The sequence below is a fragment of the Streptomyces sp. NPDC050546 genome, from assembly GCF_044457425.1.
Taxonomy (GTDB): domain Bacteria; phylum Actinomycetota; class Actinomycetes; order Streptomycetales; family Streptomycetaceae; genus Streptomyces.
Genome location: NZ_JBITGX010000006.1, coordinates 382,651 through 440,120, shown reverse-complemented (window position 1 = coordinate 440,120; position 57,470 = coordinate 382,651). Strand labels below are relative to the sequence as shown.

At 71.1% G+C, this 57,470-nt stretch carries 52 protein-coding genes and 1 riboswitch (2 of these 53 only partly in view); of the genes, 35 read left to right on the top strand and 17 right to left on the bottom strand.

All coding sequences use genetic code 11. The annotated features are described in order from the left end of the window. Positions 1–1,338: the 3' portion of a class II 3-deoxy-7-phosphoheptulonate synthase gene (locus ACIBK5_RS18040; RefSeq protein ID WP_399020726.1), read on the top strand. 15 nt of this gene lie to the left of the window's left edge; only the last 1,338 of its 1,353 coding nucleotides appear in the window; its start codon lies off the left edge, out of view; it ends in the stop codon at positions 1,336–1,338. Between the two features lie 148 nt (positions 1,339–1,486). Continuing rightward, entirely contained in the window at positions 1,487–1,729 is a 243-nt protein-coding gene (locus ACIBK5_RS18035; RefSeq protein ID WP_399020723.1) for a bacterioferritin-associated ferredoxin, read from the top strand. Positions 1,730–1,736: 7 nt separating this feature from the next. Here the strand turns inward: ACIBK5_RS18035 and bfr are convergent, their stop codons facing one another. After that, positions 1,737–2,213: a bacterioferritin gene (gene bfr / locus ACIBK5_RS18030; protein ID WP_031107638.1), complete on the bottom strand. Its 477-nt coding sequence runs from the start codon at positions 2,211–2,213 to the stop codon at positions 1,737–1,739. A 175-nt stretch (positions 2,214–2,388) separates the two neighbouring features. On the opposite strand from bfr, the gene ACIBK5_RS18025 reads away from it, so the two are divergent. Then, positions 2,389–3,039: a sulfite oxidase-like oxidoreductase gene (locus ACIBK5_RS18025; protein WP_215122006.1), complete on the top strand. Its 651-nt coding sequence runs from the start codon at positions 2,389–2,391 to the stop codon at positions 3,037–3,039. Positions 3,040–3,049: 10 nt separating this feature from the next. On the opposite strand, the gene ACIBK5_RS18020 is transcribed toward ACIBK5_RS18025, so the two are convergent. The 5 genes from ACIBK5_RS18020 to thiO all read right to left on the bottom strand — a co-directional run bounded on the left by ACIBK5_RS18020 (position 3,050) and on the right by thiO (position 8,306). Further along, positions 3,050–3,928 carry a deoxyribonuclease IV gene (locus ACIBK5_RS18020; protein WP_399020720.1) on the bottom strand — a complete coding sequence of 293 codons (879 nt, stop codon included), beginning with the start codon at positions 3,926–3,928 and terminating at the stop codon, positions 3,050–3,052. A gap of 59 nt (positions 3,929–3,987) precedes the next feature. Beyond that, positions 3,988–5,922, bottom strand: a complete 1,935-nt coding sequence (pknB, locus tag ACIBK5_RS18015; protein ID WP_399020718.1) for a Stk1 family PASTA domain-containing Ser/Thr kinase — start codon at positions 5,920–5,922, stop codon at positions 3,988–3,990. Positions 5,923–6,139: 217 nt separating this feature from the next. Continuing rightward, complete coding sequence (locus tag ACIBK5_RS18010; RefSeq protein WP_399020716.1) at positions 6,140–6,937, bottom strand: thiazole synthase; 798 nt, start codon at positions 6,935–6,937, stop codon at positions 6,140–6,142. Between the two features lie 2 nt (positions 6,938–6,939). Then, positions 6,940–7,140 carry a sulfur carrier protein ThiS gene (gene thiS, locus ACIBK5_RS18005; protein WP_399020714.1) on the bottom strand — a complete coding sequence of 67 codons (201 nt, stop codon included), beginning with the start codon at positions 7,138–7,140 and terminating at the stop codon, positions 6,940–6,942. Next, on the bottom strand, positions 7,137–8,306 hold the full coding sequence (gene thiO / locus ACIBK5_RS18000; RefSeq protein WP_399020712.1) for a glycine oxidase ThiO: 1,170 nt from the start codon (positions 8,304–8,306) through the stop codon (positions 7,137–7,139). The genes thiS and thiO overlap by 4 nt, the downstream gene beginning before the upstream one ends. Then, positions 8,304–8,415, bottom strand: a riboswitch (TPP riboswitch). (Overlaps the previous gene by 3 nt.) A 52-nt stretch (positions 8,416–8,467) precedes the next feature. On the opposite strand from thiO, the gene ACIBK5_RS17995 reads away from it, so the two are divergent. From ACIBK5_RS17995 to ACIBK5_RS17970, 6 genes are all read left to right on the top strand, one after another. Beyond that, positions 8,468–8,818 (top strand): hypothetical protein, encoded by a 351-nt coding sequence (locus ACIBK5_RS17995; protein ID WP_399020710.1) that lies wholly within the window; start codon positions 8,468–8,470, stop codon positions 8,816–8,818. A gap of 32 nt (positions 8,819–8,850) precedes the next feature. Then, a complete protein-coding gene (locus tag ACIBK5_RS17990) occupies positions 8,851–10,092 on the top strand; it encodes an NAD(P)/FAD-dependent oxidoreductase (protein WP_399020708.1) in 1,242 nt (413 codons plus the stop codon). 89 nt (positions 10,093–10,181) lie between these two features. Continuing rightward, positions 10,182–10,547: an Rv2175c family DNA-binding protein gene (locus tag ACIBK5_RS17985; protein WP_399020706.1), complete on the top strand. Its 366-nt coding sequence runs from the start codon at positions 10,182–10,184 to the stop codon at positions 10,545–10,547. A 247-nt stretch (positions 10,548–10,794) separates the two neighbouring features. After that, positions 10,795–11,454 (top strand): thiamine phosphate synthase, encoded by a 660-nt coding sequence (thiE, locus tag ACIBK5_RS17980; RefSeq protein WP_399020704.1) that lies wholly within the window; start codon positions 10,795–10,797, stop codon positions 11,452–11,454. A 104-nt stretch (positions 11,455–11,558) separates the two neighbouring features. Beyond that, entirely contained in the window at positions 11,559–12,482 is a 924-nt protein-coding gene (gene metF, locus ACIBK5_RS17975) for a methylenetetrahydrofolate reductase [NAD(P)H] (protein WP_399020702.1), read from the top strand. Positions 12,483–12,538: 56 nt separating this feature from the next. Next, on the top strand, positions 12,539–13,474 hold the full coding sequence (locus ACIBK5_RS17970; protein ID WP_399020700.1) for a hypothetical protein: 936 nt from the start codon (positions 12,539–12,541) through the stop codon (positions 13,472–13,474). Between the two features lie 28 nt (positions 13,475–13,502). On the opposite strand, the gene ACIBK5_RS17965 is transcribed toward ACIBK5_RS17970, so the two are convergent. The 4 genes from ACIBK5_RS17965 to ACIBK5_RS17950 form a co-directional block, all read right to left on the bottom strand. Beyond that, positions 13,503–15,005: a phytoene desaturase family protein gene (locus ACIBK5_RS17965; protein ID WP_399020698.1), complete on the bottom strand. Its 1,503-nt coding sequence runs from the start codon at positions 15,003–15,005 to the stop codon at positions 13,503–13,505. A gap of 392 nt (positions 15,006–15,397) precedes the next feature. Then, positions 15,398–16,027, bottom strand: coding sequence for a TetR/AcrR family transcriptional regulator (locus tag ACIBK5_RS17960; protein ID WP_399020696.1), 630 nt, complete (start codon positions 16,025–16,027; stop codon positions 15,398–15,400). Between the two features lie 47 nt (positions 16,028–16,074). Beyond that, the gene (locus ACIBK5_RS17955; protein ID WP_399020694.1) at positions 16,075–18,159 is read right to left on the bottom strand and encodes a YhgE/Pip family protein; all 2,085 of its coding nucleotides are present in this window, start codon (positions 18,157–18,159) and stop codon (positions 16,075–16,077) included. After that, positions 18,131–18,913: an ATP-binding cassette domain-containing protein gene (locus ACIBK5_RS17950; RefSeq protein ID WP_399020692.1), complete on the bottom strand. Its 783-nt coding sequence runs from the start codon at positions 18,911–18,913 to the stop codon at positions 18,131–18,133. The genes ACIBK5_RS17955 and ACIBK5_RS17950 overlap by 29 nt, the downstream gene beginning before the upstream one ends. 180 nt (positions 18,914–19,093) lie before the next feature. Here ACIBK5_RS17950 and ACIBK5_RS17945 point away from each other — a divergent pair, with 180 nt between their 5' ends. The 3 genes from ACIBK5_RS17945 (at position 19,094) to ACIBK5_RS17935 (ending at position 21,416) form a co-directional block, all read left to right on the top strand. Next, positions 19,094–19,675 (top strand): SAV_6107 family HEPN domain-containing protein, encoded by a 582-nt coding sequence (locus ACIBK5_RS17945; RefSeq protein ID WP_399020690.1) that lies wholly within the window; start codon positions 19,094–19,096, stop codon positions 19,673–19,675. A gap of 195 nt (positions 19,676–19,870) precedes the next feature. Further along, entirely contained in the window at positions 19,871–20,734 is an 864-nt protein-coding gene (locus tag ACIBK5_RS17940; protein WP_399020688.1) for a methyltransferase, read from the top strand. 280 nt (positions 20,735–21,014) lie between these two features. Next, the gene (locus tag ACIBK5_RS17935; RefSeq protein WP_184596525.1) at positions 21,015–21,416 is read left to right on the top strand and encodes a DUF3040 domain-containing protein; all 402 of its coding nucleotides are present in this window, start codon (positions 21,015–21,017) and stop codon (positions 21,414–21,416) included. A 108-nt stretch (positions 21,417–21,524) separates the two neighbouring features. Here ACIBK5_RS17935 and ACIBK5_RS17930 read toward each other — a convergent pair whose 3' ends face one another. The 4 genes from ACIBK5_RS17930 to ACIBK5_RS17915 form a co-directional block, all read right to left on the bottom strand. After that, positions 21,525–23,918 (bottom strand): DUF3488 and DUF4129 domain-containing transglutaminase family protein, encoded by a 2,394-nt coding sequence (locus ACIBK5_RS17930; RefSeq protein WP_399020686.1) that lies wholly within the window; start codon positions 23,916–23,918, stop codon positions 21,525–21,527. Further along, entirely contained in the window at positions 23,918–25,279 is a 1,362-nt protein-coding gene (locus ACIBK5_RS17925) for a DUF58 domain-containing protein (protein WP_399020684.1), read from the bottom strand. Before ACIBK5_RS17925 ends, ACIBK5_RS17930 begins: the two co-directional genes overlap by 1 nt. Next, positions 25,279–26,331, bottom strand: coding sequence for an AAA family ATPase (locus ACIBK5_RS17920; protein ID WP_399020682.1), 1,053 nt, complete (start codon positions 26,329–26,331; stop codon positions 25,279–25,281). Before ACIBK5_RS17920 ends, ACIBK5_RS17925 begins: the two co-directional genes overlap by 1 nt. Before the next feature lie 290 nt (positions 26,332–26,621). Continuing rightward, positions 26,622–27,173 (bottom strand): beta-class carbonic anhydrase, encoded by a 552-nt coding sequence (locus ACIBK5_RS17915; RefSeq protein ID WP_399020680.1) that lies wholly within the window; start codon positions 27,171–27,173, stop codon positions 26,622–26,624. A gap of 372 nt (positions 27,174–27,545) precedes the next feature. Here ACIBK5_RS17915 and rsmH point away from each other — a divergent pair, with 372 nt between their 5' ends. The 16 genes from rsmH (at position 27,546) to ACIBK5_RS17835 (ending at position 45,363) form a co-directional block, all read left to right on the top strand. After that, entirely contained in the window at positions 27,546–28,502 is a 957-nt protein-coding gene (gene rsmH, locus ACIBK5_RS17910) for a 16S rRNA (cytosine(1402)-N(4))-methyltransferase RsmH (RefSeq protein ID WP_399020678.1), read from the top strand. Between the two features lie 45 nt (positions 28,503–28,547). Continuing rightward, complete coding sequence (locus ACIBK5_RS17905; RefSeq protein WP_399020675.1) at positions 28,548–28,997, top strand: septum formation initiator family protein; 450 nt, start codon at positions 28,548–28,550, stop codon at positions 28,995–28,997. A 5-nt stretch (positions 28,998–29,002) separates the two neighbouring features. Continuing rightward, positions 29,003–30,958 carry a peptidoglycan D,D-transpeptidase FtsI family protein gene (locus ACIBK5_RS17900; RefSeq protein WP_399020673.1) on the top strand — a complete coding sequence of 652 codons (1,956 nt, stop codon included), beginning with the start codon at positions 29,003–29,005 and terminating at the stop codon, positions 30,956–30,958. A gap of 187 nt (positions 30,959–31,145) precedes the next feature. After that, complete coding sequence (locus ACIBK5_RS17895) at positions 31,146–32,723, top strand: UDP-N-acetylmuramoyl-L-alanyl-D-glutamate--2,6-diaminopimelate ligase (RefSeq protein ID WP_399020671.1); 1,578 nt, start codon at positions 31,146–31,148, stop codon at positions 32,721–32,723. A 28-nt stretch (positions 32,724–32,751) separates the two neighbouring features. Continuing rightward, a complete protein-coding gene (murF, locus tag ACIBK5_RS17890; protein ID WP_399020668.1) occupies positions 32,752–34,167 on the top strand; it encodes a UDP-N-acetylmuramoyl-tripeptide--D-alanyl-D-alanine ligase in 1,416 nt (471 codons plus the stop codon). After that, complete coding sequence (mraY, locus tag ACIBK5_RS17885) at positions 34,167–35,258, top strand: phospho-N-acetylmuramoyl-pentapeptide-transferase (RefSeq protein ID WP_215124499.1); 1,092 nt, start codon at positions 34,167–34,169, stop codon at positions 35,256–35,258. Before murF ends, mraY begins: the two co-directional genes overlap by 1 nt. Beyond that, the gene (gene murD / locus ACIBK5_RS17880) at positions 35,240–36,679 is read left to right on the top strand and encodes a UDP-N-acetylmuramoyl-L-alanine--D-glutamate ligase (protein WP_399020666.1); all 1,440 of its coding nucleotides are present in this window, start codon (positions 35,240–35,242) and stop codon (positions 36,677–36,679) included. Before mraY ends, murD begins: the two co-directional genes overlap by 19 nt. Before the next feature lie 145 nt (positions 36,680–36,824). Then, a complete protein-coding gene (ftsW, locus tag ACIBK5_RS17875; RefSeq protein WP_399020664.1) occupies positions 36,825–38,189 on the top strand; it encodes a putative lipid II flippase FtsW in 1,365 nt (454 codons plus the stop codon). A gap of 6 nt (positions 38,190–38,195) precedes the next feature. Next, positions 38,196–39,293, top strand: a complete 1,098-nt coding sequence (gene murG, locus ACIBK5_RS17870; protein WP_382499101.1) for an undecaprenyldiphospho-muramoylpentapeptide beta-N-acetylglucosaminyltransferase — start codon at positions 38,196–38,198, stop codon at positions 39,291–39,293. A gap of 26 nt (positions 39,294–39,319) precedes the next feature. Continuing rightward, entirely contained in the window at positions 39,320–40,114 is a 795-nt protein-coding gene (locus ACIBK5_RS17865) for a cell division protein FtsQ/DivIB (protein WP_399020661.1), read from the top strand. A 288-nt stretch (positions 40,115–40,402) separates the two neighbouring features. After that, the gene (gene ftsZ / locus ACIBK5_RS17860; protein ID WP_189729071.1) at positions 40,403–41,596 is read left to right on the top strand and encodes a cell division protein FtsZ; all 1,194 of its coding nucleotides are present in this window, start codon (positions 40,403–40,405) and stop codon (positions 41,594–41,596) included. Positions 41,597–41,606: 10 nt separating this feature from the next. Next, positions 41,607–42,338 carry a peptidoglycan editing factor PgeF gene (gene pgeF, locus ACIBK5_RS17855; RefSeq protein WP_399020659.1) on the top strand — a complete coding sequence of 244 codons (732 nt, stop codon included), beginning with the start codon at positions 41,607–41,609 and terminating at the stop codon, positions 42,336–42,338. A 6-nt stretch (positions 42,339–42,344) separates the two neighbouring features. Further along, a complete protein-coding gene (locus ACIBK5_RS17850) occupies positions 42,345–43,064 on the top strand; it encodes a YggS family pyridoxal phosphate-dependent enzyme (protein WP_399020657.1) in 720 nt (239 codons plus the stop codon). Positions 43,065–43,193: 129 nt separating this feature from the next. Next, complete coding sequence (locus ACIBK5_RS17845; RefSeq protein ID WP_184596554.1) at positions 43,194–43,835, top strand: cell division protein SepF; 642 nt, start codon at positions 43,194–43,196, stop codon at positions 43,833–43,835. Positions 43,836–43,894: 59 nt separating this feature from the next. Next, positions 43,895–44,179 carry a YggT family protein gene (locus tag ACIBK5_RS17840; protein WP_115908676.1) on the top strand — a complete coding sequence of 95 codons (285 nt, stop codon included), beginning with the start codon at positions 43,895–43,897 and terminating at the stop codon, positions 44,177–44,179. 56 nt (positions 44,180–44,235) lie between these two features. After that, positions 44,236–45,363 carry a DivIVA domain-containing protein gene (locus ACIBK5_RS17835; RefSeq protein WP_399020654.1) on the top strand — a complete coding sequence of 376 codons (1,128 nt, stop codon included), beginning with the start codon at positions 44,236–44,238 and terminating at the stop codon, positions 45,361–45,363. Between the two features lie 189 nt (positions 45,364–45,552). Here ACIBK5_RS17835 and ileS read toward each other — a convergent pair whose 3' ends face one another. Then, on the bottom strand, positions 45,553–48,696 hold the full coding sequence (ileS, locus tag ACIBK5_RS17830) for an isoleucine--tRNA ligase (RefSeq protein ID WP_399020652.1): 3,144 nt from the start codon (positions 48,694–48,696) through the stop codon (positions 45,553–45,555). A gap of 615 nt (positions 48,697–49,311) precedes the next feature. On the opposite strand from ileS, the gene ACIBK5_RS17825 reads away from it, so the two are divergent. From ACIBK5_RS17825 to ACIBK5_RS17800, 6 genes are all read left to right on the top strand, one after another. After that, entirely contained in the window at positions 49,312–50,589 is a 1,278-nt protein-coding gene (locus tag ACIBK5_RS17825; protein WP_399020650.1) for a TraR/DksA C4-type zinc finger protein, read from the top strand. An 89-nt stretch (positions 50,590–50,678) separates the two neighbouring features. Beyond that, positions 50,679–51,335, top strand: coding sequence for a signal peptidase II (lspA, locus tag ACIBK5_RS17820; protein WP_399020648.1), 657 nt, complete (start codon positions 50,679–50,681; stop codon positions 51,333–51,335). Positions 51,336–51,380: 45 nt separating this feature from the next. Continuing rightward, on the top strand, positions 51,381–52,325 hold the full coding sequence (locus tag ACIBK5_RS17815; RefSeq protein WP_399020646.1) for an RluA family pseudouridine synthase: 945 nt from the start codon (positions 51,381–51,383) through the stop codon (positions 52,323–52,325). Continuing rightward, a complete protein-coding gene (locus ACIBK5_RS17810) occupies positions 52,322–52,792 on the top strand; it encodes a GNAT family N-acetyltransferase (protein WP_399020644.1) in 471 nt (156 codons plus the stop codon). The genes ACIBK5_RS17815 and ACIBK5_RS17810 overlap by 4 nt, the downstream gene beginning before the upstream one ends. Before the next feature lie 95 nt (positions 52,793–52,887). Continuing rightward, a complete protein-coding gene (locus ACIBK5_RS17805; RefSeq protein ID WP_399020642.1) occupies positions 52,888–54,474 on the top strand; it encodes a Na+/H+ antiporter in 1,587 nt (528 codons plus the stop codon). Positions 54,475–54,530: 56 nt separating this feature from the next. Continuing rightward, positions 54,531–55,271, top strand: coding sequence for an SDR family NAD(P)-dependent oxidoreductase (locus tag ACIBK5_RS17800; RefSeq protein WP_399020640.1), 741 nt, complete (start codon positions 54,531–54,533; stop codon positions 55,269–55,271). A gap of 71 nt (positions 55,272–55,342) precedes the next feature. Here the strand turns inward: ACIBK5_RS17800 and ACIBK5_RS17795 are convergent, their stop codons facing one another. Beyond that, a complete protein-coding gene (locus tag ACIBK5_RS17795; protein WP_399020638.1) occupies positions 55,343–56,473 on the bottom strand; it encodes a mechanosensitive ion channel family protein in 1,131 nt (376 codons plus the stop codon). Between the two features lie 38 nt (positions 56,474–56,511). On the opposite strand from ACIBK5_RS17795, the gene ACIBK5_RS17790 reads away from it, so the two are divergent. Next, positions 56,512–57,150, top strand: a complete 639-nt coding sequence (locus tag ACIBK5_RS17790) for a dienelactone hydrolase family protein (protein WP_399020636.1) — start codon at positions 56,512–56,514, stop codon at positions 57,148–57,150. A 15-nt stretch (positions 57,151–57,165) separates the two neighbouring features. Here the strand turns inward: ACIBK5_RS17790 and ACIBK5_RS17785 are convergent, their stop codons facing one another. After that, on the bottom strand, positions 57,166–57,470 hold the 3' portion of the coding sequence (locus tag ACIBK5_RS17785; RefSeq protein WP_399020634.1) for a hypothetical protein. It continues 31 nt past the right edge of the window; the window shows 305 of its 336 coding nt (coding positions 32–336); the start codon falls outside the window, past its right edge; the stop codon is at positions 57,166–57,168.

Below are 57,470 nucleotides of genomic sequence, written 5' to 3'. Positions count from 1 at the left end.
AAGACCAGCACCAGTGCTGGCAACACCTGGCGAGACCTGCCCGCGGCGCAGCAGCCCGAGTACCCCGACACCGAGGCTCTGCGCGCAGTCGTTGCGGACCTCGAGTCGTATCCGCCGCTCGTCTTCGCGGGCGAGTGCGACCAGCTGCGTGCCCGGATGGCGGCCGTTGCCAAGGGAGAGGCGTTCCTCCTCCAGGGCGGCGACTGCGCCGAGGCCTTCGACGCGGTGTCCGCGGACCACATCCGCAACAAGCTGAAGACGCTGCTCCAGATGGGCGCCGTGCTCACGTACGCCGCGTCCGTGCCCGTGGTGAAGGTCGGCCGGATCGCCGGCCAGTACTCCAAGCCGCGCTCCAAGGGCACCGAGACCCGCGACGGCGTGACCCTGCCGACCTACCGCGGCGACTCGGTCAACGGCTTCGACTTCAACGAGGCCGCCCGTATCCCGGACCCCGAGCGCCTGAAGCGGATGTACCACGCGTCGGCCTCCACGCTGAACCTGGTGCGCGCCTTCACCACCGGCGGCTACGCCGATCTGCGCCAGGTGCACGCCTGGAACCAGGACTTCGTGAAGTCGTCCCCGTCGGGACAGCGCTACGAGCAGCTCGCCCGCGAGATCGATCAGGCGCTGAACTTCATGCACGCCTGCGGGGCCGACCCGGAGGAGTTCAAGACGGTCGAGTTCTACGCCTCGCACGAGGCGCTGCTGCTCGACTACGAGTCCGCCCTGACCCGCGTCGACTCGCGCACCGGGCAGCTGTACGACGTCTCCGGGCACATGGTGTGGATCGGTGAGCGCACCCGGCAGCTGGACCACGCGCATGTCGAGTTCGCCTCGAAGATCCGCAACCCGATCGGCATCAAGCTGGGCCCGACGACCACGGCCGAGGACGCGCTGCAGTACATCGAGCGCCTCGACCCGGAGCGTGAGCCGGGCCGGCTGACCTTCATCGTCCGCATGGGCGCCGACAAGGTCCGCGACAAGCTCCCCGAGCTGGTCGAGAAGGTCACGGCCTCGGGCGCCACCGTGGCCTGGGTGACCGACCCGATGCACGGCAACACCTTCGAGGCGGCCTCCGGGCACAAGACCCGCCGCTTCGACGACGTGCTCGACGAGGTCAAGGGCTTCTTCGAGGTCCACAAGGCGCTCGGCACCCACCCGGGCGGCATCCACGTGGAGCTCACCGGCGACGACGTCACCGAGTGCGTGGGCGGCGGCGACGAGATCTTCGTCGACGATCTGCACCAGCGCTACGAGACGGCCTGCGACCCGCGGCTCAACCGCAGCCAGTCGCTCGACCTGGCGTTCCTCGTGGCCGAGATGTACAGGGACCAGTAACGGGCTCGCCTGTTACCCGGGCATGGACTGGGGCGCGGATCACAGGATCCGCGCCCCTCTCCACTTTTGTGGCTCCGGCCCGGCGGGTAAGGTTAGGTTAGCCTCACCGATCAACGGGACGGCGCCAGAGAACGAAACCCGCCGGGAGGTGAGCCGCGTGTACATCTGCAGTTGCTTCGGGATCACCGAGCAGCAGGTCAAGCAGCACGCGGACAGCGGTGCCTGCACCCCTCGCCAGATAGCCTCCGCCTGCAAGGCGGGCACGGACTGCGGGTCGTGCGTACGCCGTATCCAGGCGATCCTCGGCAGGGGGGCGTGCCCTCGCCGGGACATGGCCGACCGGGGAGAACCGGTGCTCTCGGACCTGTCGGATCTGGAAGACGCCGCCTAGGCAGGACCTAGCTGGGCTGCTCGATCTGCTGCGCGATGTACAGCGCCTCGCCGAGCTTCTCGATGAGCTCGAGCTGTGTGTCCAGGTAGTCGATGTGGTGCTCCTCGTCCTCGAGGATCGACTCGAAGAGGTTCGCGGACGTGATGTCGCCCTTGGTGCGCATCACCTCGATGCCCCGCTTGAGACGGTCGATCGCCTCGACCTCCACCTGCCGGTCGGCCTGGAACATCTCGGTGACCGTCTGGCCGACCCGGACATGGAAGAGCCGCTGGTAGTTGGGCAGGCCGTCCAGCATGAGGATGCGCTCGGTGATCTTGTCCGCGTGCTTCATCTCATCGATGGACTCTTCACGCGTGTACTTGGCGAGCTTGGTCCAGCCTTTGTTGTCCTGGATCCGGTAGTGCAGCCAGTACTGGTTGATCGCCGTCAGCTCGCCGGTCAACTGCTCGTTCAGGAATTCGAGGACCTCGGGGTCGCCCTGCATCGCAGAGGCTCCTTCCAACGCGTAAGAACTGGCAGGTTGCGCCGCATGATTCCACCGCGGAAGAAGATCGTCCAGTAAGTCTTCACTTAGTAAGTAAGGGCATGCTTAGTTTGGAATGCCCGTTTTGGAATGGCCCGGGTCAGGGGCATCACCCGAGGTCTGTCAGGATGGACACATGGGTCAGCCGGTGGGACGCGAATCGGGAGAAGGGCGCGATTCAGCAGGAGCGACGCAGCCCGGGCTTCCGCCGGGACAGCGATTGCAGCGCGGCTGGCCGGTCACGCACTACGGGCCCGTCCCCAAGTTCCGGCCCGAGCGCTGGGAGTTCAGGGTCTTCGGCGCCACCGCGGGCGGCGGCAAGCACTGCTGGACCCACGAGGAGTTCACGGCACTGCCGTACACCACCGTCGTGGCCGATCTGCACTGCGTCACCAAGTTCAGCATGCTGGGCGCCGAGTGGGGCGGGGTCCCCGCGCGCACCATCCTCGACATCGCTCCGCCCGCGGACGACGTCACCCATGTGATGGTGTGGGCCGAGTACGGATTCAGCTCCAACCTCCGGCTGTCCGACTTCGCCTCCGAGCAGGCCCTGTTCGCCACCCACAAGGACGGCGAACTCCTCACCGCCGAGCACGGCTTCCCGCTGCGCCTGATCGTGCCCCATCTGTACGCCTGGAAGGGCCCCAAGTGGGTGCGCGGCGTGGAGTACATGACCGCCGACCGGCGCGGCTTCTGGGAGGAGCGCGGCTACCACAACGTCGGCGACCCGTGGCAGGAGCAGCGCTACTCGTACCAGGAGGAGCCCGGGGACGGCCCCGACCTCTGAGCTGAAGCCGTCAGCCGTCGCGCAGCTTCTTCAGCCGCTCCACGTCCGCCGCGTGCCCCTCCTTGCCGCCCGGCGTCTCGATGATCAGCGGCACGCCCTCGGTCGCGGGGTGCGTCATCAGGGCCCGGAACGGGTCCTCGCCGATGTGACCGACGCCGATGTTCTCGTGCCGGTCCTTGTGCGCGCCCACCACGTCCTTGGAGTCGTTGGCGTGGATCAGCTTCAGCCGACCCTCGCCGACCGTGTCCACCAGCAGGTCCAGCGTCTGGTGCATGCCGCTCGGGCCGGTCAGATCGTGCCCGGCGGCGAAGATGTGGCAGGTGTCCAGGCACACGCCCAGCATCGGGTGGGCGTCCAGAGCCTCGAAGTACGGGCCGAAGTCCCAGGTCCGTGAGCACAGCGAGGCGCCCTGGCCGGCGGTCGACTCCAGCAGCAGATACGGGTCGTCGTCATGGGTCAGCTCCTCCAGCAGCGGCAGCAGCCGCTCCCGCACCTGCTCCAGCGCCACGGACCGCTCCCGGCCGCCCGTCGCGCTGCCGGTGTGCACGACCACGCCCAGCGCCCCGATCTCCCGCCCGCGGCGCAGCGAGTGCCGCAGCGACTCCACCGACTTCTCCACGGTCGCCTCGGTGTGCGAGCCGAAGTTGATCAGGTAGGGGGCGTGGACGTACGCCGGGATCGACTCGGCCTCGCACGCCGCGCGGAACGCCTCGTCCTGCTTCGGATTCCCGGCCGGTGTGGCCCAGCCGCGCGGGTTGGCGACGAAGACCTGGACGGTCTCCGCCTTCAGATCACGGGCGTACGACAGACCGACGGAGTGCAGCCCACCGGCCACGGGGACATGGCCGCCCACCGGGTTGCGGGAGGGGCCGGACAGCTGATTGTTCACCCGTTCAGGGTGTCATGCGGCCGGCCCGGCCCCGTCCACGGGCTCCCTGCCCGCGCCCGTCACCTGATCTTGATGGTGATCGTCGAACCCTTGGGCGCGGACTGGCCGCCCTCGACGGACTGCCCCTTGACCTCGTCACCGAACAGCCCGAGCAGACCGCGGTCCTCGTCTACCTGGAACCCGGCGCCCTCCAGCGCTTGCGTGGCGTCGTCGACGTTCTGGCCGACCACGTCCGGGACCTCGATCATCTCGGGGCCCTTGGAGAGCGTCAGCGTCACCGTGTCGCCCTCGGCCGCCCGGCCGCCGGCGTTCGGGGTCTGCTTGACCACCTGGCCCTTGTCGAACTCGGAGGAGTTGACCCGCTCGGTGGCGACCTTCACCTTGAGCCCGGCGTCCTGGAGCTGCGCCCGGGCATCGGCTTCGTCCGCTCCGGTGACGTCGGGGATGTCGATGGGGCTGCCCTTGCTGACGACCAGCGCGACGGCGGTGCCCGCGCGGACCTTCGTGCCGTCGGCGGGCCGCGCGGAGATCACCGAGCCCTTCGGCACGTCCTCGCTGAACTCCCTGGTGACCATGCCCGGCTCAAGACCGTCCTCCTTCAGCTGGGCCCGCGCCGTGGCCAGCTTCTGGCCCTCCAGGGCGGGCACCCGCACGGTCTCGGGGCCGTCGGACACGGTGATGCTCACCGAGTCGTTGCCACGGATGCGCGACCCGGGCTTCGGGTCGGAGCTGATGATCTGGCCCCGCTCCACGGTGTCGCTGTAGGCGTGCTCGACCTTGCCGAGATCCAGCCCGGCCTTCTCCAGCCGGCTCTCGGCCTCGGTCTGGGTCTTCGCCAGCAGCGGGGGGACCTCGGTGAACTGGCCCGAGTTGATGTACCAGATGCCGCCGCCGAGGCCCAGCACCAGCAGCACGGCGACGACGATCGCCAGCGGACCGCGCCGGGACCCCGGGCGGCGCCGGGACGGCGGGGGCGGCGGGGACTCGAAACGGCTGGTGCGGTTGAGCGCCGCCCCGGACGTCTCGTCGTCCTCGTTGACCGGCAGCGGGCGCAGGTTGGTCAGCGCGCGCGGGATCACACTCGTACGGTCGTCGGCTCCGTCGTGCTCCGAGGAGAGCGCCTGCGGCGGCACCGCGTCCAGCTGCTCCGCGCTCAGCCCGGCGCGCCCGTCGCGGACCTGCGCGAGCAGCGCCACCGCGTCGTGCGGGCGGATGTCCGGGGTGCGGGCGGTCGCCGAGGCCACCATCTCGTCCAGCTCGTAGGCCAGACCGGGCACAGCGGCCGACGGCGGCGGGACGTCCTCGTGCAGGTGCTTGTACAGGATCACGGCCGGCGAGTCCGCGTCGTGCGGCTTGTCGCCGGTCAGCATCTCGTACAGCATCACCCCGCACGCGTACACGTCGACGCGGGGGTCCGCGGTGCCGTTCTCTATCTGCTCGGGCGCGAGGTACGCGACCGTGCCGAGCACGGTCCCTGTGGTGTTCGTCACCGTGTCCACGGCGCGGACGAGTCCAAAGTCGGCGACCTTCACCCGGCCGTCGTCCCCTATGAGGACGTTCTCGGGCTTCATGTCCCGGTGCACGAACCCGGCGCGGTGGGCGGCGCCCAGCGCGGCCAGTACCGGCTCCAGGATGTCCAGGGCGGCGCGCGGCTGCAGGGCCCCGCGCTCGCGCAGCACGTCCCGCAGGGTGCAGCCCGCGACGTACTCCATGGCGAGATACACGTAGGAGCCGTCGGTGCCCTGGTCGAAGACCTGCACCACGTTCGGATGGGCCAGTCGGGCGACGGACTTCGCCTCACGGATGAACCGCTCGACGAACGAGCCGTCGACGGCGAGCGAGGGGTGCATCACCTTGAGCGCGAGAACGCGGTCCAGCCGGGTGTCCACAGCCCGGTAGACCGTCGCCATCCCGCCGACGGCGATCCGCGCGTCGATGCGATACCGGCCGTCGAGCACCTGCCCGACCAAGGGGTCCTGAAGGGTCGTGTCCACGCAGGCGAGTGTACGAGCCACGACCGACACCCCGCCGCCCCGTCCGTTCCCCGGTGCGGGACTGCAGCCGACCTGTGACGTGTATCCCCCCTGGCTGCGGGCATGCGCACCGCCTCAGCTGCGGGCATGCGTGCCGCTAGGGGCGGCACGGGTGGGCGCAGCGGCACCCCGCTACGCCGGGCTGCGCACCCACCCGCCCCCAGCACACACGCCCGGCTCACTGAAAAGCAGGCCGCTCCGGATCGAGCACAGCCATCCCCTCACCCGGCGAAGACGCCTCCGCGAAATGCCGCCGAGGAATACGCCCGGCCCGATACGCCAACCGCCCCGCTTCCACCCCGTTCCTCATGGCGGCAGCCATCAGCACCGGCTCCTGCGCCCGCGTCACCGCCGAGGCGAGCATCACACCCGCACACCCCAGCTCCATCGCCAGCGCCGCGTCCGACGCCGTACCGGCACCGGCGTCCAGAATCACCGGCACCCCCGCCCGCTCGACGATCAACTGGAAGTTGTGCGGGTTGCGGATACCGAGCCCGGACCCGATCGGCGACCCCAGCGGCATGATCGCCGCGCAGCCCACGTCCTCCAGCCTCCGCGCCAGCACCGGGTCGTCGTTGGTGTACGGCAGCACCGTGAACCCGTCGTCGACCAGCGTCTCGGCCGCCTCCAGCGTCTCGATCGGATCCGGCAGCAGCGTGCGCTCGTCGGCGATGACCTCCAGCTTGACCAGGTCGGTGCCGAGGGCCTCGCGTGCCAGACGGGCCGTGAGGACGGCCTCTCCGGCGGTGAAACAGCCCGCCGTGTTGGGCAGCACCCGGATGCCGAGCCGGTCCAGGACGGAGAGCACCGAGCCGTGCACCGAGGGATTCACCCGGCGCATCGCGACCGTCGTCAGCTCCGTCCCCGAGGCGACCAGCGAACGCTCCAGCACGTCGAGGCTGGGCGCCCCGCCCGTACCCATGATCAGGCGGGACGTGAAGGACGTACCACCGAGGACAAACGGATCGTCGGCCATGGTCAGCCTCCTTGGACGGCGGTGAGGACTTCCACACGGTCTCCCTCGGCGAGGGACGTGGCCGGCCACTGCGCGCGCGGGACGACGGTCTCGTTGAGGGCGGCGGCCACTCCGGAGGGCGAGGCGGTGAGCGAACTCACGACGGTGTCGAGAGCCGTGCCGGGCCGGACGTCCCGGGGCTCGCCGTTGACGGAGATGTTCATACGGGCTGCTCCGTGAGTGCGGTGGCGGTACTGAAGCGCTTCGGGGTGAAGGGGCGGGCCTCCTCGGGGAGTTCGCCCGCCGTCAGGGCGTGTGCCAGGGCGTCGCCGGTCACCGGGGTGAGCAGGACACCGTTGCGGTAGTGCCCGGTGGCCAGCAGCAGTCCCTCCAGACCGGTCGGGCCGAGCAGCGGCGCGTTGTCGGGGGAGCCGGGCCGCAGTCCGGCCCGGGTCTCCGTGAACGGCAGCTCGGTGATGCCCGGGACCAGCTCGTGCGCGTCGCGCAGCAGCTCGTACACGCCGCCCGCGGTCACGGTGGTGTCCCAGCCCGTCTCCTCGCTGGTCGCCCCGATGACCAGCTCGCCGCTCTCGCGCGGCACCAGATAGACATGGCTGCCGCGCACGACCGCGCGTACGGTCCGGCTCAGGAAGGGGCCGTGCCGCCCCGGCATGGTCAGCCGTACGACCTGCCCCTTCACCGGTCGCACGGGAGGCAGCACGTCCTCGGGGACGCCCGTGAGCCGTCCGCTGAGGCTGCCCCCGGCCAGCACCACCTGCCCGGCGTCCAGCGCGGTCCCGTCGGCCGTGACGACGCCCGCGGCCCGGTCCCGTACGACGGTGAGGCGCTCCGCCCACGCCCGGTGGAAGACCACACCCGCCCGCTCGCACGCCGTCACCAGCGCCCCGGACAGTCGCCGCGGGTCGATCTGGTGGTCGCCGTCGACCCGCAGCCCGCCGCGCACGCCCGGCGCGAGCATCGGCTCCAGGCGGCGGCACTCCCGCCCCGACAGCCACTGCGACTCCAGGCCGGACTGCTGCTGCAGGGCGTGCAGTTCGCGCAGATGGGCCCGGTCGTCGGCGTCCAGGGCGACGGCGAGCGTGCCGCAGCGGCGGTAGCCGAGGTCGTGGCCCGTGAGGTCGGTGAGCTCGGCCGCGAAGTCCGGGTAGCGCCGGGCGGAGGCGAGGTTCAGGCCGAGCAGGGTCTGCTCGCCGTAGTGCAGTTCCGTGACGGCGGCGAGCATGCCGGCCGCCACCTGTGCGGCCCCGCCGCCCGGCTCGGGGTCCACCACGGCCGTGGCGAGCCCGCGTTGTGCGGCCCGCCACGCGGTGACCAGGCCGATGATGCCGCCCCCGATGACGAGGACGTCTGACGTTGGCGTACGCGACATGGGCGTCCAGCCCCTCCCTTCGCCGGCATGACCCGGATCAGGTTCGTACGGTCGGAGGCCGCCAGCCTCCCTCTCAGCCCGGTGCGTCCGGGCTCCCGCGAGTGCTCTACGTTGGCCACCCTAGCCCGATGCCGTATGTCGCAGTAAGGGAGCCTCCGTCCATGGCCCGATCCCTCGACGGTCTTCTCCTCGCCCCGGTCGCCGACCAGGCCCCTGGCCAGGTGGGGACCCGCACCCGGTTCACGTACCACGAGAGGGACGGCGAGATCTGGGCCGAGTACACGGGCGGCGACGTCGTACGCGGCCACCTCGTGGGTACCCGGGAGGGTGACCGGCTGGACTTCCGGTACGTACAGCTCAAGCAGGACGGAACCACCTCCTCGGGGCACTGTGTGTCGACGGTCGTGGAGCTTCCCGACGGGCGGGTGCGGCTGGAGGAGACGTGGGAGTGGGAGTCGCAGCAGGGCAGTGGGACGAGCGTTGTGGAGCAGGTCACTGCGCATGAGCACTGACTGACAAAACGTCAGGTGTCTATGGTGATCAGGTGAGCGAGCAGACGCAGGAACCAGGTCCGTCAGCGCCGCGGCGCGTGGTCGTGGCGGGTGCGGGCATGGCCGGTGTGCAGACCGCGGTCGCCCTGCGGGAGCAGGGTTTCACCGGCACCGTGATCCTCATCGGCGCCGAGCCCCACCAGCCGTACGACCGGCCCCCGTTGTCCAAGGCCGTCCTGCTCGGCAAGGCCGAGGGCTCCGCCTTCGACCTCGACTTCGAGGCCCTCGGCATCGAGCTGCGACTCGGCTGCGAGGTGCTGGGCCTGCGCCCCGGCGATCACGAGCTGGACACCGAGGACGGGCCCGTGCCGTACGACGCCCTCGTCGTCGCGACCGGCGCCGAACCGGTCCGGCTGCCCGGCTCGGAGGGCGTGCCGGGTGTGCATCTGCTGCGCACCCTGGACGACGCCGAGCGGCTGCGGCCCGTGCTGGCCCGCAAGCACGACATCGTGGTCGTCGGCGCGGGCTGGATCGGCGCGGAGTTCGCCACCGCAGCGCGCGAGGCGGGCTGCGCGGTGACCGTCGTGGAGGCCGCCGAACGGCCGCTCGCCGGGGCGCTGCCCGCCGAGGTCGCGGCCCCGATGGCCGGCTGGTACGCCGACGCGGGTGCGGTGCTGCGCACGCACGCGCGCGTGGAGCGCGTCGAGCCCGGGGCGGTGCTGCTCGACGACGGCACGCGGCTGCCGGCGGGCGCGGTCGTGGTCGGCATCGGCGCCCGCCCCGCCACGGCGTGGCTGGCCGGCTCCGCAGTGGAGCTAGGTGCCCAGGGCGAGATCGTGTGCGACCAGCACCTGCTTACGTCGGTGCCGGACGTGTACGCGGTCGGCGACTGCGCATCCTTCCCCTCGGGGCGGTACGGCGAGCGCCTGCTGGTGCACCACTGGGACAACGCCCTCCAGGGGCCGCGCACGGTGGCCCTGAACATCGTCGGCCGGGCCTCGGGGGAGACCCCGGCGGTGTACGACCCCGTGCCGTACTTCTGGTCCGAGCAGTTCGGGCGGTTCGTGCAGTACGCCGGGCACCACGCCGGCGCCGACACGACCCTGTGGCGGGGCGACCCGGCCGGGCCGGCCTGGACGGTCTGCTGGCTCCGCGGGGACCGGCTGGTCGCCCTGCTGGCGGTGGGCCGGCCCCGGGACCTGGCGCAGGGGCGTCGCCTGATCGAGTCGGGCGCCGCCATGAATCCGGTGCTGCTGGAGGACCCGGCCAGGCCGCTGAAGGCGGCTACGGCGTAGCTGTCGGGGGCTGTCGGGGGAGCCTGTCGTCCGCCCAGGTGGGCCGGGCTGACTTCCGACTGTCAGTGGCGGATGGCAGGCTGGTTTCCGTGACCGAGATTGACGCAAAGATCGATGCTCTCGTCCCCGCCTGGCTCACCCTCCCCGACATCGCCGAACAGTTCGGTGTCGAGGTGACGCGTGTGCGGCAGCTGGTCAAGGACGGCCAGCTCCTCGCCGTACGCCGAGGTGAGAACCGCGCGCTGCACGTCCCCGCCGCCTTCATCGACGGGGACAAGGTCGTCAAGGGCCTGTCCGGGACCCTGACACTCCTGCGGGACGACGGTTTCACGGACGAGGAGATGCTGGAGTGGCTCTTCACCCCCGACCCGAGCCTGCCCGGCACCCCGGCGCAGGCACTGAGTGAGAATCGCGGCACGGAGGTGAAGCGACGCGCCCAGGCGCTCGCGGTCTGACCCGACTCGACGAGACACCGTCCGGTGCCGTGCGAGCGGGGCCGGACCCGAACGACGGCCCGGAGCACGGGCCGCGGCTTCCATGAGGCCACGGCCCCGGGCCGGCTCGCGCCCGCTCAGGGCGCGGGCCGCCGCCCGGCTGTCGCCGGCAGAGTGGCCTCGCCGCCCTCCCGGCACCGCCAAGGGGCGCTTCGGCGCCCTGGCCGCACCCCGTACGCCACCGCCACCGACACCCAGGGGGACACGCATGCCCGACACCGCCGCCACCACCGCACGGGCCCAGCTCGCCGACGCCCGGGTCTACCTCTGCACCGACGCCCGCGAGCGGCAGGGCGACCTCGTGGAGTTCCTCGACGCCGTGCTGGCCGGCGGGGTCGACATCGTGCAGTTGCGGGACAAGGGCCTGGAGGCCGGCGAGGAACTGGAGCACCTGGCCGTCTTCGCCGACGCCTGTGCCCGGCACGGGAAGCTGCTCGCGGTCAACGACCGCGCGGACGTCGCCCACGCCGCCGGCTCCGACGTGCTGCACCTCGGCCAGGGCGATCTCCCGGTCCCGGCGGCCCGCGCGATCCTCGGCGACGACGTCCTGATCGGCCGCTCCACGCACGCGGACTCCGAGGCCGCCGCGGCCGCCGCCCAGGACGGCGTGGACTACTTCTGCACCGGCCCGTGCTGGCCCACCCCCACCAAGCCCGGCCGCCACGCCCCCGGCCTGGACCTCGTCCGGCACACCGCCGCCCTCGGCACCGACCGCCCCTGGTTCGCCATCGGCGGCATCGACCTCGGCAACCTCGACCAGATCCTGGAGGCGGGCGCCCGGCGCGTTGTCGTCGTACGGGCGATCACCGAGGCCGACGACCCGGGCGCGGCGGCCACCGAGTTCGCGAAGAGGCTGCGGGAGAAGTAGTCCGACGGTCGGACGGATGTCCAAGGGGTGGACAGCAAGTACACAAATCGGGCAAATATCGATGCCCGGTTGGGTGACCGACCGCCCCTGGCTAACCTGCCGGTATGGCCCTCGGCACCGCATCCATCAGGTCGGACCACGCACGCACCGTCCGAGACATGCTCGCGACAGGCAAGACGACGTACTCGTTCGAGTTCTACGCGCCCAAGACCCCGAAGGGCGAGCGAAACCTGTGGAACGCCCTGCGCCGGGTCGAGGCGGTGGCGCCCGACTTCGTCTCCGTGACCTACGGCGCGGGCGGTTCCACCCGCGCCGGCACGGTCAAGGCGACCGAGGCGATCGCCTCCGACACCACCCTCACCCCGATCGCGCACCTCACGGCCGTCGACCACTCGGTCGCCGACCTGCGCAACATCATCGGCCAGTACGCCGACGCCGGGATCCGCAACATGCTCGCCCTGCGCGGCGACCCGCCCGGCGACCCGATGGGCGACTGGGTGCCGCACCCCCGCGGCCTCGCCTACGCCGCCGAACTGGTCGAGCTGATCAAGGCGTCCGGCGACTTCTGCGTGGGCGTCGCCGCCTTCCCGGCGATGCACCCGCGCTCCAGCGACTGGGACACCGACGTCCGCCACTTCGTCGACAAGTGCCGTGCGGGCGCGGACTACGCGATCACACAGATGTTCTTCCAGCCGGAGGACTATCTGAGGCTGCGTGACCGGGTCGCCGCCGCCGGCTGTGACACCCCGGTCATCCCCGAGATCATGCCGATCACCAGTGTGAAGTCGCTGGCGCGCATCCCGTCCCTCACCAACGCCGCCTTCCCGGACGCCCTGAAAGAGCGGATCCTCACAGCAAAAGACGATCCGGCCGCTGTACGCTCCATTGGGATCGAATTCGCCACGGAGTTCTGCGCGCGGCTGCTCGCCGAGGGAGTGCCCGGCTTGCACTTCATCACGCTCAACAACTCCACGGCGACCCTGGAGATCTACGAGAACCTGGGCCTGCACCACTCATCGCAGGCCTAGACCGTTCGCACCGGTATACGACACACTGCGTAGCGGCCACTGGGAGAGGGGCGTACATGGGCTGGGCGGTCCTCTACATCGCGTTCGGCATCGTCGCGCTGTGGCTGCTGGGCGAGGTGCTGTTGCAGTACAAGGCGCGGCTGCGCTGGCGACTGCTGGCCTTCGCCGGCTTCCTCGGCGTCGTCGTCGGTGTCCTGATCCCGTCGGTCGTCGTGATCGGACTGGGTGCGGCCGCCTTCGCGGTCGGGCAGACCTACGTCACCCTGTCGTTCCGCAGCGGCTTCGCGGCCGGCTGGGCGATGAACGCCCCGATGCTGGGCGGCAGCAAGCGCGGCCGGGGTGAGCGGGGCCGCCAGGAGCCGACCCTCGAGGTCTCCGGCCTGGAGGCGCCGGGCGGCTACGGCGACGAGGGCGGCGACCACCGCCACGACGCCGCCTCCTACGGCCAGGGCGACGACTACGACCGCGACGACGTCTTCACCCCCGCGCGCCCGGTCCAGCCGACGGCCGCCGAGACCACCGCCGTGTACGAGCCGCAGCCCATCCCGGACGACACCGGTTCCTACGGCGTCTACGGCGACCCCGGCTACCAGCAGGGCCCGCCCCACGACCAGTACGCCGCCACGGCCCAGGGCACCGACCAGTCCTACGCCTACGACTACTCGGGCTACGGCCAGCAGCAGGGCTACGACGCCACGGGCCAGCAGCAGTACTCGGCCTACTCCGACCCGTACATCGGCAATGGGACCTACGGCGGGACCTCGTACGACACCGGCTACGGCGACCAGCAGTACTACGGCCAGCAGCAGGGCTACGGCCAGGACCAGTACGCCGGCACCTACGGCGGCGAGTCCCCGCCCGGCGGTGTGTGGGTCCCGCAGCAGCGCACCGACGAGTACGGGCAGGAGCTGCCGCCGGAGCAGCCGTACCCCTACCAGGGCAACGGGCAGCAGCCGCAGGGCAACGGTTTCGACGAGCAGTACCGTTTCTGAAGCCTGAACCCCGCCGGGGGCCGTGGGCTCACTGGGAGCCCCGGAACCCCGGCCCCTCCACGATCAGTCCCGCGACCAGCGCGCCCGACATGCCCGCATGCGGCAGTCCGCCGCCGGGGTGCGCCCAGCCGCCGACGGTGAACAGGCCGGGCACGCGCGTGCCGTTGGACGGATGCAGCAGTCGCCCGTCGGCCGCCGCCAGCGCCTGCACCGGCACGGCCCCGCCCTCCGCGCCGGTCGCCTGGGCGATGTCAGCAGGGGTGCGCACCTCGTGCCAGAGGAGCCGCTCGCGCAGGTCGGGTACGGCGCGTTCAGCGACGCTGATCATGGTGTCGGCGAGGCCGTCGTAGGACGCGCGGTGCCCGTCGGGCCGGGCGGGCAGCACCGTCGTGAGGGTGACCGCCTCGTGATCCCGGTCCGGGACGAGTGCCGGATCGTCGGGCCGCAGGACCGTGACCGTGGGCTGCGCCTCCGCCCCCGCCGTGCCGAACAGGGCGTCCAGCTCGGCCTCCCGGTCCGCCGCGTGCACCACCGTGCGATGTGCCGTGCCCACGGGGCGGGCGCCGCGCAGGCCCAGCAGCACCGTGAGCCGGCTGGCCGACGCGGGCTGCGGCGCCACCTCGCCGGCACCGCGCACCACCGTGCCCGTCGTCAGCCGGTCCAGCGTGCCGGGCGCGACACCGGCGACCACGAAGTCCGCCTCCGCGACCGTCCCGTCGGCGAGTTCCACCCCCGATACCTGCCCGTTCTTCTCCAGGACCCCGGTCACGTCGGCGCCGAAACGGAACTCGACCCTTCTGGCCACACACCGCTCGTACACCGCCCGCGCCAGCTCGCGCAGGCCCCCGCGCACGTACCAGACGCCGAAGGCGTGCTCCATGTACGGCAGTACGGCCGCGCTCGCCGGGGTGACCCGCGGGTCCAGGCCCTGGGTGAGGGCGTGGCTCTCCAGGAGGGCGGCGAGCCGGGGGTCGCGCAGTTCCCAGGCGCCGATCTCGGCGAGCGTGCCGGCCCGGCGGGTGCGGAGCAGCCGCTTGTGGGGCACCGCAGGGTAGGGCTCGCGCTCGGCCAGCACCTGCCAGTTCGGCCACAGCGGCTCCTCGAGGAGCGGGCGGCGGGTCCGGTCCCAGGCCTCGCGGGCCCGGACCAGGAAGTCGCCCCACCGGGTCCCGGTGCCCGGGCCGAGTCCCTCGTCCAGGGCGGTGACGACGCCCGCGCGCGAGGCGTTCGGCAGCGACACCACGGTGCCGTCCGCGAACACATGCCGGGACGAGGGGTCGACCTGGACCAGCTCGACACACGCCTCCAGCGGCTCCTTGCCGGTCTTGACGAACAGATCGCGATAGACGGCCGGCAGCGGGAGCAGGCCGGGGCCCGTGTCGAAGGAGAACCCGTCACGCTCGAAGCGGCGCAGCGCTCCGCCGTACGTGTCCGTCCGCTCGTACACCACCACCCGGTGGCCCGCGACGGCCAGCCGGGCGGCAGCCGTCAGCGCGCCCATCCCGGCGCCGATCACCGCAATCCGTGCCATGCGAAGGACTCTATAGGCCCCCACTGACAGAGCGTTCTGGTGCCGCGTGCGCAGGGCTGAGTACCAGTACCTAGCCGGGGAGTTGAGTACGCGGGCGGATGGGGGACGGCAGACGGGAACGAGAGAGTGGAGACACGGAAAGGGGCACGGCTCCGGCACCGGCGACACGGGGCGCCGGAACGGGGCCGGCCCGCGATCCGCTCCTTCCGCCGGCCATGTCGGCGGGAGCGAGACACGGGGGAGAACCGGGGGACGACCGAACGGGGGGTCCTGCGGGGGAACGCACGGGGGAGCAGGAAAACGGGGGAGCAGGGAAGGCGCCGGTTCGAGGTGGCCCGCGGGGGACGCGGCCACAGCGGACCGGCGCTTTCACGTACGCGCCGGACGCGTCCTCAGCGGCAGCCGCTCACCCTCCCCTGGAGCAGCCGGGACAGTGCCGCGTGGACGTCGTCCAGGGAGCGCTCCGGCTGGAAGGACTTCCAGTCGAGCGCGGCGACCAGGACCATGCCGACCAGTGCGGACGCGGTCAGCGGGACGTCGATCTCCTCGCTGAACTCCCCGCCCGCGACGCCGCCGCGCAGTACGTCCTCCACGACCGCGACGGCCTGCTGCCTGACCACCATCAGCGTGGACTGCCAGGTCCGGTTGGTGCGCCACAGCTCGGCCACGTAGAGCTGGGTGAAGGCCGGATAGCGGTCGATGAAGACCAGGCCCGCGCGGATCATCGCGTCAAGCGCGTCGACCTTGGTGCCGCCCTCCCGGGCGGTCCGCTCGGCCGCGTCCCGGAGGGAGGCGGTGAGGAGGCCCACTCCGTGCCGCAGCAGTTCCTCGAAGAGGACGGACTTGCTCGCGAAGTTGTAGTAGACCGTGCCCTTCGCGACACCGGCACGCTCGGCGATCTCGTCCACGGTCGTGGCGGAGAAGCCCTGCTCGGCGATGAGCGTGACGGCCGCCTCGTAGAGCTTCTGCCGGGTGGCCTCGCGGCGCGTGCTGCCGCCCGACGTTGCACTGCTGCTTTCCATGGCCCTGATTGTCACAGGAACCTCTCCGGGAGACGTGACGGAAGGGCTCACAGGCTCAGCTCCGGGTGCAGCCGGTCCAGCGTCCACACCTGGCGGCGCCGGGCCGCCACGGCGGTCAGCGCGAGGGCACCCGCGGTGAACGCCGTCAGCACCACGCACGCGTGCCACACCGGTTCCAGACCGCCGCCCGTGATGAGCCTCCTGAGAGCCTCCACGACGTAGCTCATCGGCAGGAAGGGGTGGAGCGCGTTGAAGAAGCCGGGGCTGGTCTGCACGGGGTATGTGCCGCCCGCCGACGTCAGCTGGAGCATCAGCAGGGCCAGGACGAGGATCCGGCCCGCCGCCCCGAAGCGCGCGTTCAGCCACTGCACGATCGCCGCGAAGCACGCCGTCACCAGGAACAGGAAGCCCACCGTCCCGGCCGCCCGCGCCGGCTCCAGGCCGACCGCCCAGTGCAGCACCGACATCAGGGCCACCGTCTGGAGCACTCCGATCGCCGCCACCGGCAGCCAGCCGGACAGCGCGATCCGCCACGCCGAGGCGCCCGCGGCGAGCGCGCGCCGGTTCATCGGCGCGATCAGCATGTACGCCACCATCGCGCCCACCCACAGCGACAGCGGGATGAAGTACGGGGCGAAGCCCGTGCCGTAGTTGGGCGCCTTGTGCAGGTCCTGGGAGGCGAGCCGCACGGGGTCGGCCATGACCTCGGTGCGCCGGTCGCGGTCCGGCTTGTCGTAGTCGGGGATCTGCTCGGCCCCGTCGTGCAGTCCGCCGGCGAGCTTCCCGGAGCCGCCGACGAGCTTGTAGATGCCGCCGTTGAGGTCGTCCGCGCCTGTCTTCAGATCGCCGACGCCCTTGTCGAGGTCGGTGGCACCGGTCCTGGCCGTGCCGATCCCCTTGTGCAGCTTCTTCGCCCCAGCGGCGACCTCGGCCGCCCCGTCGTTGAGCTTGTTGATCTTCTTGACGGCGTCGTCGAGGTCCTCGGAGAGGTGCGGCGCGCGGTCGGCGAGGGCCTGGGACTGCTTCTGGAGGGTGGCGAGGTTCTTGTCGAGCTCGGTCAGGTCGCCGTTCTGGTCCGCGATCAGTGTGTCGAGGTCGTCGGCGACGGTGGCCACGTCGGCGGCCGCGTCCTTGGCCTTCTTCAGGTCCGCGCAGGCGGCGTCGGGCAGCACGGGGTCGTCGCAGCGCCTGGCGTAGACGCCGTTCAGCGTGTCCGACGCCGTACGGGCGCCCCTGGCGGCGGCCGGGGCCCGTTCCGCCAGGGTGTCCAGGTGCTTGCGGATCGCGCCGGAGGAGTCGGCGACGAGCTGGGCCGTGTCCCCGATGGTCTTCTCGTTGCCCTTCAGGAAGGGGCCCACCTTGCCGGCGGTCCTGTTGACCCTGTCGGCGAGCTTCCGCGTGCCTTCCGCGACCCGCTTCGAGCCGTCCGCCAGGTCGCCCGCGCCCTTGTCGAGCTTCTTCAGGCCGGTGGACAGCTTCCCGCTGCCGTCCTTGGCGTCCTTCAGGCCGTCGGCGAGGTCCTTGGAGCCCTTCTCGGCCTTGCCGATGCCGCCCTTGAGCTTGTCGGCGCCCTTGGCGGCCTTCACGGTCTCGCCGTGGATGTCGGAGAACGAGACGAAGATCTTGTCCAGGAAGGACCGCGACGTCTTCGTGGACGCGGCCTGGCGCACCTCGCTGAACACCGACCGGGAGATCTGTCCGACGATGTAGTTGTTCGCGTCGTTGGTGCGGACCTGGAGGGCGCCGGTCTCCGGGGACTTGCCGGAGCTGGAGGCGACCCGCTCGCTGAAGTCGCCGGGCATGGTGAGCGACAGGTAGTAGGTGCCGTCCTCGACGCCGCTGCGGGCCTCGGCGGCGCTCACCTCGCGCCAGTCGAAGGTCTTGCTGTCGCGCAGCTTCTTTGTGATGTCGTCGCCCGCCGTGACCTTCTTCCCGTCGGCGGTCGCCCCCTTGTCGTCGTTCACGAGCGCCACGGGGATACGGTCCAGGCGGCCGTACGGGTCCCAGAACGACCACAGGTACAGCGCGCCGTACAGCAACGGCAGCACCAGCAGCGCGACCAGTGCGGCGCGCGGCAGCTTCCCCCGGCCGAAGCGGCGGAGCTCAAGCGCGGCCAGTCTCGGCGAGCGCATCGGCCTTCTCCTTGTCCTCGCTCTGATGGGTGCCCTGCGGGGTTTCCTGACGGGGGCTCTGCCGGGTGGACACCTTGACGGCGCCCTCGGGGGCCTCGCTGCACACCGCCAGGACCGTCGTCCCGGCGTCGGCGAGAGACCTGAGCAGGGCCCAGACCTCGTCCCGCTCGCCGTCCGAGAGCTTGAGGTCGGTGTCGTCGACCCCGAGCAGCCGAGGCCGGGCCACGAGGGCGAGGGCGACCGACAGGCGCAGCGCCTCCAGGCGCTCCAGATCGCGTACGGCGGTACGGGGACCCTTGGGCAGTGCCTCCAGGTCGAGTCCGGCCGCGGTCAGCGCGGCGTCGACACGCAGCCTCGCCTCGGCCGCGCGCTCGCCGCGGGGCCGCAGCAGACCTCGCAGCGAGTCGCCGAACCGCCGCTGGAGCAGGGCGCGTTCACGCACGTGCTCGCCGACGGTCAGGGCCGGGTCGAGATCGGTGACCCCGGGCACATGGGCCAGGGCGCTGACGCGGCGCACCGCCGACAGCTGCTTGGGGAGGCCGGCGTCGCCGACGGTCGCGGTGCCCTCCGTGATCTTCATCCGGCCCGTCAGCGCGAGCAGCAGGCACGTGCGGCCGGACCCGGACGGGCCCTCCACCGCGATGAGTGAACCCGGCTCGGCGTCGACGGACATCCCGCGGAACGCCCACCCGCGCGGCCCCTTGATCCCAAGGCCCTCGGCGGCGACCCGCACCCCTCCCGGTTGTTCCCCCACGGAGCTCCCCTGAATGTGAGCGTTGAATTTGAACTGACTGGTCAGTGCAAAAACTACTCCGAACCTACGATCGAAGCAAAACCGCAGGTCAGAACGGATTGTCAGTGCCATACCTCACGATGGGTCACATACGGCACTCCGTGGGAGGAGCCGCCGTCACACGACGACAGGAGGTTCGTCATGGCCAGCTACCACGCAGCAGCCGCCCGCCGGCGCCGCGCCACCGGCCCTGCCCCCTCACTGACCGGCCCGGCGAGCGACGTACATCCCGTGCTGCGCCGGGCCACGGCCCCGCCCGCCGCCCTCGACCTGCTCGCCCAGGCCCGCTCCGGTCTCGACGAGGCCACCGGCCTGGACACACCGAACGAGCGCTACGCGACGGCCCATCTCGCCGCCCTCCGCACCGCCGCCGCCGTACTCGCCGCCCGGGGGAGGCCGGAGACCTCGACCCGGGCCCGGACCAAGATCCGGAGCGCCTGGGAAGTCCTCCCCGAGATCGCACCCGAACTGACCGAGTGGAGCGCGCTGTTCGCCGCCGGAGCCCGGCGCCGGGCCCGCGCCGAGGCGGGCATCCAGGGCGCGGCGAGCGTCCGGGACGCCGACGACCTGATACGGGACGTGGCGATGTTCCTCCGCCTCGTCGAGCGCATGCTCGTCCTCCAGCCGGTCCTTCCGCAGCCGCGCCCGGACCAGGACCGGCCGGAGGACCCCGGCGTGGGAAGGGGCAGGGACATGGGGAGGGACATGCCTGACGCGGGCTGACCGGGTGCCGGCGCTCCGGATCCGCCCGGCCGGCACCGGCTCGAGCCATGGCGGGACCGCTCATGCGGCCCGCCGTGTCCGAGGCAATAGGGTGGGAGACGCCTGAAGTCTTCCCTCCCCGTAGCCGGGGCCGGGGGAGGCGCCCCGTTCGCTCCGCCGCGCAAGAGGCGGTGCCGCGCCGAGGAGTCAACTGCCGTGTCGGACCCGATGCGCCCACCCGCCTCCCACCACCACGCTCAACCGGCGTCGCTGCGTTCCGGCTCTTCCCGGTCTCGCGCCTCACTCCGTACGGCCGTGGTCTGGGAGGTCCTCCAGGAAGCCCTGGAACGCCGGGTCAAGGCCACGGGCAGGGAGTCGCTGGACGTCCTCGACACCGGAGGCGGCAGCGGCAACTTCGCGGTGCCCGCCGCCCGTCTCGGCCACCGGGTCACCGTCGTCGACCCCAGCCCCAACGCGCTGTTCGCCCTGGAGCGCCGCGCCGCCGAGGCCGGAGTCGCCGACCGGGTGAAGGGCGTCCAGGGCGACGCCCACGGCCTCTTCGACGTGGCCGAGCGCGGCGGCTACGACGTGGTGCTGTGTCACGGCGTCCTGGAGTACGTGGACGACCCGGCCGAGGGCGTCCGCAACGCGGTGGCCGCCCTGCGCCCGGAGGGCGTCCTGAGCCTGCTCGCCGCCGGTCTCGGGGGTGCCGTGCTCGCCCGCGCCCTCGCCGGGCACTTCAAGGAGGCCAAGCAGGCGCTCGACGACCCGAACGGCCGATGGGGCACGGGTGACCCGGTGCCGCGCCGTTTCACCGCCGAGCAGCTCACGGGGCTCGTCGAGGGCGCGGGCATGCGCGTCGGCGCCGTGCACGGTGTGCGGGTCTTCGCCGACCTCGTGCCCGGCGTCCTCGTGGACACCGAGCCCGGAGCCCTGGAAGCGCTGCTGAAGCTGGAGGAGGCCGCGGCCGAGCTGTCGGCCTTCCACTCGGTGGCCACGCAACTGCATGTGCTGGGTGAGACCGGTGGGGCCGCCGAGGCCGGCGGGGCCGACGAGACCGGTGGGGCAGTCGAGGCCTGAGCCGCTTCGTGAGGTACCACCCCTGATCAGCGCCTTGACTGTGCATGGAGTACGCCACAGGCCCCCCGAATGGGGGCTAGGCGCCGTATGATCGAGGGAGACCGTTCCGGCATGACGGGTCGGCCGCCGGGGAATGGAAGCCTCAGCGAGCCGGGACGTCCATGGCGGGTTCCGGTTGGTCAGTTGGCGCAGAGGGGCGGGTTTCACGGGGGCGATTCCCTGCCTATCCTGAAGAGACCCCCCGGGTCGCCCCCGGCGACTGCACGATGAGGAGGACTCCGTGCCGCTCTCGGAGCACGAGCAGCGCATGCTCGAGCAGATGGAGCGAGCGCTGTACGCCGAAGATCCCAAGTTCGCGACGGCGCTCGAGGGAAGCGGGCTGCGTACGTACACCCGGCGACGGGTCTACCAGGCGGTCGCGGGCTTCCTCGTAGGTATTGCGCTCCTCATGGCCGGTATGGTCGCCAAGCAGGTCTGGCTCAGCGTCGTGGGCTTCCTCGTCATGCTGGGCTGTGCGGTGCTCGCCGTGACCGGCTGGCGCAAGGCCCCCAAGCCGGGCGAACAGGCGGCAGGCGCCGCCGGACCGCAAGCCCGCCGTCAGGGCGGCCGGCAGAAGCGCTCCATGATGGACCGCATCGAGCAGCGCTGGCAGAAGCGCCGCGACGAACAGGGCGGCCACTAGTCCCGGAGCACAGCTCTCCGGGACCACGCGAAGACATGAGTCAGGGGGTGACCACCGACTTGGTGGTCACCCCCTGACGTATGCCGTAATGCCACGGGACCAGCGGGTTCAGCCCTGCTGCCCGGATGCCTTCCGCCAGGTCGGCCGCATCGCCAGGACGCGTTCCCGCACCCCCGACCACCAGGCCGACGCCGTCCACAGCACGCGCGCGGTGGAACGTGGGGCGAGGACCGCGCGGAGCCGGGCGCCCCTGCCGACCACGGCGCTCAGCCCCGCTGTCGCACGGCGGACGTCGTCCGCGATGCCCGCCGTCGGGCGGGGCCGGGGCGCGTACAGGACCTGTTCCACCGCGTTCGCCACCCGGTGCACCGAAGCCGCGGCCGTCGCATCGAGCCCGCCCAGCTCGACGATGCGGGCGGCCGCCCTGCGCGGGGTCTGTGACTCGTCCGGCGTGATGCCGAAGTCCCACGCGGTGTCGGTCAGCTCCTGCCAGACGGCGAGCGTATGCGGTGTCGCGTCCGCCTCGCCCCGGCCGTGTGCCCCCAGCCGGACCGTGCGCGTCCGCAGGCGCCACAGCATCGGGGCCAGCGGGAGCGCCAGGACGGCGAGGCCGGCCAGGGCCCAGGCCAGGAGCGCGTACCACTTCGGGCCGTCGTCGTCCGTGGGCAGCGCCGCCTGCGGAGACTCGCTCGCACACCCGCCGTCCAGCTTCTTCTGCTCCGGAGTGCAGCTCTCGCGCGTCGAGGGCGTCGGGGAGGGCGCGGCGGACGACGTCTCGGTCGGGCGCGCGGCGTCCGGCACCGAGCTGCCCGGGTCGTCCGGCAGCGTGTACGACGGCATCGAGCCGCGGTTGGGAGTCGGCTCGAAGCGGGTCCAGCCCACGCCCTCGAAGTACAGCTCGGGCCAGGCGTGCGCGTCCCGCAGCCCCACCGACACCGAACCGTCCGCCTGCGGGGAACCGGGCGCGAAGCCCACCGCGACCCGGGCCGGTATGTCCAGGGAGCGGGCCATCGCCGCCATCGCGAAGGAGAAGTGCACGCAGAAGCCCTGCTTGTCCTTCAGGAAGCGGGCGATCGCCTGCGAGCCGCTGCCGACCTGCACCTGGGTGTCGTACTCGAAGCCGCCGGTCACGGCGAACCAGTCCTGCAGCTTGACCGCCTGGTCGTACGGGTTGGCCGCGCCCTCGGTGACCTTGCGGGCCGTGCTCGCCACCACCGACGGCAGCGAGTCGGGCAGCTTGGTGAAATCGCGGTCGATGGACGCCGGAGGCCGCGGCGCCGAGGCCAGCTGCTCCGCCGTCGGCTGCACGTCCAGGCTCTTGACCTGGTACGTCAGGCCTCGGGTGTTCTGGCCGTGGTCGCCGACCAGCGTCATGCCCAGGGGCTCGTAGCGCCAGTTGCCCCGGATGTTCACCCCGCTCGGCGGATACGGCATCGGCAGCCAGTCCTGGGCGTACCAGTCGGCCGCGGAGATCGTGGTGTCGACCTCCGTGCGCTTCACGTCCGGACCGAGTCCGACCGGGGTCGGGAACGTGCCGTCGGGCAGTGCGGTGATGGACCGCCGGGACGGCTTCCAGGTGGTGCCGTCGAAGTCGTCCAGGGACACGATCCGCAGATACAGGTCCGAGACGTCCGGCATCTTGGTCTTCACGGACAGGACCTGCTGGTCCTCGTCCGCGTTCAGGCTGTCCCGCAGCGACACCAGCGGGTTCACCGCGGAGATCGTGCCGCCGCCGCCCGTGCCGGAGCCGGTGCCGGCACCCACCGAGTCCAGCAGACCGCCGTTCATCGCGGGCAGGCCGAGCGGCACCACCAGGGCGATGCCCAGCGCGACCACGCCGATGCGCCGGCCGGTGCGGACCGGGGCGAGGGCGCCGCTCTGCTCCCCTCCGGCCGTGCGCGAGGCCCCGCCGAAGACCCGGCCCCACTGGGAGAGGCGGTCCCGCCCCTCGGCCAGGAGCAGCATCAGATAGCCGGCCGCCGCGACCAGGAACCACAGCCAGTCCATGCCCCCGTCGGACAGCCCCGCCGCCACGGAGTACAGCGCGAGCAGCGGCAGCCCGGCCGGGGCGGCGCTGCGGAAGGTCACCGCGAGGGTGTCCACCAGCAGCCCGATGATCAGGACCCCGCCGATGAGCATCAGCCGTATGCCGTCGGACTCCAGGGGGGCCGGGATCGCGTACCGCGCGATGTCGTCCCCGCCCTGCCGGAGCAGGATCGCGAAGCGGTCGAGGGCTTCAGGGCCCGGGACCAGACCGGCGAGGGCCTGTTCACGGACGAACACGAACGTCAGCAGGAACACCGTGACCACGGCCTGCGCCGCGACCGTCAGCGGCCGGGCCAGCGGCACCCTGCGGGCCGCGGCACCCACGCCCGCCTGCACGCCCAGCAGGAAGGCCGCCTGCACGATCCACGTGGCCGGCTTGACCAGGGGCAGCAGGGCGCACGCGGCCATCAGCGTGGCCGCCCACGCGCCGAGCGTCAGTCGTATCCGCCCGCTCATCACGGTCCCTCCCCGCCGCCGGCCGCGGCCACGCCCCTGCGCTCCCGGTCCGCCTGTCGCCACAGGTCGTCCAGGGACGCCCCCCGCGGGACGCCCAGAGTCGTCCAGCCCGCCTCGCGCAGCATGCGCAGCCGCTCCCCGCTCCCGTCCAACGGACCGCGCACGTCACTCGGTTCCCGCATCCAGGTCTCGCTGTCCAGCACGAAGGCGACCGCGCCGCCACTGCGCTGCCGCATCCTGGCCACCACGGCCGCCTGCTCCTCGTCCAGGTCGCCGAGGAAGGCCACCAGCAGCCCCTCGTTCCCGCCGCGCAGCACGTCGTAGGCCCCGGACAGGCCCGCGCCGTCGGAGTGGTCGATCACCGCGAGGGTGTCCATCATCAGCCCGGCCGCGTCCGCCGACCCCTGGCTCGCGCCCGCGAAGCCGTCCCCTCCCCCGCCGGGCACCGCGTTGCCGGTGTCGGTCAACAGCCGTACGGAGAAGCCTCGTTCGAGCATGTGCACCAGCACGGACGCGGCGCCCGCCACGGCCCACTCGAAGGCCGCGTCCGGTCCCGCGCCCTGGAAGGCGATGCCCCGGGTGTCGAGCAGCACCGTGCAGCGGGCGCGCTGCGGCTGCTCCTCGCGGCGCACCATCAACTCGCCGTAGCGGGCCGTGGAGCGCCAGTGCACCCGGCGCAGATCGTCGCCGTAGCGGTACCCGCGCGGGATCACGTCGTCCTCGCCGGCCAGGGCGAGCGAACGCTGCCGTCCGTCGCCGTACCCCTTCGCCTCACCGCTGAGGCGCACCGGCGCCAGCGGCTCCACGCGCGGGATCACCGTCAGGTTGTCGTACGTCGAGAAGGACCGGGTCAGTTCGCACATGCCGAACGGGTCGGTCAGGCGCAGCTGGAGCGGGCCCAGCGGGTAGCGGCCGCGCAGGTCGGAGCGCACCCGGTAGGACACCTCACGGCGGCCGCCCGCCTCCACCCGGTCCAGCACGAAGCGCGGCCGCGGGCCGAGCACGTACGGCACCCGGTCCTGGAGCATCAGCAGGCCCGTGGGCAGCCGCGAGACGTTGTCCATCCGCAGGTGGACCCGGGCCTCGCTGCCGGCGGGCACGCGCGCGGGGGAGAGTCGGCGGCTGCCCGCGACCCGGTAGCGCGTGCGGTACAGGACCGTCGCGCACACCAGCGGCAGCACCGCCAGCAGCAGGCCCACCCGCAGCAGGTCGCTCTGGCCGAGCACATAGCTGCAGACGGCGGCCGCCACTCCGGCGGCCAGGAAGGAGCGTCCGCGGGTGGTCAGACCGGCCAGGGCGGTGCGGATGCCGCCCTTCTCGTCCTGGCCGGCCTCCGCGTGCCCCGCCCCCGCGGTGGTCATCACAGCCTCCGCGGCGGCTGCTGGGGATACGCCGGCGCACCGCGGCCCAGGCCGCCGAAGCCGCTCTGCTGCTGCTGCTGCTGCTGCGGCGCCGCCGGCACCGGTGTGCGCTGCAGGATCTCCTCGACGACCTGCTCGGAGGTGCGGCGGTTGAGCTGGGCCTGGGCCGTGGGCAGCAGGCGGTGGGCCAGGACGGCGACGGCCAGGGCCTGCACGTCGTCCGGCAGCGCGTACTCCCGGCCGCTGAGGGCCGCGGACGCCTTCGCCGCGCGCAGCAGGTGCAGCGTCGCGCGCGGCGAGGCGCCCAGTCTGAGGTCGGGGTGCGTGCGCGTGGCGGCGACCAGGTCGACCACGTAGCGCCGGACCGGCTCGGCGACGTGCACGCCGCGCACCGCCTCGATCAGCTTGAGGATCTCGTGCGCGTGGGCCACGGGCTGGAGGTCCTCGAGCGGCGAGACGCCGCCGTGCACGTCCAGCATCTGCAACTCGGCCTCGGCGCTGGGGTATCCGACCGACACCCGGGCCATGAAGCGGTCGCGCTGGGCCTCCGGGAGGGGGTAGGTGCCCTCCATCTCGACCGGGTTCTGCGTCGCCACCACCATGAACGGGCTCGGCAGCTCGTAGCTGCTGCCGTCGATGGTGACCTGGCGTTCCTCCATCGACTCCAGGAGCGCGGACTGCGTCTTGGGCGAGGCGCGGTTGATCTCGTCGCCGATCACGACCTGCGCGAAGATCGCGCCCGGCTTGAACTCGAAGTCACGGCGCTGCTGGTCCCAGATGGACACACCGGTGATGTCCGACGGCAGCAGGTCGGGCGTGAACTGGATGCGCCGCACCGAGCAGTCGATGGACCGCGCCAGTGCCTTGGCGAGCATTGTCTTGCCGACTCCCGGGACGTCCTCGATCAGCAGATGTCCCTCGGCGAGCAGTACGGTCAGCGAGAGCCGTACGACCTCGGGCTTGCCCTCGATCACGCCTTCCACCGACTCCCGCACCCGCTCCACCACGGCGGTCAGATCAGTGAGGCTCGCTCGATCGTCATAGGTCGTCACCCGGCCCTCCTCGGCCTTTCCCTTGCTCCCAGGGAGCACGGGATACCCCATTTTCCCGGACCGACGCCGCATGACGCGCGCCGGCCCACCCCGAATCACGGACCCCACGCGTGAAACGCTCAGCGTGACGTCACTCCCGCATTCTTGCTGCCGTTACCGTTTCGTGTCACTCGACTGTGGATAACTGGCCGCGATATGTCGGCCTTGCGACGCTTTCGAACGTGTGACTGACAGGATTTCGACAGCTGCGGCGGGCCGGCTCCGGGGTGGGACCGGGGCGGGTGACCAGGTCAGGAGGCGGGGTCGATCTCCCGCAGCAGTCCGGTCCCGACGTCGTAGACGAATCCGCGGACGTCGTCGGTGTGCGGCAGGAACGGCGAGGTGCGCACGCGCCGCATCGACTGCCGTACGTCCTGGTCGACGTCCTGGAAGGACTCCACCGCCCAGGCCGGGCGCTGGCCGACCTCGGCCTCAAGTTCGCCCCGGAAGTCCTCAGTGAGGGTCTCCATGCCGCAGCCGGTGTGGTGGACGAGGACGACGCTGCGCGTGCCCAGCTTGCGCTGGCTGATGGCGAGGGAGCGGATCACGTCGTCGGTGACGACGCCGCCGGCGTTGCGGATGGTGTGGCAGTCGCCGAGCTCGAGACCGAGCGTGGAGAGCGGGTCGAGGCGGGCGTCCATGCAGGCCACGACCGCCACGTGCAGGGCGGGCGCGGCGGCCATCCCGGCGTGGCCGAAGCCGGCGGCGTACCGGGTGTTGGCGTCGACGATCCGGTCGGTGACCGTGCCGCTGCCGCCTGTGGCGCTCTCCGAACCCGTGGGAACTGATGCAGAAGTCGTCATATCCATGACGGTACTGGTCACGACTGTTCCGAGCTCGCTGTGAGAGAGGACAAAGAAGGCCATCGGGCCTTGTAGTGAGGTAACCCACAAGGGTGGTGTGCCTGCCGGTCGCGACGCGCAGGCCGGTTGATTGACCGGGAGACACGGTGGACTAAAGTGACGCGAAGCGGGAGGCGAGGCTCTCCCCGCTGGACTGATTTCCCCGGAGACCCGGCGACGCCCGGCGATCTCCCCACGTGCGCGGCGCGTACGTACGGCTCGGCCTCCTCCCGCTCCCGGTCGGCTGACGCTTCCGGCGCCGGCAGGCCTCCCCTTCGGCAGCGGGCGGGGACCCGGCGGTGCGTGGGCCCGCGCCGGATCTGAGAGGCCCCCTTGAGCCAGACGCGACACGTCCCGGTGATGCTCCAGCGGTGCCTGGACCTGCTGGCACCCGCCCTGGAGGGCCCGGACGCGGTGGTCGTCGACTGCACCCTCGGCCTCGGCGGCCACAGCGAGGCGCTGCTCGAGCGGTTCCCCGAGGCCCGGCTCGTCGCCCTGGACCGCGACAAGGAGGCCCTGCGCCTGTCCGGCGAGCGCCTCGCGTCCTACGGGGAGCGCGCCACCCTCGTACACGCCGTCTACGACGAACTGCCCGAGGTGCTGGACAAGCTCGGCATCGCGCGCGTGCAAGGCGTTCTCTTCGACCTCGGCGTCTCCTCCATGCAGCTCGACGAGGCCGACCGCGGCTTCGCCTACGCCCAGGACGCTCCGCTCGACATGCGGATGGACCAGACGACCGGCGCCAGTGCCGCCGAGGTCCTCAACACCTACCCGCCGGGCGAACTCGTCCGCATCCTGCGGGCGTACGGCGAGGAGAAGCAGGCCAAGCGGATCGTCGCCGCGGTCGTGCGCGAGCGCGAGAAGGAGCCGTTCAGCAACAGCGCGCGGCTGGTCGAGCTGATCCGGGACGCCCTGCCGCAGGCCGCCAAGCGCACCGGCGGCAACCCGGCCAAGCGCACCTTCCAGGCCCTGCGTATCGAGGTCAACGGCGAGCTCTCCGTCCTGGAGCGGGCGATCCCGGCCGCCGTGAAGACGCTCGACGTGGGCGGGCGGATCGCCGTGCTGTCGTACCACTCGCTGGAGGACCGGCTGGTCAAGCAGGTGTTCGCGGCGGGAGCCGCCACCACCGCGCCGCCCGGACTGCCCGTCGTGCCCGAGCGTTACCAGCCGCGGCTCAAGCTGCTCACGCGCGGTGCCGAACTCCCCACGGAAGAGGAGATCGCCGAGAACCGGCGGGCGGCACCGGCGCGGTTGCGCGGGGCGCAGCGCATCAGAGAGGACGTCGAGTGAGCCACGTGCAGGGCGGCCGGGTGTTCCGGACCCGAGGGAGCGTGAGTGAGCAGTAAACCCGCACTGAAGGGGAGGGCGGCCCGTCTCGCGCGGCTCTTCCCGACCGGCACCGCGCGGGCGGCCCGCATGCCGTTCGTGCTCCTCGTGGTCCTCCTCCTCGGCGGCGGTCTCATCGGCCTACTGGTGCTGAACTCGGCCCTCAGCGAAGGCGCGTTCCAACTCGACGACCTCCAGCGCGAGACCAAGAGCCTCACCGACGAGGAACAGGCCCTCCAGCGGGACATCGACGCCTACTCCGCCCCCGAGGCCCTCCAGCGCCGTGCCCGCGAGCTCGGCATGGTGCCCGGCGGCGACCCCGCCTTCCTCGAGCGCGACGGCACCGTCAAGGGCGTCCCCAGCGCCGCCCCGGGCGCCTGGCAGAGCGCCGCGCACATCCCCCTCGTCCTCGCCCCCGAGGCCATGCCCAACGGCCCCGCCCCGACCCCCGGCAGGTGACGGAAGTGTCCGACAGGGAACCCCCGCGCCGCCGCGTGCCCGGCCCCGCCAGGCCCGCCCGGCCCGATGCCCGGCGGCGCCCCGGCCCCGGTGCCCGTCCGGCCCGGCGGCCGTCCCAGGCCCGGCCGGGGGCGCCCCGGCCCCTGCGGCTGGGCAGCCCCCGGCCCCGGCTGCGCCTGGTCGGGCTCGCGCTGACGCTGGTGATGATCGCCTTCGTGGTGCGGCTGTTCCAGGTGCAGGCCGTCGACGCGAGTACCTACGCGGCCAAGGCCGAGCAGAACCGCTACGTCGGGCAGGTGCTGGCGGCGGACCGGGGCGAGATCACCGACCGGTCCGGTGTGGCCCTGGCGACCAGCGAGGACGCCTACGACATCACGGCCGACCCCACGATGTTCGCCCCGGACCACCTGAAGATCGGTGACGGGCCCGAGCAGGCCGCAGCGCTCCTCGCGCCGATCCTCGGCCAGGACCAGGAGTCCCTGGTCGAGAAGCTGCGGCCGAAGAACAAGTCCCTGCGCTACACGAAGCTGGCCTCCCGCCAGACCCCGCAGGTCTGGAAGCAGATCAAGGACCTGAAGTCCGCGCTCGCCAAGAAGGAGGAGACGGACAAGTCCGCGCACAACGTCCTCGCGGGCGTCTTCTCCGTCGGCACCAGCAAGCGCGTGTACCCGAACGGCGACCTCGCCGCCGGGATACTGGGCTGGGTCAACGGCGAGGGCAAGCCCGGTGGCGGCATCGAACTCCAGCTGGACAAGGAGCTGGCCGGCAAGGACGGCAAGATCCGCTACGCCCAGTCCGGCGGCCGTCTCGTCCCCACCGTGGGTTCCACCGAGACACCCGCCGTGCCCGGCAGCGACGTCGAGCTCACCATCGACCGCGACATCCAGTGGGCCGCCCAGAAGGCCATCACCGACCAGGTGGAGGAGTCCGCGGCCGACCGCGGCTACGTCATCGTCCAGGACACCCGCACCGGCCAGATCCTGGCCATGGCGAACTCGCCCGGCTTTGATCCCAACGACCTGTCGGACGCCGACTCGGCCGCGCTCGGCAACGCGGCCGTCCAGGACGCCTTCGAGCCCGGCTCCACCGCCAAGGTCATGTCGATGGCGGCCGTCCTCCAGGAGAACACCGCCACCCCGATGACCCACGTCATCGTGCCCAACCGGCTGCACCGCGGCGACCGGCTCTTCAAGGACGACATCGACCACCCGACCTGGTACCTGACGCTCAACGGCGTCCTCGCCAAGTCGAGCAACATCGGCACCATCCTCGCCACCGGCCAGCTCGGCAAGACCCAGGCCCAGTCCAACAAGGTCCTCTACGACTACCTGCGCAAGTTCGGCCTCGGCAGCTACACCGGTCTGGGCTTCCCCGGCGAGACCAAGGGCATCCTCGCCCCGCCCGACAAGTGGTCGACCTCGCAGCAGTACACGATTCCTTTCGGCCAGGGAGTCTCCATCAACGCCATGCAGGCCGCGTCCGTGTACTCGACCATCGCCAACGGCGGCGTCCGCGTCGAACCCTCGCTCGTCCGCGGCACCAAGGGCCCCGAAGGCCGCTTCGCCCCGGCCCCAGAGCCCAGGAAGACCAGGGTCGTCAGCGCCAAGACGGCGAAGACCCTCGCCCAGATGCTGGAGTCCGTCGTGGACGACGAGGAGGGCACCGGCACCAAGGCGCGCATCCCCGGCTACCGCGTCGCGGGCAAGACCGGCACGGCCAACCGCGTTGATCCGGCCACCGGCAAGTACCACGGCTACACCTCGTCCTTCGCCGGCTTCGCGCCCGCCGACAAGCCCCGCGTCACCGTCTACTGCGCCATCCAGAACGCCACCCAGGGCAGCTACTTCGGCGGCCAGATCTGCGGCCCCGTCTACAAGAAGGTCATGGAGTTCGCACTGAAGTCCCTCCAGGTCCCGCCGACCGGCGCCAAGGCCGCGAAGCTGCCCGTCTCCTTCAACTGAACCCCGAGCCCTGATCAGCACCGAGCACCACCGAGCCACCAGGACCGCCCCCGTGACAACGATCACCCCCGACCCCGGGAACCAGAGCGCCGCCGCCCCCTCACTTCGCCCGGAGGCGGGTACGCCCGGTACGCTCACCGCCGTGCCACACGCTGATCAGTCCCAAACCACCCAGAAGGGCCATCCCGTGACATACCCCGGGCCGCCCAGGCCGGTGCAGGTCTCCGCCACACCCCTCGCGGAACTCTCCGATCAGCTGGGTGCTCCCACGCCGGAGAGCGCCGCCGAGGTCACGGGCATCACCCACGACTCACGCGCCGTGCGCCCCGGTGACCTGTACGCCGCCCTCCCGGGCGCCCGGCTGCACGGCGCCGACTTCGTCACGCAGGCCGCCGGCCTCGGCGCGGCCGCCGTGCTGACCGACCCCACCGGCGCGGAGCGCGCCGCGGAGTCCGGGCTGCCGGTCCTCGTCGTCGACGACCCCCGCGGGCGGATGGGCGAGCTGGCCGCGACGATCTACGGCCACCCCGGCCGGGACCTGCTCCAGATCGGCATCACGGGTACCTCAGGCAAGACCACCACCGCCTACCTCGTCGAGGGCGGCCTGAAGACCGTCAGGTCCACGGACGAGGGGGGCCGGCGCGTAGCGCCGTCGGTTGAGGGCGGTGGTGGGCGACGGGTGGGACTGATCGGCACGGTCGAGATGCGCATCGGCGACGAGCGCATCAAGTCCGAGCGCACCACCCCCGAGGCCACCGACCTCCAGGCCCTGTTCGCCGTCATGCGCGAACGCGGCGTCGACGCGGTCGCCATGGAGGTCTCCAGCCACGCCCTGGTCCTCGGCCGGGTCGACGGCTGCGTCTTCGACATCGGCGTCTTCACCAACCTCAGCCCGGAGCACATGGAGTTCCACTCCGGCATGGAGGACTACTTCCAGGCCAAGGCGCAGCTGTTCACGCCGGAACGCGGCAAACTCGGCGTGGTCAACGTCGACGACGAGTACGGCCGCAGGCTGGCGAACGAAGCCACCGTCCCGGTCGTCACCTACTCCGCCGAGGGCCACCCCGACGCCGACTGGCGCGCCGAGGACGTCGAGGTCGGCCAGCTGGACTCGACGTTCACCGTCATCGGGCCCAAGGGCGAGCGGATCAGCGCCAAGTCGCCGCTGCCGGGCCCCTTCAACGTGGCCAACACCCTCGCCGCGATCGTCGCCCTCGCCGTCGCCGGCCTCGACCCGCAGGCCGCAGCCGACGGCGTCGCCGCCGTACCCGGCGTGCCGGGCCGTCTGGAGCGCGTGGACGCCGGGCAGCCCTACCTCGCGGTCGTCGACTACGCCCACAAGACGGACGCGGTCGAATCGGTCCTCAAAGCGCTCCGCAAGGTCACCGAGGGCAAGCTGCACATCGTCCTCGGCTGTGGCGGCGACCGGGACAAGACCAAGCGCGAGCCCATGGGTGCCGCCGCGGCGCGGCTCGCCGACACCGCCGTACTGACCTCCGACAACCCCCGCGGCGAGGACCCCCTCGCGATCCTCGCCACGATGCTCCAGGGCGCGGCCTCCGTGCCCGCGCACGAGCGCGGCGAGGTGCAGGTCTTCGAGGACCGGGCCGCCGCGATCGCCGCCGCCGTCGCCCGCGCCGAGCCCGGCGACACCGTGCTGGTCGCGGGCAAGGGCCACGAGCAGGGCCAGGACATCGCCGGGGTGGTCCGTCCCTTCGACGACCGCCAGGTACTTCGCGAAGCCGTCCAGAAGACCCAGGGATGAAAATCCAGAAGACCCAGGGGATGAACTTGTGATCGCCCTCTCCCTCGCCGAGATCGCAGAAGTCGTCGGCGGGCAGACACACGACATACCGGACCCCTCCGTCCAGGTCACGGGCCCGGTCGTCCGTGACTCCCGCGAGGCGGTGCCGGGCAGCCTGTTCGCCGCCTTCGCCGGCGAGCGCGTGGACGGACACGACTACGCGGCGGCGGTCGTCGAGGCGGGAGCGGTGGCCGTGCTCGGCACCCGGCCCGTCGGCGTGCCCGCCATCGTCGTGGACGACGTACAGACGGCCCTCGGAGCCCTCGCGCGGCACGTCGTACGACGTCTCGGTGCCACCCTCGTCGCCCTCACCGGCTCGGCGGGCAAGACCAGCACCAAGGACCTCATCGCGCAGGTGCTCCGGAGCAAGGCGCCGACGGTGTTCACGCCGGGCTCGCTCAACAACGAGATCGGGCTGCCGCTGACCGCGCTCAGCGCGACCGAGGAGACCAGGTTCCTCGTCCTGGAGATGGGCGCCCGCGGCATCGGGCACATCAGCTACCTCGCCGGTCTGACGCCCCCGAAGGTCGGCCTCGTCCTCAACGTCGGCAGCGCCCACATCGGCGAGTTCGGCGGCCGTGAGCAGATCGCACAGGCCAAGGGCGAGCTGGTGGAGGCGCTGCCGTCCGAGGCCGACGGCGGCACCGCGGTCCTCAACGCGGACGACCCCTACGTACGGGCCATGGCCGCCCGTACGAAGGCGAAGGTGATCTTTTTCGGAGAGTCCGGCGAAGCGGACGTTCGCGCCGAGAACGTGCGACTCACGGACACCGGACAGCCCTCGTTCAGGCTTCACACACCCTCCGGTGCAAGTGACGTGACCATGCGCCTGTACGGTGAGCACCACGTGTCGAACGCGCTCGCCGCGGCCGCCGTCGCCCACGAACTGGGCATGTCCGCAGACGAGATCGCCGTGGCGCTCTCCGAGGCGGGCTCCCTCTCCCGCTGGCGGATGGAGGTCACCGAGCGCCCGGACGGCGTGACGATCGTCAACGACGCCTACAACGCGAACCCCGAGTCCATGCGAGCCGCTCTGCGCGCGCTCGCGGCGATGGGCAAGGGGCGGCGGACCTGGGCGGTGCTCGGCAAGATGGCCGAGCTCGGGGACGAGGCTCTCGCCGAGCACGACGCGGTCGGGCGGCTCGCCGTCCGGCTCAACGTCAGCAAGCTCGTCGCGGTCGGTGGCAGGGAAGCCGCCTGGCTGCAACTGGGCGCATATAACGAGGGTTCGTGGGGTGAGGAGTCGGTGCACGTGTCCGACGCACAGGCGGCGGTCGACCTGTTGCGCAGCGAGTTGCGCCCGGGGGACGTCGTACTCGTGAAGGCGTCCCGTTCGGTCGGCCTCGAGAGCGTGGCGCAGGCGCTCATCGAGTCCGGTGCCGAGGGTGAGGTTTCCGCCCGATGATGAAGCAGATCCTGTTCGCAGGAGTCATTGGCCTCTTCCTGACCCTGGTCGGCACCCCGCTGCTGATCAAGCTGCTCGCCCGCAAGGGCTACGGCCAGTACATCCGCGACGACGGCCCGCGCGAGCACGCCAGCAAGCGCGGTACGCCGACCATGGGCGGTATCGCCTTCATCCTGGCGACGGTCGCCGCGTACTTCCTGGCCAAGGTGATCACGGGCTATCTGGACCCGGAGGCCGACGCGGCACCGACCTTCTCGGGTCTGCTGGTGCTCGGCCTGATGGTCGGCATGGGCCTGGTCGGCTTCCTCGACGACTACATCAAGATCGTCAAGCGGCGTTCGCTGGGTCTGCGGGCCAAGGCGAAGATGGCCGGACAGCTCATCGTCGGCATCGGGTTCGCGGTGCTGTCGCTGCAGTTCGCGGACAACCGCGGCAACACCCCCGCCTCCACGAAGCTGTCGTTCATCACGGACTTCGGCTGGACGATCGGCCCCGTGCTGTTCGTGGTCTGGGCGCTGTTCATGATTCTCGCGATGTCGAACGGCGTGAACCTGACCGACGGTCTGGACGGTCTGGCCACCGGCGCCTCGGTGCTGGTCTTCGGCGCCTACACCTTCATCGGTGTCTGGCAGTTCCAGGAGTCCTGCGCCAACGCGCAGACCCTGACCAACCCGGGCGCGTGCTACGAGGTGAGAGACCCGCTCGACCTCGCGGTGGTCGCCTCCGCGCTGATGGGCGCCTGCCTCGGCTTCCTGTGGTGGAACACCTCGCCGGCCAAGATCTTCATGGGCGACACCGGTTCGCTGGCGCTCGGCGGTGTGCTCGCCGGCCTCGCGATCTGCTCCCGCACCGAGCTGCTGATCGCCATCCTCGGCGGCCTCTTCGTCCTGATCACCATGTCCGTGGTGATCCAGGTCGGCTCCTTCAGGCTCACCGGGAAGCGCGTCTTCCGGATGGCGCCACTCCAGCACCACTTCGAACTCAAGGGCTGGTCCGAAGTGCTTGTCGTGGTCCGCTTCTGGATCATTCAGGGCATTTGTGTGATCGTCGGACTAGGCCTCTTCTACGCAGGATGGGCAGCGGACAAGTGACCTCCTCGGAGCCCTTCGCCTTCCAGGGCAAGCGCATCACCGTCGCCGGGCTCGGCGTCTCCGGCGTCCCGGCGGCCAAGGTGCTGCACGGCCTCGGCGCGATCGTCACGGTCGTCAACGACGGCGCCGACGAGCGCGCCCGGGCGCAGGCGGCCGAGCTGGAGGCGCTCGGGATCACCGTGCGCCTCGGCGACGGCGACACGCTGCCCCAGGGCTCCGAACTGATCGTCACCGCGCCCGGCTGGAAGCCGGACAAGCCGCTGTTCGCGGCGGCGGAGCAGGCGGGCGTCCCGGTCTGGGGCGACGTCGAGCTGGCGTGGCGCCTGCGCGGCCCCGACGCCGCTCCCTGGCTCGCCGTCACGGGCACCAACGGCAAGACCACGACCGTCCAGATGCTCGCCTCGATCCTGGCGGCGGCGGGCCTGCGCACGGCCGCCGTCGGCAACATCGGCGTCTCGCTCCTGGACGCGGTGCTCGGCGAGGAGCGCTACGACGTGCTCGCCGTCGAGCTGTCCAGCTACCAGCTGCACTGGGCGCCGTCCCTGCGCGCCCACTCGGCCGCCGTGCTGAACCTCGCCCCCGACCACCTCGACTGGCACGGCTCCATGGAGGCGTACGCCGCCGACAAGGGCCGTATCTACGAGGGCAATCAGGTCGCCTGTGTCTACAACGTGGCCGACAAGGCGACGGAGGACCTGGTCCGCGAGGCCGACGTCGAGGAGGGCTGCCGGGCCGTCGGCTTCACCCTCGGCACGCCCGCGCCCTCCCAACTCGGTGTCGTGGAGGGCATCCTGGTCGACCGCGCCTTCGTCGAGAACCGGCAGAAGAACGCCCAGGAGCTGGCCGAGGTCGCCGACGTGAACCCGCCGGCCCCGCACAACATCGCCAACGCCCTCGCGGCGGCGGCCCTCGCCCGGGCCTACGGCGTGCCCGCCAAGGCCGTACGGGACGGTCTGCGGGCCTTCACCCCGGACGCCCACCGCATCGCGCTCGTGGCCGACGTGGACGGCGTCGCGTACGTCGACGACTCCAAGGCCACCAACACCCACGCGGCGGAAGCCTCGTTGGCGGCGTACGAGCCGATCGTGTGGATCGCGGGCGGGCTCGCCAAGGGCGCGGCCTTCGACGAGCTGGTCGCCAAGTCGGCGAAGCGGCTGCGCGGGGCCGTGCTGATCGGCGCGGACCGCGCGCTCATCCGCGAAGCCCTGGCGCGACACGCCCCGGAAGTACCCGTCGTCGACCTCGACCGGACCGACACTGGGGCGATGCTCCAGGCTGTCCAGGAGGCGCGGCGGCTCGCACAGCCCGGCGACACGGTGCTGCTGGCCCCGGCCTGCGCCTCGATGGACATGTTCACCAACTACAACAAGCGTGGTGACGCGTTCGCGGAGGCGGTTCGCGCACTCGGCGCGGGCACCTGACGGTCGGTCTCGGCCACGGCGGGTGCTTCGGGACCCTTGGAGGGACGCGTGACTCGGATGTGGCCCGAGACGAACCGGCGGGCACCCGCCGCCGACCCGGGGCCGACGCCCCCGCCCCTCCCACGCGCCCTCACGGGAGACGTCGATGCCCGGTAGCCGTACCGGAGGGCCGCCCGCGCAGCGGCCCGTCCGCCGGCCCGCCACGCCCCGGCCGGCGCGCGAGAGCGGCGTCCTGGGCCTGTACCTGCGGGCGCGCAGGGGCTGGGACCGGCCGCTGACCGCCTACTACCTGATCTTCGGCGGCAGCCTGCTGATCACGGTGCTGGGGCTGGTGATGGTCTACTCGGCCTCCCAGATCACCGCGCTGCAGATGTCGCTGCCGGGCTCATACTTCTTCCGCAAGCAGCTGCTCGCGGCGGTGATCGGCGCGGGGCTGCTGTTCGCCGCCTCACGGATGCCGGTGAAGCTGCACCGGGCGCTGGCCTACCCCATCCTCGCGGGTGCCGTCTTCCTGATGATCCTGGTACAGATCCCGGGGATAGGAGTGTCGGTCAACGGCAACCAGAACTGGATCGCCGTCGGCGGCTCCTTCCAGATCCAGCCCAGCGAGTTCGGCAAGCTCGCCCTCGTGCTGTGGGGCGCCGACCTGCTCGCCCGCAAGCAGGACAGGAAGCTGCTGACCCAGTGGAAGCACATGCTCGTCCCGCTGGTGCCGGCCGCCTTCATGCTGCTCGGGCTGATCATGATCGGCGGCGACATGGGCACGGCGATCATCCTCACCGCCATCCTGTTCGGCCTGCTCTGGCTGGCCGGCGCGCCCACGCGGCTGTTCGCCGGTGTGCTGTCGATCGCCGCCGTGCTCGGCCTGATCCTCATCAAGACCAGCGCCAACCGCATGGCCCGGTTGCAGTGCCTCGGCGCCACCGAACCCCAGTCGGGCCCCGTCGACTGCTGGCAGGCCGTACACGGCATCTACGCCCTGGCCTCGGGCGGAATCTTCGGCTCCGGGCTGGGCGCGAGTGTGGAGAAATGGGGCCAACTCCCCGAAGCCCACACCGACTTCATCTTCGCCGTCACCGGTGAGGAACTGGGCCTGGCGGGGACGCTGTCGGTACTCGCCCTCTTCGCGGCTCTAGGCTATGCGGGTATCCGCGTGGCCGGACGCACGGAGGACCCCTTCGTCAGGTATGCCGCGGGAGGCGTGACCACCTGGATCACGGCCCAGGCCGTGATCAACATCGGTGCGGTGCTCGGTCTGCTGCCGATCGCCGGCGTCCCCCTCCCGCTGTTCTCCTACGGAGGATCCGCCCTGCTGCCGACCATGTTCGCCATCGGGCTGCTGATCGCCTTCGCACGCGACGAGCCCGCTGCGCGGGCGGCGCTTGCGATGCGGCAACCCCGCTTTGGTAGAAAGCGGGGGGCTGGGGGCACCGGTTCCATTCGGAGTCCCCGGAGATGGAACACGATGCGACGGCGTGCCTCGGCGGCGCGCTCGTCCGGAGAGCGGTGAATTTCGGTGCATGTCGTACTCGCCGGCGGAGGAACCGCGGGCCACATCGAGCCCGCGCTCGCCCTCGCGGACGCCCTGCGCAGGCAGGATCCGAGCGTGGGCATCACGGCCCTGGGAACGGAGCGCGGCCTCGAGACACGTCTCGTGCCCGAGCGTGGGTACGAACTCGCGCTGATCCCCGCCGTGCCGCTGCCGCGCAAGCCCACCCCCGAGCTGATCACCGTCCCGGGCCGGCTGCGCGGGACGATCAAGGCGACCGAGCAGATCCTGGAGCGCACCAGGGCGGACGCCGTGGTCGGCTTCGGAGGCTATGTCGCCCTGCCCGGCTACCTCGCGGCCAAGCGCCTCGGCGTGCCGATCGTCATCCACGAGGCCAATGCCCGCCCGGGCCTGGCCAACAAGATCGGCTCGCGGTACGCCAGCCAGGTCGCGGTCTCCACGCCGGACAGCAAGCTGCGCAACTCCCGTTACATCGGCATCCCGCTGCGCCGCTCCATCGCCACCCTGGACCGGGCCGCCGTACGCCCCGAGGCCCGGGCCGCCTTCGGCCTCGACCCGAACCTGCCCACGCTGCTGGTCACCGGCGGCTCCCAGGGTGCTCGCCGCCTGAACGAGGTCGTCCAGCAGGTCGCGCCCTGGCTCCAGCAGGCCGGAATCCAGATCCTGCACGCGGTCGGTCCGAAGAACGAACTGCCGCAGGTCCAGCAGATGCCGGGAATGCCCCCCTACATCCCGGTAAGTTATCTGGACCGGATGGACCTCGCGTACGCCGCGGCGGACATGATGCTCTGCCGCGCGGGCGCGATGACCGTCGCCGAACTCTCCGCCGTCGGGCTCCCGGCCGCCTATGTCCCGCTGCCCATCGGCAACGGCGAACAGCGGCTCAACGCCCAGCCGGTGGTCAAGGCCGGCGGCGGCCTGCTGGTCGACGACGCGGAGCTGACCCCCGAGTGGGTCCAGCAGAACGTCCTGCCCGTGCTCGCCGACCCGCACCGGCTGTACCAGATGTCCCGCAGTGCCGCCGAGTTCGGCCGCCGGGACGCCGACGACCTGCTCGTCGGCATGGTGTACGAGGCGATCGCCGCCAGTCGTGCACACCGCTAGGACTGTATGACGGAAGGCAGGGGAGCGTGGCCGGATCGACCACCGCCGAGCGCGGTGAACGCCAGCAGAAGTCGTCCGGCCCGCCGCTCCGCCCGCGGTCGAGGCGGGCCCGGCTTCGTGTGATTGTCATCCTGGGCCTCGTCCTGGTCTTCCTCGGCTTCCCGACGGTCTGGCTGTTCTACGGCTCCGACTGGCTGCGTGCCGAGCGCGTCTCCGTGTCGGGCACCAGGGTCCTGACACCGGCTCAGGTCAGGGCCGCCGCCGACGTACCCCTCGGGAAGCCGCTGATTTCCGTCGACACCGAAGCGATCGAGACACGACTGCGCCGGAAATTGCCCCGAATTGACTCGGTTGACGTGGTCCGTTCCTGGCCCGAGGGAATCGGGCTGAAAGTGGTCGAGCGGACTCCGGTTCTGATTGTCCAAAAGGGCGGAAAGTTCGTCGAAGTGGACGATGAAGGTGTCCGTTTCGCCACGGTGTCCGAGGCCCCGAAAGGCGTGCCCGCACTGGAATTGACACTGTCCCGGTCCAGCTCCGCCGCCGCGAGCCTGCGCCGCTTCGGCGAGGCCCGGCTGGTGCGCGAGGCGGTCGTCGTCGCCCGGGCCGTTCCGGCCGCCGTCGCCCGCGGCACACAGACCGTCAAGGTCCGTTCCTACGACGACATCTCGCTGGAGCTGAGGGACGGGCGCACGGTCGTCTGGGGCAGCAGCGAGAAGGGCGCGGTCAAGGCCCGTACGCTCACCGCCCTGATGAAAGCCTCGCCCGGCGCGCGTTACTTCGACGTGAGTGTTCCCACCGCGCCCGCGTCATCAGCGAGTTGACGCACATCCGCGCAGGCCAGCACCCTGGTTGGGCAGTGCTACGGCTGATCACATAGGGTGAAAAGAAAAACGGGAGGTTCGGCGTGTTCGTTGAACGTGCGCCACTTGTCGACTTAGTGTCCTGTTCAGAAGACTCCAAGGAACAGACACACTGGTAACCCTAAACTTCAGGGTTAGGGTTCGGGTCGGCGATACGGACCGTCCCATTCGGCATCAGTCGTCGGGTCGCGGGGCGCAGTGCGTCACGGTGATTCGGCGACACGTAACTCGAGGCGAGAGGCCTTCGACGTGGCAGCACCGCAGAACTACCTCGCAGTCATCAAAGTCATCGGTGTCGGCGGCGGTGGTGTCAATGCCATCAACCGGATGATCGAGGTCGGTCTCAAGGGCGTCGAGTTCATCGCCATCAACACCGACGCGCAAGCTCTGTTGATGAGCGACGCCGACGTCAAGCTGGACGTCGGCCGTGAACTCACCCGCGGACTCGGCGCCGGAGCCAACCCGGCCGTGGGCCGCAAGGCCGCCGAGGACCACCGCGAGGAGATCGAGGAGGTCCTCAAGGGGGCCGACATGGTCTTCGTGACAGCCGGTGAAGGCGGCGGCACCGGCACCGGCGGGGCGCCCGTCGTGGCCAACATCGCCCGCTCGCTCGGCGCTCTCACCATCGGTGTGGTCACGCGCCCGTTCACCTTCGAGGGCCGACGCCGCGCGAACCAGGCCGAGGACGGCATCGCCGAGCTCCGCGAGGAGGTCGACACCCTCATCGTCATCCCGAACGACCGGCTGCTGTCCATCTCGGACCGCCAGGTCTCGGTGCTGGACGCCTTCAAGTCGGCCGACCAGGTCCTGCTCTCCGGTGTCCAGGGCATCACCGACCTCATCACCACCCCCGGCCTCATCAACCTCGACTTCGCCGACGTCAAGTCGGTCATGTCCGAGGCGGGCTCGGCGCTGATGGGCATCGGCTCGGCGCGTGGCGACGACCGCGCGGTGGCCGCGGCCGAGATGGCGATCTCCTCGCCGCTGCTGGAGGCGTCCATCGACGGCGCCCGCGGTGTGCTCCTCTCCATCTCCGGCGGCAGCGACCTCGGTCTGTTCGAGATCAACGAGGCCGCCCAGCTGGTGAGCGAGGCCGCCCACCCCGAGGCCAACATCATCTTCGGTGCGGTGATCGACGACGCCCTCGGCGACGAGGTCCGGGTCACCGTGATCGCGGCCGGCTTCGACGGGGGCCAGCCGCCGTCCAAGCGGGACAACGTCCTCGGCTCGTCCTCGGCCAAGCGCGAGGAGCCGGCACCGGCGCGGCAGACCGAGAGCCGCCCGTCCTTCGGCTCGCTCGGCAGCGTGACCCCGAAGGAGGACCCGGAGCCCGCTCCGGAGCCGGTCAACGACATCCCGGTCGCCCCGCCGGTCCCGCCGGCGCCGCGGACCTACTCGGACAGCGCGGCCGAGGAACTGGACGTACCGGACTTCCTCAAGTGATCCTTCAGTCGTGATAGGACAGCGCGAGAGCGTGGGCGGCGCGCACTTCGGCTTCACCGACCGGTGGGGCGGAGTGAGCGCCGCTCCGTATGAGGAGCTCAATCTCGGCGGAGCGGTCGGCGACGACCCCGACGCCGTACGCACCAACCGGGACCTGGCCGCCAAGTCCCTGGGTGTCGAGCCGGACCGGGTGGTCTGGATGAACCAGGTGCACGGGGCCGACGTGGCGGTGGTGGACCGGCCGTGGGGATCTTCGTCGGAGATCCCGTCGGTCGACGCGATCGTCACGGTGAAGCGGGGGCTCGCCCTCGCCGTGCTCACCGCGGACTGCGTGCCGGTGCTGCTCGCCGACCCGGTCGCCGGGATCGCCGCAGCGGCCCACGCGGGCCGCCCCGGCATGATCGCCGGGGTCGTCCCGGCCGCGCTACGCGCGATGACCGAACTGGGGGCCGAGCCCTCCCGGATCGTCGCCCGCACCGGGCCCACCGTCTGCGGCCGGTGTTACGAGGTGCCGGGGGCGATGCGCGCCGAGGTGTCCGCCGTCGAGCCGGCGGCGTACGCCGAAACCAGTTGGGGCACTCCGGCGGTCGACGTGAGCGCCGGGGTGCACGCCCAGCTCGAACGGCTCGGGGTGCGTGACCGGGCGCAGTCTCCGGTGTGCACGCTGGAGTCGGACGATCACTTCTCGTACCGCCGCGACCGCACCACCGGTCGGCTCGCGGGCTATGTGTGGCTGGACTGATGGGGCATGACGGACCGTAAGGACGAACTCGCCGCGAATCTGGCGAAAGTTGAGCGACGCATCGCCGACGCATGCGCGGCCGCCGGGCGGGGGCGCGAGGAAGTGACCCTGATCGTGGTCACCAAGACCTATCCCGCGAGCGATGTGCGCATGTTGTCGGAACTCGGGGTGCGGCATGTCGCCGAGAACCGCGATCAGGACGCGGCCCCCAAGGCTGCCGCCTGTGCGGATCTGCCCCTTTCATGGCACTTCGTCGGTCAACTCCAGACCAACAAGGTGCGATCGGTGGTCGATTACGCGGACTTCGTGCAGTCCGTCGATCGTTCCAAGCTCGTCACAGCTCTGTCGAAGGAAGCCGTCCGGGCCGGGCGCGAACTGGGGTGCCTCATCCAGGTCGCGCTCGACGCCGGGGAGAGCGCGAGGGGGGAGCGGGGAGGCGTGGCTCCCGGCGGGATCGAGGAGTTGGCCGGCCTCGTGGCCGAGGCGCCGGGGTTGCGGCTCGGCGGACTGATGACCGTCGCGCCGCTCACCGGCGAGTATGCGGGACGCGAACAGGCGGCGTTCGAGCGGTTGATGGTTTTGTCGACCGACCTGCGCCGGAGTCATCCGACTGCCACCATGGTCTCGGCAGGGATGAGTGCGGACCTCGAACAGGCCGTGGCGGCCGGAGCGACACATGTGCGCGTCGGCAGCGCGGTACTCGGAGTCCGCCCCAGGCTCGGGTAACGTCGCCAAGAAGTCGGACCACAGCAGAAAATATGGTCATTGCCGCCGATAGGCGGACTCAAGGACCTCGTGGATCGCAGGCACTTGGCAGTCGTCAGCAGATCCACCACAGAGCGGAGGACTCAGAGCATGGCCGGCGCGATGCGCAAGATGGCGGTCTACCTCGGCCTCGTGGAGGACGATGGGTACGACGGCCGCGGATTCGACCCCGACGACGACTTCGAACCCGAACTGGACCCGGAGCCCGAGCGGGACCACCGACGGCACGAGCCGTCCCATCAGCCGCACGTCTCACATCAGCCCCAAAGGGACGAAGAGGTACGAGTCGTACAGCCGTCCGTGCCTCGCGAACCGGCCCCCCGTTCCGCTTCGCTCCCCGCGGAATCCGGGCGCCCGGCGCGTATCGCGCCCGTGGCATCCATCACACAAGAACGCGCAAGTCTGGAGAAGAACGCACCGGTGATCATGCCCAAGGTCGTGTCCGAACGAGAGCCTTACCGGATCACCACACTCCACCCACGGACCTACAACGAGGCCCGTACCATCGGGGAACACTTCCGTGAAGGCACTCCGGTGATCATGAATCTGACTGAGATGGATGACACAGATGCGAAGCGACTTGTCGACTTTGCGGCTGGTCTGGTGTTTGGTCTTCACGGCAGTATCGAGCGGGTGACGCAGAAGGTGTTCCTGTTGTCGCCTGCTAACGTCGATGTCACGGCGGAGGACAAGGCCCGCATCGCAGAGGGCGGGTTCTTCAACCAGAGCTGAGACGCACCACCGGAAACAGCAGTACCCAGCAGGGCACAGGGGAGAGGGAAGCGCAGGTCATGAGCGTGGTTTTGGATGTCATCTACATCGCGCTGATGTGCTTTCTCATCGTGCTCATCTTCCGGTTGGTCATGGACTATGTCTTCCAGTTCGCCCGCTCATGGCAACCCGGCAAGGCGATGGTGGTCGTTCTGGAGGCCACCTACACTGTCACTGATCCACCGCTCAAGCTTCTGCGGCGGGTCATTCCGCCGCTGCGTCTCGGGGGCGTGGCGCTAGACCTGTCCTTCTTCGTACTGATGATCATCGTCTACATCCTGATCTCGATCGTGAGCCGGCTGTGATGAGCGATGTGACCTACCGTCTTGCCGAATGCCGACGACTACGTTGAGGTGAAGAGATGCCGTTGACCCCCGAGGACGTGCGGAACAAGCAGTTCACGACCGTCCGCCTCCGAGAAGGCTATGACGAGGACGAGGTCGATGCCTTCCTCGATGAGGTCGAAGCCGAACTGACCCGTCTGCTCCGTGAGAACGAGGACCTGCGCGCCAAACTGGCCGCGGCCACGCGCGCTGCTGCCCAGAACCAGCAGAACATGCGCAAGCCTCCGGAGCCCCAGCAGGATCAGCAGCAACAGCAGCAGCAGGGCATGCGCGGTCCGGGTGGTCCCGTACCCGCCGGCATATCGGGCCCGCCGCAGCAGCAGATGGGTGGCCCCATGGGTGGTCCGCCCCAGCTGCCGAGCGGTGCCCCGCAGCTGCCCGCCGGTCCCGGCGGTCAGGGTGGTCCGCAGGGTCCCGGTCCGATGGGCCAGGGTCCGGGCGGTCCGGGCCCCATGGGCCAGCCCCCGATGCAGCAGCAGATGGGTGGCCCGATGGGCGGCCCCATGGGCGGCCCGATGGGCGGCCCCGGTCAAGGAGGCCCCGGTGGCGACAGTGCCGCCCGTGTCCTCTCGCTGGCCCAGCAGACCGCCGACCAGGCGATCGCCGAGGCCCGTTCCGAAGCCAACAAGATCGTCGGGGAAGCGCGTTCGCGTGCCGAGGGTCTGGAGCGTGACGCCCGCGCCAAGGCCGATGCCCTGGAGCGGGACGCGCAGGAGAAGCACCGCGTGGCGATGGGCTCCCTGGAGTCCGCTCGCGCCACGCTGGAGCGCAAGGTCGAGGACCTGCGCGGCTTCGAGCGCGAGTACCGCACGCGCCTGAAGTCGTACCTGGAGTCGCAGCTGCGCCAGCTGGAGACCCAGGCCGACGACTCGCTGGCTCCGCCGCGCACTCCGGCTGCCGCGTCCCTCCCGCCGTCCCCGGCGCCTTCCATGGCTCCGGCCGGCGCGAGCGCCCCGTCCTACGGCGGTGGCAACCAGACGATGGGCGGTGGCCCGTCGCCGTCCGGTCCGTCCTACGGCGGTCAGCAGCAGATGTCTCCGGCGATGACCCAGCCGATGGCGCCCGTGCGTCCGCAGGGCCCGTCGCCGATGGGTCAGGCGCCCTCGCCCATGCGGGGCTTCCTGATCGACGAGGATGACAACTGACGGCCTGATGGCCAGTAGTACGGCGTAGACATCGGCAGCGTTCAGGGTGAGGCCCCGGGATGGATCCCGGGGCCTCACCCTTTGCCGTGAGAGTCTCTGCCACGCGTGTTCGTGCGTACGCAACGCCGAAGGCCCGGTCCCACCAAGATCTTTGGCGGGACCGGGCCTTCGGGCTGTTCGGTCTGAGCGTTACGCCTTGCGCAGGCGGAACGTCAGGGACAGACCTTCGTCAGTGAAGGGCTCGCCGTAGGTGTCGTCCGCCTCGCCCTCGGCGAAGTCCGTCGCCAGGACCTCGTCGGCGATCAGGCCGGCGTGCTCGGCCAGCGCCTCGGTGACGGCCGGGTCGGTCGCCGTCCAGCGCAGCGCGATGCGGTCGGCGACGTCGAGGCCGCTGTTCTTGCGGGCCTCCTGGATCAGCCGGATCGCGTCACGGGCCAGGCCCGCCCGCCGGAGTTCCTCCGTGATCTCCAGATCGAGAGCGACCGTGGCACCCGAGTCCGACGCCACCGACCAGCCCTCGCGAGGCGTCTCCGTGATGATCACCTCGTCGGGGGCGAGCGTGACGGTCTCGCCGTCGACCTCCACCGACGCCGTGCCCTCGCGCAGCGCCAGGGACAGGCCGGCCGCGTCCGCGTTCGCGATGGCCTTGGCCACGTCCTGGACGCGCTTGCCGAACCGCTTGCCCAGCGCGCGGAAGTTGGCCTTGGCCGTGGTGTCGACCAGGCTGCCGCCGACGTCGCTCAGTGTCGCGAGCGACTCGACGTTCAGCTCCTCCGTGATCTGGGTGCGCAGGCCGGAGTCCAGCGCGTCGAAGCCCGAGGCGGCGATCAGGGCGCGGGACAGCGGCTGGCGCGTCTTGACGCCCGACTCCGCGCGCGTGGCACGGCCCAGCTCCACGAGCCGGCGCACCAGCACCATCTGCTTCGACAGCTCCGGGTCGATGGCCGTGAGGTCCGCCTGCGGCCAGGCGGACAGATGGACCGACTCCGGGGCGCCCGGGGTGACCGGAACGATCAGGTCCTGCCAGACCCGCTCGGTGATGAACGGGGTCAGCGGGGCCATGAGCTGCGTGACCGTCTCGACGACCTCGTGCAGCGTGCGCAGGGCCGCCTTGTCGCCCTGCCAGAAGCGGCGACGGGAGCGGCGGACGTACCAATTCGACAGGTCGTCGACGAACGCGGACAGCAGCTTGCCGGCGCGCTGGGTGTCGTAGGCGTCGAGGGCCTGGGTGACCTGGTCGGTGAGCGCGTGCAGTTCGGACAGCAGCCAGCGGTCCAGGACCGGGCGGTCGGCCGGGGCCGGGTCGGCCTCGGACGGGGCCCAGCCCGACGTACGGGCGTACAGGGCCTGGAAGGCGACCGTGTTCCAGTAGGTGAGGAGCGTCTTGCGGACGACCTCCTGGATGGTGCCGTGGCCGACGCGGCGGGCCGCCCAGGGGGAGCCGCCGGCCGCCATGAACCAGCGGACCGCGTCGGCGCCGTGCCGGTCCATGAGCGGGATGGGCTCCAGGGTGTTGCCCAGGTGCTTGGACATCTTGCGGCCGTCCTCGGCGAGGATGTGGCCGAGGCAGACCACGTTCTCGTACGAGGACTTGTCGAAGACCAGGGTGCCGACCGCCATCAGCGTGTAGAACCAGCCGCGGGTCTGGTCGATGGCCTCGCAGATGAACTGCGCCGGGTAGCGGGCCTCGAAGGTCTCCTTGTTCTTGTACGGGTAGCCCCACTGCGCGAACGGCATCGAACCCGAGTCGTACCAGGCGTCGATGACCTCGGGCACGCGCGTGGCCGTGCTGCCGCACCCGTCCTGCGGGCAGGCGAAGGTGACCGCGTCGATGTAGGGACGGTGCGGGTCCAGGCCCGACTGGTCGGTGCCGGTCAGCTCGGTCAGCTCGGTGAGGGAGCCGACGCAGGTGAGGTGGTCGTCCTCGCAGCGCCAGATCGGCAGCGGCGTGCCCCAGTAGCGGTTGCGGGACAGCGCCCAGTCGATGTTGTTGTCCAGCCAGTCGCCGTACCGGCCGTGCTTGACCGTGTCGGGGAACCAGTTGGTGTTCTCGTTCTCCGTGAGGAGACGGTCCTTGATCTCCGTGGTGCGGATGTACCAGGAGGGCTGCGCGTAGTAGAGCAGCGCGGTGTGGCAGCGCCAGCAGTGCGGGTAGCTGTGCTCGTACGGGACGTGCCGGAAGAGCAGGCCGCGCTCGTCGAGGTCGGCGGTGAGCTGCTCGTCGGCCTTCTTGAAGAAGACGCCGCCGACCAGGGGCAGGTCCTCCTCGAAGGTGCCGTCCGGGCGGACCGGGTTCACGACGGGCAGGCCGTAGGAGCGGCAGACCTTGAGGTCGTCCTCACCGAAGGCGGGGGACTGGTGGACCAGACCCGTGCCGTCCTCGGTCGTGACGTAGTCGGCGTTGACCACGTAGTGGGCCGGCTCGGGGAACTCGACCAGCTCGAACGGGCGCTGGTACGTCCAGCGTTCCATCTCGGCGCCCGTGAAGGTCTGGCCGGTGGTCTCCCAGCCCTCGCCGAGGGCCTTGGCGAGGAGCGGCTCGGCGACGACCAGCTTCTCCTCGCCGTCGGTGGCGACGACGTAGGTGACCTCGGGGTGCGCGGCGACGGCCGTGTTGGAGACCAGGGTCCAGGGCGTGGTCGTCCACACCAGGAGCGCGGCCTCGCCGGCCAGCGGGCCGGAGGTGAGCGGGAAGCGGACGAACACGGACGGGTCGACGACCGTCTCGTAGCCCTGGGCCAGCTCGTGGTCCGACAGGCCCGTGCCGCAGCGGGGGCACCAGGGGGCGACGCGGTGGTCCTGGACCAGCAGGCCCTTGTTGAAGATCTCCTTCAGCGACCACCAGACCGACTCGATGTACGCGGGGTCCATGGTGCGGTAGGGGTCGTTGAGGTCGGTCCAGAACCCCATGCGGGTCGTGAGCGCTTCGAAGGCGTTGGTGTGCCGGGTCACCGACTCGCGGCACTTCGCGTTGAACTCGGCGATGCCGTACGCCTCGATGTCCTGCTTGCCGGAGAAGCCGAGCTCCTTCTCCACCGCCAGCTCCACGGGGAGGCCGTGGCAGTCCCAGCCGGCCTTGCGGGCGACGTGGTAGCCGCGCATGGTGCGGAAGCGGGGGAAGACGTCCTTGAAGACGCGGGCCTCGATGTGGTGGGCGCCGGGCATGCCGTTGGCGGTGGGCGGGCCCTCGTAGTAGACCCACTCGGGGCGGCCCTCGGACTGCTCCAGGCTCTTGGTGAAGATCTTCTGCTCGTCCCAGAAGGCGAGCACGGTGTGCTCGAGGGCGGGCAGGTCGACCTGGGCGGGCACCTGGCGGTACGTCGGCGATGTCATCAGCGGGCTTCCTCCGGCGGACTTGCTGCCTTCCGTCCGGAGGGACGAGAGCTGTGATTGTGCCTGCGCCGTCTTCGGCGCGCTCCCGCGGTACCACCCTCCTTGGCCCTCCGGTGCGGGGTGTGCGCCGGTGAGCCCCCTCATTGGGGTCGCGATGCCGGTTCTACAGGCCGCTGCTGTTCGGCTACGGCTTTCCTCCGGCGGCTCCGGGGTGATCTTCACGTCGCGCTCGCCCCCGGGCTTCCACCGTCCCCGGGTCGCTCTGGGCTGCGTACGCCGCTACTCGTCCCCATCCACGCTTTTCGCTCCGCCCAGTGTACGGCGCCGGGCGGACAGCGGCCGACCGCTTTTCGGGGCCGCCGGGGAGGGGGTGGCGCAAGAGGTGCCGTTTGGGTTTGATGACCCGAATGGAGTGGTATGGGTGTTCGGATCCTGGGACGTCAGGCTCGGCGGATTACCGGGCGGGGAGCTGGGCACAACGGATGCAGGTTCGCCGCGCGGCATGCGCGAGGCGGGCGAATCGGGCGGTGTGCCCCGTTGCCGCGGGACTCAAGTCGATTTATCGTCCCAGCACGATTCGCGAGCAAGATCACAATATGTGAAGGGGTCGCGGCCATGGTGGCGAAGAAGACCGCCGTACAGCAGCCGGCGTCCGGCAGGTCCGCGGAGGCCTCCGGCGGTGCGCCCAAGGACCCGGGCGGGAAGAAGACCACCCAGGGAGGCTCGGCGGGGCGGGCGGCGAAGGGGGCGACCGAGAAGGCGACCGGGGGGACGAAGGCGGCTGTCACCAGGACGAAGGCGGCGGTCAAGAAGGTGACGGCCAAGAAGACCGCGGCAGGAAAGGCCGTGGCCAGGAAGGTCGCGGCGAAGACGGCGGCGGCCAAGGGCCCGAGCGGAAAACCGGAGGCCGGGGAGACCGAGGTCGAGAAGACTGGGGCCGAGGAGACTGAGGTCGAGAAGGCTGAGGTCGAGAAGGCTGAGGTCAGGAGGGCCGGGGCCAAGAAGGCGGGGACCAAGAAGGCGACGGTCAGGAAGGCGACGGCCAAGAAGGCCGGGGCCGGCAAGACTGCGGGCGCGAAATCCGCGGCCGAGAAAGCTGCGGCCGACAAAGCTGCGGGCGTGAAGGCCGCGGGCGCGAAAGTCGCGGGCAAGAAGGCGGCTGCCGGCGAGGGCGCGGAGAAGAAGGCCGCGGTCAAGAGGGCGAAGGCCGCCAAGGCCGTCGCCGCTGAGAAGGGCGTCGGGGCCGAGGGCGTGCGCGCCGGAGGCAAGAGCACCACCACGAAGAGCACCACCACGAAGAGCGCGGCCGGGAAGGGCACCGCCCGGACCGGCGCGGTCACACAGGACAAGGCCGGGAACAGCACGGCCGAGAAGGCGGGCGCGGCCGAGGCCGCGACGCAGACAGGAGCGACCACGGTGGGTGCGAAGAAGACTCCTGGCGCGGCGACGGCGGCCAAGACCGCCGTCCCGAAGGCACGGGTCGCCGCGGCGGAACCCGGTGAGCTCGCGGTACGCCCTGGGGAGGACCCCTGGACAGAGGCGGAGGTCGAGGAGGCGCGAGCCGAGCTGACGTCCGAGGAGACCCGGCTGCGTGAGGAGATCACGTCGTCGGAGCGCTCGCTCGCCGGTCTGATGCGCGACTCCGGGGACGGAGCGGGCGACGACCAGGCGGACACCGGCACCAAGAACATCACCCGCGAGCACGAGCTGGCCCTGGCCGCCAACGCGCGCGAGATGCTCATCCAGACCGAGCGTGCCCTGGACCGCCTCCACTCGGGCACCTACGGCCTGTGCGAGAACTGCGGCAACCCCATCGGCAAGGCCCGGATGCAGGCCTTCCCACGGGCCACGCTGTGCGTGGAGTGCAAGCAGAAGCAGGAGCGAAGGTACTGACCGACGACCGAATGCCGCCTGAGCACGTGGGGGGTACGGGGTGTGTCGTACCCTCGTGCTCAGTCAGGCACCTAGGTTGAGGGACTCACGTGGCAGAGGCGGAGCGCATCATCGGTACGCCGGACACACCGGACGCTGCCGGGCACGGGCAGGAGCGGCCCGAGGACGCGGCGTCGGGCGAGCGCGCCGACTCCGAGGGCACCCGGGGCGCCGGAGAGCCCGGCACGGGTGAGCCGGAGGCCACGGACGCGCGGCCCCGGGGCAAGCGCCGTATCGCGGTGCTGTTCGCCGTCGCCTCGTTCGCGTACGCCCTCGACCTGATCACCAAGATGATCGTGGTGGCCAAGCTGGAGCACCACCCGCCGATCGAGATCATCGGGGACTGGCTGAAGTTCGAGGCGATCCGCAACGCGGGTGCGGCCTTCGGCTTCGGCGAGGCCTTCACGGTGATCTTCACCATGATCGCGGCGGCGGTGATCGTCGTCATCGCCCGGCTCGCCCGCAAGCTCTACAGCCTCCCCTGGGCGCTCGCGCTCGGAATGCTGCTCGGCGGTGCGCTGGGCAACCTCACCGACCGGATCTTCCGGGCGCCGGGTGTCTTCGAGGGCGCGGTCGTGGACTTCATCGCGCCCAAGCACTTCGCCGTCTTCAACCTGGCCGACTCGGCGATCGTGTGCGGCGGCATCCTGATCGTGCTGCTGTCGTTCAAAGGGCTCGACCCGGACGGCACCGTCCACAAGGACTGACAGGCGCCGTACGGGGCTGTCGGACCCGTCCGGCATACTCGACGGGTGAGCACGATTCCCGAGATCCGTACCCTGCCCGTGCCCGACGGACTGGAGGGCGAGCGCGTCGACGCCGCCATCTCCCGCATGTTCGGCTTCTCCCGCACCAAGGCGGCCGAACTCGCCGCGGCGGGGAAGGTCACGGTCGACGGGTCGGTGGTCGGCAAGTCGGAGCGTGTGCACGGCGGCGCCTGGCTGGAGGTCGAGATGCCGCAGGCGCCCGCGCCGGTGCAGGTGGTGGCCGAACCGGTCGAGGGCATGGAGATCGTGCACGACGACGATGACGTGGTCGTGATCGTCAAGCCGGTGGGCGTCGCCGCGCACCCGTCGCCGGGCTGGAGCGGGCCGACCGTCATCGGGGGCCTGGCCGCCGCCGGGTACCGGATCTCCACCTCCGGTGCCGCGGAGCGCCAGGGCATCGTGCACCGCCTCGACGTCGGTACGTCCGGGCTGATGGTCGTGGCCAAGTCGGAGCGTGCGTACACCTCGCTGAAGCGCCAGTTCAAGGAGCGCACGGTCGACAAGCGGTACCACACGCTCGTCCAGGGCCACCCCGACCCGACCAGCGGCACCATCGACGCGCCCATCGGCCGCCACCCGCACCACGACTACAAGTGGGCGGTCACCGCCGAGGGCAAGCCGTCCGTCACGCACTACGACCTCATCGAGGCCTTCCGCGCGGCGTCGCTCCTCGATGTGAAGCTGGAGACCGGCCGCACCCACCAGATCCGCGTCCACATGGCCGCCCACCGGCACCCCTGCGTCGGCGACCTGACCTACGGCGCCGACCCGACCCTCGCCAAGCGCCTCGGCCTGACCCGCCAGTGGCTGCACGCGGTGCGCCTCGGCTTCGAGCACCCCGGGGACGGGCAGTGGGCGGAGTTCTCCTGCGACTACCCGGAGGACCTGCAGAAGGCCCTGGACCAGGTCCGGGAGGAGACGTACGCATGAGCACCCCGCGGTACGCGGTGCGGGTCGCGGAGGACCCCGCCGACCGTGAGTCGTGCTTCGCGGTGCGCAAGGAGGTCTTCGTCGGCGAGCAGGGCGTGCCGGAGGACCTCGAGTACGACGCGTACGACGCGGGGGCCGTGCACGTCCTGGCCGTCCGGGAGGACGGTGTGCCGCTCGGGACCGGGCGGCTGCTGTACGGCGATGCGGCCGTGGCGCAGACCGGAGCAGGCCCGTCCGTGGGCTCCCTCGGCCGGCTGGCCGTGACCGGCCGGGCACGTGGCCTCGGTGTCGGGGTCGCCCTGGTGCGGGCGATCGAGGACGCCGCACGCGCGCGTGGGCTCGCGGCCGTGGACCTGCACGCCCAGACGCACGCGCTCGGCTTCTACGAGCGGCTCGGCTACGCGGCCTACGGGCCGGAGTACCTGGAGGCGGGCATCCCGCACCAGGGGATGCGGCGTTCGCTGTAGCCGCTCGCCGCGGGTGCCGAAACGGTTTGTCCGTGGAGTTGCGTGGCAGGCTTGAGGTCAGTCGTATGACCGTCTGACCTCCCGGAGCGCTGACCGTGGATCAGTTGGCCCTGTTGTTCGTGCTGCTGCTCGGGGCCGTGATCAGCGTCCCGGTCGGGGACCGGCTGGGGATGCCCGCGCCGGTGCTGATGACGCTCCTGGGCATAGTCCTCGCGCTGCTCGAGTTCGTACCGAATGTCGAGATCCCGCCGGACCTCATCCTGCCGCTGCTACTGCCGCCCCTGCTGTACGCCGCCGTGCGGCGCACGTCATGGCGGCAGTTCGCGGCGAACAAGAGACCGATCTTCCTGCTGGCTGTGGCGCTGGTGTTCGTCACCATGGCCTGTGTGGCCGCCACGGCCGACGCGATCGTGCCGGGGCTGCCGCTGGCCGCGGCGTTCGCGCTCGGGGCGCTGGTCGCGCCGCCGGACCCGGTCGCGGCGACCGCCGTCGCCGGGCAGCTGGGGCTGCCTCGCCGACTGGTGTCGATCCTGGAGGGCGAGGGGCTGTTCAACGACGTGACGGCCATCGTCCTCTACCACGTGGCGATCGCCGCCGCCGTCAGCGGCACGTTCTCGCCCTGGAAGGCCGGGCTCGATCTGGTGCTGTCGGCCGTGGTCGGGGCGGCCGTGGGCATCGGGCTGGGCTGGGGCGCCAACAAGCTGATGGAGCTGCTCGGGGACGCGACCCTGCAGATCGGGCTGACCCTGCTGGTGCCGTACGCCTCGTACGTCATGGCCGAGGAACTGCACGGCTCCGGAGTGCTCGCCGTGCTCACCACCGCGGTGTTCCTCGCGGAGTACGGGTCCGACGCCGACGACGTCATGACACGGCTGGCCGGGCACACGTTCTGGAACATCGTCGACACCCTTGTCACGGGCGTCGCGTTCGGGCTGGTCGGCCTCGAGCTGCACAACGCCATTCGCACCGCGTCCGGCCGTTGGGGCGAACTGCTCGGATGGGCGGCGGTGGTGGTGGCCGTCGTCGTGTTCGTACGGCTGCTGTGGCTGCTGCCGGCGACGTGGCTGACCAAACGGCTGCACGCGCGGCGGGACTACGACGAGGACATCCCGGTGAGCTGGCGCGAGACCGTGGTCATGTGGTGGTCGGGGATGCGCGGAGTGGCCTCGGTGGCGCTGGTGCTGGCCATTCCGCTGGAGACGGACGCGGGGGAGCCCTTCCCCCAGCGTGACGAGCTCATCTTCATCGCGTTCGGGGTGATCGTGGCGACGCTGGTGGTGCAGGGGCTGACGTTGCCGTGGCTGGTGCGGCGGTTGGGTGTGAAGGCAGACACGGACCACGAGAAGGAACTCGCGAAGGAACTGGCGATCCGGGCGTCCAAGGCGGCGAAGCGGAGACTGCGCGAGATCGAGGAGGAAGAGGACCTCCCGGAGGAGTTGTCCGAACAGATGCTGCGGCGGGCCTTCGACATCGGGATCCGGATCAGTCCCGAGGTCGCGGAGGACGAGCGGCGGGAGGCCTCCCGGGAGCGCGCGCGGCGGCTGAAGCGGGTGCGGCGGATCCAGCAGGAGATGCTGAGCGCCGCGCGGCACGAGGTGCTGGCGGCGCGGAGTGAGCCGGGGGCCGATCCGGAGGTCGTGGACCGGGTGTTGCGCCATCTCGATGTGCGGTCGATGCGGTGAGTGGTTTCCCGGCGGGGTCTTCGCCGTCGGCGGCTGACGGGTCGTAGGGTCGTCGTATGGCTCGGAATGTTGTGATCAGTGGTGGAGGGACCGGGATCGGGCTCGCGGCGGCGCGGGCGTTCGCCGCGGGCGGGGATCAGGTTCTGTTGCTCGGGCGGCGGGCCGACGTGCTGGAGAAGGCCGGGGTGCCCGGGGCGCGGACGTTTGCGGCGGATCTCACCGAGCCGGCGGACGTGCGGGGTGTGGCCGCTTTCGTGGAGCGGGAGTTCGGTGCCGTGGACGTCCTCGTGCACAGCGCCGGGGGCAATGGGCTGCTCGAACCGGGCCCCGGGAGCGACGATCCGCTGGAGGCCGTCGCGCACAGCTGGACCGTGAACTTCCGGCTCAACACCCTGACCGCCGTGCTGCTCACCGAGGCTCTCAAGCCGCGCCTCGCCGAGCCCGGCGGGCGGGTGCTGTTCCTCGGATCCATCGCCGCCTACCGGGGATCAGGGAGCGGTGCGTACGCGGCGGCCAAGGCGGGTCTGCATCCCTACGCCCATGATCTGGCACGGCAGCTGGGACCGCGCGGCATCACCGTGAACGTGGTCGCGCCCGGCTACATCGAGGACACCGAGTTCTTCGGGGACGCGATGAGCGAGGAGCGGCGGGCGCGGCTCGTCGAGGAGACCTCGACCGGGCGCGCCGGGACCCCCGGTGACGTCGTCGAGACCCTGCACTGGCTGGCCTCCCAGGGTGCGGGGCACATCACGTCCCAGATCATCCAGGTCAACGGCGGCGCCGAACGCGGTCACTGACCGAGGCAAGAAAGGGGGCTGCCCGTACCGCGGGCAGCCCCCTTTCTTACGTCGGCCTTGCGTCGTTGTTGTCAGCGCTCCGGCCTCGCCGAGCCGTGGTAGCGGCGCTGCTGGTTCGGGACACCGTCCGAGGACGGGCGGTGTCCGTTCCCGTTCCAGGAGGGCGGCAGGAGCGCGTCCGCCGTGTTGACCCGGGGGAGGGCGTACGGGTGCTCCTCGGCCAGCCAGCGGACCATCTCCTCGCGCACCGTGACCCGCACCGTCCAGATGTCGTCCGCGTCCTTGGCCGTCACCAGGGCCCGCACCTGAAGGGTGCTCGGGGTGGTGTCCGTGACGCACAGGTTGTAGGCGCGGCCGTCCCAGGCCGGGCACTCGCGCAGGATGTCGCGGAGCTTCTCGCGCATCTCGTCCACGGGGGCCGTGTGATCGACGTGCCAGAAGACGATGCCGGTCATCTGCGGGGTACCGCGCGACCAGTTCTCGAACGGCTTGGACGTGAAGTACGACACCGGCATGGTGATCCGGCGCTCGTCCCAGGTGTGGACGGTCAGAAACGTCAGCGTGATCTCCTCGACCGTGCCCCACTCGCCGTCCACGACCACGGTGTCCCCGATGCGCACCATGTCACCGAAGGCGATCTGGAACCCCGCGAACATATTGCTCAGCGTGGACTGGGCGGCGACACCGGCGACGATGCCGAGGATGCCGGCCGAGGCCAGCAGCGAGGCGCCCGCCGCCCGGAACGCCGGGAACGTCAGCAGCATGCTCGCCGCTGCCACCACGCCGACGATCGCGGACACCACCCGCATGATCAGCGTCACCTGGGTGCGCACCCGGCGGACCCTGGCCGGGTCGCGGTGCGCCCGGGCACTGGCGTACCGGCTGTACGACGTCTCGACGATCGCCCCCGCGATTCGGATCACCAGCCAGGCGGCCGACCCGATGAGCAGCAGCGTCAGTGCCTGGCCCAGGCCCTCGCGGCGGTCCTCCAGCAGTTGCGCCTCGTCGTACGACCCTCTCAGGAGGGCCGCGAAGAGCACGAGCTGGTAGGGAATGCGCCCACGGCGGAGCAAACCCCACAGCTGGGTCTCGTGATGTCGTTCGTCGGCCTTGCGCAGCAGGAAGTCGGTCGCCCAGCCGATCACCAGGGTGAGCACGACCGAGCCACCGACCACGATCAGCGGTCGCAGCAGGTTCTCCATGCCCCCGAACCTAACCGGCTCCCGGCGGGCATGAACATGTGACTTCCGTCCGGTCGCGGGTACTGCCGCGAACTCGGATTGTCACACCTGGCTGGCACCATGGCCTCATGAACATCATGCTCTTTCACTCGACCCAGGGGCTGCGGCCCGCGGTGCTCCAGGCCGCTGACCGGCTGCGCACGGCCGGACACGAGGTGTGGACGCCCGACCTCTTCGAGGGGCGCACCTTCGAGACCGTCGAGGAGGGCATGGAGCACCAGGAGAAGATCGGCAAGGACGAGCTGCTGAAGCGGGCCGTGCTGGCGGCCGCGCCCTACTCCGAGCGCGGGCTGGTGTACGCGGGATTCTCGCTCGGCGCCTCGATCGCCCAGACCCTCGCCCTCGGCGACGACAAGGCGCGCGGGCTGCTGCTCCTGCACGGCACGTCGGACATCGCGCCGGATGCCACGGCGGACGACCTGCCGGTCCAGCTCCACGTGGCGGAGCCGGATCCCTTCGAGACCGACGACTGGCTCAGCGCCTGGTACCTGCAGATGGGCCGGACGGGCGCGGACGTCGAGGTGTACCGGTACGCCGGGGCCGGCCACCTCTACACCGACCCCGACCTGCCGGACTGCGACGAGGAGGCGGCCGAGGCCACCTGGCGGGTGGCGCTCGGCTTCCTCGACAGCTTGTAGCCGGCGGTCATCCGCCTAGCGCGGGAAGCACTCCTTGGGCGGGTTCTCCAGGGAGGCGAAGTGCCCGGACCAGATCCAGCCCACCGGGTGCGAGTCGTAGATCCGGAACCACCGGGCCCCCGAGGGGGTCGTCGTGGTCGAGCACTGGATGCGCTCCTTGGTGCCCGCCTTGTCCACGCGGTACCGCTCCGACGAGGAATCGGGCTTGGCGTAGACGGGGGCCCCGTCCGGGTCGAGCACGGACAGAGTGACGTAGGCCGGTGCCGCGGGAGCGGTTTCCTGTGCATGGGCGGCGGTGGCGGTACCTCCGGCTAGGGCCA

Bases quoted from the DNA above. Each gene is read 5' to 3' on its own strand.
- bfr (WP_031107638.1), bottom strand. From the start codon at position 2,213: ATGCAGGGCGACCCCGAGGTCCTCGAATTCCTGAACGAGCAGTTGACC.
- ACIBK5_RS18025 (WP_215122006.1), top strand. From the start codon at position 2,389: ATGGGTCAGCCGGTGGGACGCGAATCGGGAGAAGGGCGCGATTCAGCA.
- ACIBK5_RS18010 (WP_399020716.1), bottom strand. From the start codon at position 6,937: ATGGCCGACGATCCGTTTGTCCTCGGTGGTACGTCCTTCACGTCCCGC.
- thiS (WP_399020714.1), bottom strand. From the start codon at position 7,140: ATGAACATCTCCGTCAACGGCGAGCCCCGGGACGTCCGGCCCGGCACG.
- thiO (WP_399020712.1), bottom strand. From the start codon at position 8,306: ATGTCGCGTACGCCAACGTCAGACGTCCTCGTCATCGGGGGCGGCATC.
- ACIBK5_RS17995 (WP_399020710.1), top strand. From the start codon at position 8,468: ATGGCCCGATCCCTCGACGGTCTTCTCCTCGCCCCGGTCGCCGACCAG.
- thiE (WP_399020704.1), top strand. From the start codon at position 10,795: ATGCCCGACACCGCCGCCACCACCGCACGGGCCCAGCTCGCCGACGCC.
- metF (WP_399020702.1), top strand. From the start codon at position 11,559: ATGGCCCTCGGCACCGCATCCATCAGGTCGGACCACGCACGCACCGTC.
- ACIBK5_RS17970 (WP_399020700.1), top strand. From the start codon at position 12,539: ATGGGCTGGGCGGTCCTCTACATCGCGTTCGGCATCGTCGCGCTGTGG.
- ACIBK5_RS17965 (WP_399020698.1), bottom strand. From the start codon at position 15,005: ATGGCACGGATTGCGGTGATCGGCGCCGGGATGGGCGCGCTGACGGCT.
- ACIBK5_RS17960 (WP_399020696.1), bottom strand. From the start codon at position 16,027: ATGGAAAGCAGCAGTGCAACGTCGGGCGGCAGCACGCGCCGCGAGGCC.
- ACIBK5_RS17955 (WP_399020694.1), bottom strand. From the start codon at position 18,159: ATGCGCTCGCCGAGACTGGCCGCGCTTGAGCTCCGCCGCTTCGGCCGG.
- ACIBK5_RS17945 (WP_399020690.1), top strand. From the start codon at position 19,094: ATGGCCAGCTACCACGCAGCAGCCGCCCGCCGGCGCCGCGCCACCGGC.
- ACIBK5_RS17930 (WP_399020686.1), bottom strand. From the start codon at position 23,918: ATGAGCGGGCGGATACGACTGACGCTCGGCGCGTGGGCGGCCACGCTG.
- ACIBK5_RS17925 (WP_399020684.1), bottom strand. From the start codon at position 25,279: ATGACCACCGCGGGGGCGGGGCACGCGGAGGCCGGCCAGGACGAGAAG.
- ACIBK5_RS17915 (WP_399020680.1), bottom strand. From the start codon at position 27,173: ATGACGACTTCTGCATCAGTTCCCACGGGTTCGGAGAGCGCCACAGGC.
- mraY (WP_215124499.1), top strand. From the start codon at position 34,167: ATGAAGCAGATCCTGTTCGCAGGAGTCATTGGCCTCTTCCTGACCCTG.
- murD (WP_399020666.1), top strand. From the start codon at position 35,240: ATGGGCAGCGGACAAGTGACCTCCTCGGAGCCCTTCGCCTTCCAGGGC.
- ftsW (WP_399020664.1), top strand. From the start codon at position 36,825: ATGCCCGGTAGCCGTACCGGAGGGCCGCCCGCGCAGCGGCCCGTCCGC.
- ACIBK5_RS17850 (WP_399020657.1), top strand. From the start codon at position 42,345: ATGACGGACCGTAAGGACGAACTCGCCGCGAATCTGGCGAAAGTTGAG.
- ACIBK5_RS17845 (WP_184596554.1), top strand. From the start codon at position 43,194: ATGGCCGGCGCGATGCGCAAGATGGCGGTCTACCTCGGCCTCGTGGAG.
- ACIBK5_RS17840 (WP_115908676.1), top strand. From the start codon at position 43,895: ATGAGCGTGGTTTTGGATGTCATCTACATCGCGCTGATGTGCTTTCTC.
- ACIBK5_RS17835 (WP_399020654.1), top strand. From the start codon at position 44,236: ATGCCGTTGACCCCCGAGGACGTGCGGAACAAGCAGTTCACGACCGTC.
- ileS (WP_399020652.1), bottom strand. From the start codon at position 48,696: ATGACATCGCCGACGTACCGCCAGGTGCCCGCCCAGGTCGACCTGCCC.
- ACIBK5_RS17825 (WP_399020650.1), top strand. From the start codon at position 49,312: ATGGTGGCGAAGAAGACCGCCGTACAGCAGCCGGCGTCCGGCAGGTCC.
- ACIBK5_RS17810 (WP_399020644.1), top strand. From the start codon at position 52,322: ATGAGCACCCCGCGGTACGCGGTGCGGGTCGCGGAGGACCCCGCCGAC.
- ACIBK5_RS17800 (WP_399020640.1), top strand. From the start codon at position 54,531: ATGGCTCGGAATGTTGTGATCAGTGGTGGAGGGACCGGGATCGGGCTC.
- ACIBK5_RS17795 (WP_399020638.1), bottom strand. From the start codon at position 56,473: ATGGAGAACCTGCTGCGACCGCTGATCGTGGTCGGTGGCTCGGTCGTG.